Origin of the sequence: Microscilla marina ATCC 23134, from assembly GCF_000169175.1 — a bacterium.
Classification (GTDB): Bacteria; Bacteroidota; Bacteroidia; order Cytophagales; family Microscillaceae; genus Microscilla; species Microscilla marina.
In genome coordinates, this window is record NZ_AAWS01000008.1 from 173015 (window position 1) to 230685 (window position 57671).

A 57671-nucleotide genomic window follows, 5' to 3' on the forward strand; every position below is an offset into this window, starting at 1 on the left:
TCCCCCTTACAGACGATTTGTTGGGCAATTCTATCAAGCGCCAGTGTACACCGTCAAATTCTAACAAACCCATTGTATTGCCCACATACAATACATGATGGTTATTTTGAGTAATGCGCCAGTTTTGATCGTGTGCATTGTAGTCTTTGGTAGTAAAGTTGGTAATAAATGGAACTCCTTTATTTTTAATAGGAAAAACAGGACTGGAGAGGGGTTGAGCATTTGTATAAAAGACACTGCACCACCATAAAATCATTGTTCGTAAAAGCTTGCCAAACCTCATTTGTATTACTTTAAAGTTTTGGATTGAGCGTATTTACAATAACATACATTTTTTTTGCATTAAATCAAAAATTTTGCGTGAAGCAAGGGCTTGTTTAAGCTTCAATAAAAAATACCCAAGTTTGTTCGAGCAACAAACAAACCTGGGCAAGTCATTAGACTGGTATTTATACAGCATGCATTATCGATTTGTCTTGACAGGTCTATTGGTAGAAGTTTTGCTGACAATCTTCCAACCATCTTTTAGTTTAAGCAAAGTGAAGTAATCGGTGAAAACCCGTTTTTTGCCTGCAATGCTTACCTTGGCTGCTGCCGCTGAATCGGTAATGTCAATAGATAAGATTTTAGAGACTCGTTGGTTCACCTTTCCAGCTTTATAAAACCCATAATAAGTGGGCATGTCTATTTCTGTATATGCTCCATTTTTCGAGAATTTCAGATAGGTTTTAGGGTGCAAGGCTTTCTTAAAACTGGCAATGTTGCTGTTGGCTCCTCCCTCAAAGTAATGCTTGATTACTTCTTGAATAAGCTCCATATCATCTTTATTCTGGCTTTGTGCCTGGGTGGGAGCACTGAACAATACCCACCAACCTAAAATGAATAGTGTAACTGTTTTACAGGTTTTTGTCATCATTGGTCTATATTTTTTGCATAGTTTTCATACTACGCATTAGTTGTTTCATGTTGGCAAGTGTGCCTATACTTATCCGGCTCCACTCGCTTTTATCATGTCCTACTGCCTTAAGGTGGTGTGTTGCCAGTTGACTGTGAAAATTTGCGTATATTTTACCCGTTTGTACATATACAAAATTGGTGTCGCTGGCAATATAAGGCACCCCAGTTTGCCGAAGTTGTTGATAAAACCAGTTTTTAACTTCCTCGTTTTTTCTCACCGATTTTTTTATAAACCTCTCATCTTTGAGCGAAGCCATAGCTGCCGCCAGCCCCAGCCCGTTGATCAACTGCCCAAAGCGCCCATTAAGCGCGTCCAGCTTTGTGGCAATGTCTTTTCGTGCCAGGGCATAGCCTACCCGCATGCCCGCAAGCCCATACATTTTAGAAAAAGTGCGGGTAATGAGCACATTTTCTTGTTGACGCACCAAGGCTACCATCGATTGGGTATGAGTAGGGGGAGCGTATTCTATATAGGCTTCATCTACAAATACGGTGGCTTTTTTGCCTACTTCTTTACAAAAATCAGCCAGTTTTTGAGCACTCACAGAGGTACCCGTAGGATTGTTGGGGTTGCAAATCATGACCATACTGGTACGGTTGTCTATTGCCCGGCGCATGGCGGGCAAGTCCATACCAAACTTTGTGTCAAGGTTTACGTATTTTACCCTTGCGCCAAGCTGTTTTTCGGCATACGCCCCCGTCACATTAAAAGTAGGGCGTGGAATCACCAAGGTTTGTTGTTGGTTGCCATACAATATGGCAATCAGCGTGAGCAATTGATAAGAGCCATGTCCCAGCACCACGTTTTCGGGCTTGAGCCCTTCTTTTTTGGCAATGGCTTCTTTCAATGCCTGAGGGTTTACTTCATGGTAGGTAGGGTAGCGGTTGGCTCGATGCAACAGTTTTTCTATAGCTGCCTTGGCTTGGCGCGAAGGTCCATAAGGATTTTCATTAGAGAATAACCTGACCAGTTCTTCTTCGTTAGGATAATCATTGGCAGATTGGGCAAACACCCCTGTATGGGCAGCCATTACCAAACCAGCCGACGAAAGTGTGGTATTTCTTAGCCAGTTTCGCCGGCTAAGCAGTGAGGTATTTTTCATAAAGTTCAATGAGTGTTTGGTAAAACAATTGCCCAAAACAAGCCCTTATGCTACTTTTAATCTACCTGATTCGTGAATCAGACAGTTCAAATCAAGCATCAGAAGGTTAGCTAAACAATTTGATGGTTGGGTCGTAATACGCTATTTGAACCCAAGAGGAGTTCTTGGATAAATTGGCGGGAACAATAAAAAAAAATGGCTAATTTTGCCATCTAAAGGTTTATAAGAAAAGACATATAATTGCTATTGCTATGAAAAAAAGTTTAATAATATTGTTAACCAGCGTGTTTTTTTTGACTACTCAGGCATTTGCCCAAAAAGAAGCAGCAGAGGCACTTAAGCAAGACTTAAACCTCAAAACCCCTCGAATTACTTTTGCTCACAATGCTTATAACTTTAAAACTATCAAAGCAGATGAAGTGGTTAACGTGACCTTTCACTTTAAAAATACAGGTACCAAACCCTTGCAAATTTATGATGTGCAAACTACTTGCGGTTGTACCTTGACCGATTGGGACAGAGAGGTAGTACACCCCAATGCAGTAGGTAAAATATCGGTAAGTTATCACCCGGCAAAAAAACAACAGCTAGGCAAACAACAAAAAGTAGTATTGATCATATCAAACGCGATAAACCGGGAAGAAAAGGTTTATTTAGTAGGTGAAGTACTGAAATAGCTTTAATTTGCAATGTAGTTCGTGGTGGCGACAGAGTTCTAGGTATGTCCTGTTCTACTGGCAGCCTGCCAAGGCTATCAACGCTGGACTCGGACTTCTAACTAACAAGGCGTACCTAGCTAGTACTCTGGACACTAAATATGTAAAGCGCTGTTTCGCGTAGCTACGGCTATGCTCTATTTTTGAAGATCGCTAGTAACCAAAACCGAGCTTTTCGCGAGCTCAACGTAGTTAATTCATCAAAATTTCTACTTTACCTACTTAGAAGCCAGAGTACTAGAACCTTGTCAGGACTTCTAGTTGATAAATCCATAAACCACTGAAAATAAGTATATTATGAATTTACTAGCTACCTGTGAACCGAATCTACAGCAGTTTGCTGTGATGAGCTCAACGCAGTTAAACAGGGTGTACCTAGTCGCTAGAACCTTGCTATTAACTAACCAATAAAAAAAAATTAAACAATGAGTAAGAATGCAATTATTACTGGAAGCACCAGTGGAATAGGGTTGGGCATAGCCCGTAAATTTGCCGAAGCAGGCTACAATATATGTTTCAATGGATTGGAAGACAATGGCGCTGAGATAGCCGAAAAAGTGGGAGAAGAGTTTGGAGTTACTACCATGTTCTCTGCGGCTAACATGCTCAAGCCAGATGACATCAACGAAATGGTGAAAATTGCCGAAGGAGCCTTTGGTAGCATCGACGTACTCATCAACAATGCTGGTGTGCAGTATGTGGCGCCTATTGACGAGTTTCCTGCCGCCAAGTGGGACCTGATCATTGGAGTAAATATGTCGGCAGCTTTTCATACCAGCAAAGCCGTTTGGCCAGGCATGAAAGCGCGTAAATTTGGCCGTATTATCAATATTACTTCAGCGCATGGCTTGCGTGCTTCTGAGTTCAAATCGGCTTATGTCACATCCAAGCATGGGGTAACCGGGTTAACCAAAGTATTGGGACTCGAAGGAGCTCCTCATGGCATTACCTGCAATGCCATTTGTCCGGGTTATGTAAAAACTCCTTTGGTAGAAGGGCAGATCAAAGACCAGGCAAAGTCTCATAACATGACCGAAGAAGAAGTAGTAACAAAAGTAATGTTAAAAAAACAAGCCATCAAAGACTTTGTAAAAGTAGAAGATTTGGGTGCTTTGGCGTTATTTTTGGCTTCCGAGAGTGCACAAATGATGACTGGAGCTTCTATTCCGGTAGAAGGTGGCTGGAGCGCCCAATAGTTGTAGTAATTCATCTATAAAAGATATTTAAGCTATGAAAAATTGGCTGAAGACGCAGGTAACTGCGTCTTTTTTAGATTTTACCCTGATATTCCAGCTTCGAAGTAGGTAAAGTAGGATTTTTGACTTTAGCGAGTTTATACTCTAAATACAACAATAACACAACAGAATGTACAAAACCATTGATTTAGCATTACAAGGGGGGGGCTCGCACGGTGCCTTTACCTGGGGAGTCTTAGAACGTTTTCTAGAGGCCGAAAGTCTTGTAATAGAAGGCTTATGTGGTACAAGTGCCGGGGCCATGAACTCTACGATGGTAGCGTATGGCATGCATATAGGAGGAAGGGAAGGAGCCATTAAGATGTTAGAAGCTTTTTGGCAAAAAACATCAGAAGCTTTTGATAAATCACCGATCAAGCCCAGCTTTTTGGACAGGTGGCTTGGCACAGGGCGTATGGACTTTTCGCCGAGCTACTACATGTTCGATTTTTTGACCATGATGTCGTCGCCTTACCAAAACAACTTGTTCGATATTAATCCATTGCGTGATTTATTGCTGGAGTTGATAGATTTTGACGAGCTACGTAAAAGTACCGCCATGAAACTATTTGTATGTGCTACCAATGTGCGTACCAGTCGACCTAAGGTTTTCTCCAAAAAAGATATTTCGGTAGATGCGGTACTGGCTTCGGCTTGTTTGCCGTCGTTGTTCAAAGCGGTGGAAATAGATGGAGAAGCATATTGGGACGGTGGCTTTATGGGAAACCCACCCATTTTCCCCTTGATAGACGATACCGAGACAGAAGACATTGTATTGGTACAAATCAACCCCATTCATCGCCCCGATATTCCTAAAACTGCGGTAGAAATAAGAGATAGAATCAACGAATTGAGCTTTAACTCTAGTTTGATGCACGAAATGCGTAGGATCAACTTTGTGCAAAGAATGTTGGAAGCTGACCTCAACCAAGAGGGCAAACTGAGAAACCTGTACATTCACCATGTAAAAGCTGAGGAAGAAATGACTAATTTAGGAGTGTCAAGTAAGCTCAATGCTGATTGGGACTTTTTACAAAAACTGCGCAAACTGGGGCGTCGTTCGGCAGATGTATGGCTCAAAGAAAACTATGACCATTTAGGCAAAAAGTCAACTTGTAATATTGATCAAGAGTTTCTGTAGAAGCTTCCCTGCCTATGAAATAATCATCCCCCAATGTAGCAAGTTGGGGGATGACCCAATGATGAGCCTAAAAGCTACACCCTATCAAATGATATTTTGCCGCAAGGTACCCTTCTTGTTCCAAGGCCACATCTTTGTTGTTATACTTAAAAATAAATACCTCTTTTGCTGTACCTATCGTCTCACTTTTGATGTTGTTTACCGGCAGAAACCCCCGATATACCCCGGATACCCATCGGTCGCGATGAGTAACGATATAAAAGCAAAGGTCCGCATTGAATATGGCATAAGGGCTTAGTTTATCATCATAGGCATATTCTCTAAGTGTTGTCCCTGCTCCGTTAGTTACTGCTGTTACGTTGCCTTGGGCATTGTATACATAGGCGAATTGGTTGATGAGGGAGGTTTTTGCCAGATCAGCGTAAATTTTCCAAGAGGTGCGTTGCCCTTTGGCATTATATTCAAACACCCACCACTCTATAAAGTTACCACTTGCATCATTTTTTCGGATGGCACTCAAAACCCCCGCTTGATAGGTATATATAAACTCTTGGGTAACGGTGCCACTAGAAGAGGACGTTACTTTTTGAACACTATTATCGGCGTTGTAGGCAATATCATACTGATATGGAGCAAAAAACGACGAAGGTTCTACAATCTTTGTGAGGTTGCCTTGGATGTCATAGGTATACTCTTGTTCATTGTAAACCCCGCCTGAGGCAAAGTTTTCTATTTTGTCTACCTTGCAAGTATTGCTTATACAAGACGCCACTGCAATAGTGTTAGAGTAGTCAGACACTTTGCCGAGTCTTTTGGAGCGTAAGCGGTAATAGTAGGTTTGACTAAAATCAAGCCCTTCTACTTTGTGTGAAGTACCCACCACTTCTTTCCCGTTATAACCTGCCAAAAAGTTTCCAAACCCAGGGTCGGTTGACACATCCAGTAAAAATACACTAATGCCCGCAAGCGCCTGCCATTGGGTAGTAAACTCAAACGCTTTCTGATTGCTGGCTGCTTTTGCTACAGGAGCAGGCAATAAACCAGTGGTTACTTTGATCACATTTGAGTAGTCAGAAGTAGCGCTTAAGCCTATTGCTCTTACTCGGTAAAAATAGGTCGTGTTGGCGTTTAAATCTTGCACATCAGCAAAGTTATCAATGACTGGTCGTGCATTATAGCCCGCTATAGTTTGGGTAAAACTGGGGTCAAGTGCTACATCAAGCAAGTAAGAAGCAGCATTGGGTACCTTATTCCAGTGAGCACTAAAACCACCACTTTCAATGCTGCCAGCTGTAGTGGCTACCGGGGCGTCAAGGTTGCTGGTTTTTGCCGACATTACCTCCGAGTGGTTAGATATTTCTTTGCCGTTGACAATTCTTACCCGGTAAAAATAAGGAGTGTTGGCATCCAGGTTAGGGATGATCAATTGGGTATTGGCCTCTACGTCAAGGTTGTTGTACCCTGATAAAATATTGTTGAACAACGCGTCTGTTGCCACATCTATTTTATAAGATTTTGCTTCAGGCATTGCTTTCCAGTGTGCGGTAAAACTAGTGAGTTCCTCGTCAGACGGAGGCAATACTATAGGTTGGGGCAATGTGCTGGTATACACCGATTGTACATTGGAGTAGGCCGAAAAGGAGTTGAGTTGCCGGGCTCTTACTCTATAAAAATATTGCTGGCTTACTGTGACATCTTCTACCAATAAGGTAGAGTCATTCTGGGGTACTTCGTGGGCGCTGTAGTTGGGTAATAAGTATTGAAAATCTTTGTCCTTGGCTACATCTACCTGATAAGTGGTAGCATTTTCTAGTTTTTCCCAATGTATTTTAAACTGGTTAGCTGTTACCTCCATAGCAGGGTAGGCTATTGGTGCTTCTACTTCCGAAGTAGTCACCGATATAATGTTGGAATGTATAGAGGTTTGGTTAGAAATGTTGGCGCGTACCCGATAGAAATAGGTCTTGCCTGCTTCTAAACCTTCAACTGTCGTTTGGTGCTCATTTACTTTTTTAGATTGATAGTTTGCTACAAATAGTGCAAAATCTTCGTCTGCTGCCACGTCAATTTCGTAGCTGGTAGCGCCTACTACTTTTTTCCAGTGTGCCATAAAGCTTACAGCGGTTACCTGGTCGGCATTGTGGGCAATAGGACGTGGTAAAATAAATTCTTTTTCAAACAAAGCGCACCCCGAAAGTATGCACAGGCCTAATAAAAGCCCGGTGATATTAAACTTAAACATACACTAGCAGTATTTTAGTTGATAAATTAGACGTTGTTTTAGCAGAAATTTTCGCCAAAACAAGTATACAATTGATTTGTTTAGGTAGGTTTATTGATTGTGACAATACCACACATTTGTTTGTGATATAATAATAAGCATTGTTTGTGGTTTGTGATTGTTATTAGTATTGGGGCAAAGGTAGGCGGAATGGTTGAGTAAAAAAAATAAACTCATAAAATTAGCTGTAAATAACTTACAATGACATATTCAGGCTAATTTGTAAAATACTGATTGCCAATTAATGCTTCAAAACTGGGGGCTATTCCTTGACTAAATGAATTAATTAGAATGTGATTATTTTGATAAATTACTTTTTGTTAAAATGAAATAGTTGTAATAGTAAATTATTGCCTAGCACCATTGGCATACAGACAATAAAGCCTTTCTTGCTTTGGGGCTTGCCCTAAAAGGTTTAAAATTGCACCAGCAAAACACATCAATTTATTATTTACTAGACATATTTAGCATTGGTTACACAGAGTCTTAGTACACCGCATAAGCCTGCAATTGCGATAATTGGCGCAGGAAGTTGGGCAACAGCATTGGTTAAAATACTGTCGGAAGGGGCAGTAGATATTCGCTGGTGGTTACGCAACCAAGAGTCGCTTGAGCACATCAGGCGCTATCAACGCAACCCTGACTATTTGAGCGATGTACCAATTAATCCAGAAAAAGTACAATTGTTTGCCGATATGAAAGAAGCCGTGCAAGGGGCTCAGTATGTAATTATAGCCATTCCGGCGGCTTTTGTGCAAGATGCCTTGAGCCAGTTGTCAGCAGCCGACTTTAAAGACAAAGTGTTGGTATCGGCAGTCAAAGGGATAGTTCCTCAAAAAAACTGGTTAATTACAGAACTGCTAGAGTACGAGTATCAAGTAAAACCTGCGCACATTTGTGTAATTGCCGGACCTTGCCATGCCGAAGAGGTAGCACTTGAAAAACAATCTTACCTGACTATAGCTTCTGAAGATTTGGCTCAAGCAGAAAACTTTGCTCAATTAATCGCCAACCGTTTTATCAAGGCAGTACCCAATCAGGACGTATATGGGGTAGAGTATTCGGCAGTCATGAAAAACATCATTGCCTTGGCTTGTGGCATTGCCCATGGGCTCAACTATGGCGACAACTTTCAGGCAGTGTTGGTATCTAATGCTATGCAAGAGATTCGGCGGTTTGTAGAAACTACCTACCCCTGCGAACGTGATTTGTATGCTTCGGCATACTTGGGCGATTTACTCGTAACGGCTTACTCTCAGTTTAGCCGCAACCGCACCTTTGGTAATATGATAGGGAGGGGCTATACCGTGAAGTCGGCACAAATGGAGATGAACATGATTGCCGAAGGTTATTACGCTGTCAAAAGCATTTATGAGATCAATCAAAAGTTTGGAGTAGACATGCCCATCACCAAGGCGGTGTACCAGATCTTGTACGAAAAGGTAACCCCGGGAGTGGCCATAGGTAAACTTAGGTGGTTACTTGCTTAAGTTCTTAAACACCTGTTAGGTTCAAACCACTAACAGGTGTTTTTATTTCATTACCTTCATTGGGTACTCTCATTGGGGTGGGTTGGGAGAGTATTATGGCAGGAAGGGGGCAAGTATGCATTAATTTTAGTAATTTGGCTCTAACTAAGTAGCAACAAGTAAGGGTCACTTATGGCGTGACAGTTACACCTACTGATTAGGCATATTTAATTCTGCAATAAAATATGTGATAACAAACTTCTCCTCTCATGAAATATTTAAGTTTATTGTTTGCACTCATGCTGACTACCCCTGGCTTGTTTGCCCAACTAGACGTGAACGAACGCATACATTTGGCCGATTCACTGTTTGATGATCGGGGTGACTATAGCCAGGCGTTGGATTATTACTACCCATTGATTGACGATTTTGCCCGAAAGGGCGACCGCAAGCGCCACGTTATTTACCAAATCAAGGTGATACAATGTCATTATTTATTATCGAAGTATGACACAGCTTTAAAAATTGCCCATACACTACTCAAAAATTTGCCTAAAAGCCTGCCACGCAAATTTCTTTACGAAGGAGAAGTTAAAACCCTGATGGGAGAAATTTATTACAAAAAAGGAGAATATGAAGTAGCAAAAAAAAGCTTGCACCAAGCCTGGAAAGTGCTTAAGTATGAATATGGAGCCGAAGTGCAGCTTTCTACAGTATATACAGTCATGGGGTTTGTACACGAGGCATTAGAAGAGTTTGACCTTGCCTTTAGGTATTACAAAAAAGCGTTGAAGTTAAGAAAACGGGTTTTGGGCAAATACAACCAAGCCACTGCATCGTCTTATGCCGACCTTGCCAACCTTTACTTTGCTCAAGGTGACTATATAGTGTCTATTGGCTACGACAAAAAAGCCTTGGGCATCAAAAAACAGTTGTACGGGGCACATCACCCCGAAATAGCCTTGTCTTACAACAATATGGCAAGTACTTATAATACTTGGGGCAACTACGACAAGGCGCTAAAATACCACCAGAAAGCCCTTGCCATCCGCGAAAAAGTATTTGGGCAATGGCATTTAGACGTGGGGCAGTCATACCATAACATTGGCTATACCTATATGCAAAAAGGCGCTTACAATCTTGCCCTGGAGTATTACCAACGTTATGAAACTACTTTACAAAAACTGACTGGCAAACACCATCCGCACCTGAGCTCAATATATACTAACATAGGTACGGTGTATGTAAAAAAACGTCAATATGAAAAGGCGCTCGATTATTTTGAGAAAAACCTTTGGTTGTTGCGCAGTGCTTATGCCCGGCAAAACAGCCATTTTGCCGAGGCTTACCATAACTTTGCCTACGTGTATCGCCTCAAAAAAGACTACCAACTGGCATTGACTTACTCTCAGAAAACCCTGGACATTGTACAACAGGTGTTTGGCAAACCTCACCTGTATGCCGCACGTGCTTTTTTGAACATGGGCAGGGTATACGCCCAGCTGCAAAAACCAACACTTGCCAGCCAATATTTTAGCAAAGCAATTTATACCCTAAAGCAAGTGTTTGGTCATAAATCGTCTTTGCTATCGGTAACCGCCCACGAACTGGGCAAGCTATACCTAAGCCAACAAAACTACACCAAGGCATTGGCCTATTTGCACAAAGCCTTGGTGTATGGGGTACCTCGTTTCAACAAAGTCCTTGCGCCAAAGTCGTTGCCTGCGCTCAAGGACTGCCCTTTAGATCCTTTTCTGGTAAAAATACTTGCCACAAAAGCACAGTGTTTTTATCAAATGTATGAGGCAAAGGCAAACCCTCTATACCTCAATCAATCTATTGTGACATACGAGTTGGGCTATGCCCTGCTCAAAAAAATAGGCAACTCCTTCTTAAAAACAGAAGACCGGATGAATTTTAACGAAACCGTTATTGCCATAAGAGACGGAGCACTGAAGGCATACAGGCAAAAATACCAGGTGACCCAGCAACCCAGGTTTTTGCGCAAAATGTTTGAGTGCAGCGAGCAGTTTAAGGCAAGTTCGTTACAAAGTGCCCTCAACTACCAAAAAGCCCTGAAGGCAGCCAATATTCCTCCTGTTTACATTATCCAAGAGCAAGGCCTGAGAATGGATATTAACTATTGGACCAAGAAGGTGTCAAACGACCCGGCAAAGGCAGCCCAACACCAAGACTCATTGTTTGAGTATAACCGAAGGTATGAGGAGCTCATTGCCGCCATTGAAACCAACTACCCAGCGTATGTGGCACACAAGTACAAATATAAAATAGTCCAACTCGACGAAATTCAGCAAAGGCTTGCCCCTCAAAGCGTGTTACTGGAGTATAGCCTGGGCGAAAAGAGCAGTTATTTATTTATCATTACTGCTACTCAGGTAGAGGTGGTGAGTTTGGCAGGCCGAAGACAACTTCAGCCTTTGCTCAATTCGTATTATAGTGCCCTTGAAAGTGAAGAACAATTGCCAAAATTTGCTCAGGCAAGCCATCGTTTGTATCGGGCAATGCTTCAGCCAGCCGAGGCGTATATCAAAGACAAAAAACGGTTAATTGTGATTGCTCCTTCGCTCGAAAGCATACCTTTTGAGGCCATCATTAGCCAACCACCCTCTGCCCAACAACTTAAGCTACAAAAGTTTAGCCTGCTCGACTATTTGGTCAGGCAATACCAAATCAGTTACCATTACTCTGCTACCCTATGGTACCGCAGCCTTGGGCAAACCAAAGCCAAGCCCCTTAGTTTACTTGCTTTTGCTCCCTTTAGCACTGGCAAGCCTCAAGTGCTGAGTAACCAAACCCGGAAATTATCCGACTCTTTGCCCGAAACAGGGATAGAGGTAAGGACTATTTTTGAAATGTTTAAACACCAAAAACTCAAAGCCAAGGCTTACCTTGCGGCTAGTGCCACCAAATTGCGTTTTATGCAACAATCCAATGCCTACAGTATTATACACCTGGCCAGCCATAGCGAAGCCAACACCCGTTATGCTCACCTGGGCAAAGTAAGGTTTGCGCCCCATCCGTTAGATACTGGCAACGCTTCTGGCATTTTGTACTCCAGCGAAGTCTACAATCTAAAGCTCAATCCCGACTTGTTGGTGTTAAGCAGTTGTGAGTCGGGGGTAGGCAGGTTGGCAAAAGGAGAGGGGGTGCTTTCTTTGGCGCGTGGTTTTTTGTATGCCGGAGCCCGCAATATCATATTTTCTTTGTGGGAGGTAAACGATGCCTATACCCGCCAATTGATGGTGGCTTTTTATAAAGCACTTCTGGCGGGCAAAAGTTACCGTGCTGCCTTACAAGCCGCCCAGCAAACCCGCCTCAACACCAATCAGTATTTGCACCCCAGGCATTGGGCGGGCTTTGTCATGATCGGAGAGTAAGACAAACCAGGGTCAGCCGTCTGTTTTGAGCAACCCTTTGGCAAAAGACTCTAGTTGTTGGACAAAATAAACCCCCAGGTCATCGCTTTCGAACCGGTTTTTAAAATGAGTGAATTTTTGCATTTGCTGATCAGGCACCACCTCTTCGAGCACCTCAAAATATCCTACAATGTTATTGCCTCGCAGGTAATCTATAGCTTCATCTACTCTTTGTACTACTTTCTGTGGTATGCTTGACACCAGTCTGGGGAGCGTGTGGGCAGGCTTGGCTAAAAACGGGGCAAAGGCACTCACCAAGTAATACTGACCGTTGTCAGCCCGTATTTCAGGGTTTTGAGGCGGATGAGCCTGCAGTTGAGCCTGGCTCACATATCCTTGTCCGTCTATGCTCCACATGGGTTCGGGGCTTTCGCCCAAAGCCAGTATATGGGCAAGCTCTTGGCGAATACGCTCCAGCAGAGGCGAATGAACCACTACCTGATCACTTTTTACCTGTACAATTAACTCTTTAGCCGCTGGAAAAGCCTCTACCAAAGCAAGCTCTCCCTCTTGTTTCAATAAGATACGTTGCTGCTTGATGTTGTCGTGATGGGCAAGGTGGTAAGTGTGAAGAATGAATTGCTGAATGATGGCAGCGTGCAAAAACGGCAAACGAAAGCGTACATACAAACCAAGGCTTTTTGAGGGAAACAATGCCTCTTGATTGGCAATGAGTTCGTCGGGCAACAGTTGGGGGGCAAGGTAAGTACGTTGTACAAACGGAGTTCTTTCTTTCCGGTGATCATCGCCTGTTGTATATTCATCGCCAACCTCTACACAAATCTGACAAGATTCCATAAACGACACCAGCAACTCTTGCTCTTCCAGTGGCTTGCCCTGCCAGCTTAGCCCAAGGTCTTTGCCCTTAAAAAAACCTTTGCCCCGGTATTCCATAAACATACCTGTGCGGTCAAATAAGGTATATACCGCCTCAATTGCCCAGCGCTGATCTAAAATAATCTGATTGTCGAACAAACCTACCCGGTAGAAAAACACCCCGGTATGGTGCAAATAATCTTGTACGGTGTCTATCGAATCGGGCGAAACCCCTTGCTCTATGCACAATTGGGCAAATGCTTCTCTGCTTAAGGTATGTTTAGTTTTAGCCATCTCTTCTACCGTTAGCCGAACCAGCCACCAAGCCTCTGGCAAATCGGTACAGGCTTTCTTGATTTGTTGCCGGATGGTTCGATAAAGCGCTTCTTTAAACTCTCCCATACCATTATCGTCCTCATCAGCTTTACTTAACTCAGCCGCAATGGCCGTTTTTATGTGGTATTTTTCCTGTAGCTTGCTCCAGCCACTGGGCAGTTTGCGTCCGTCTTTGCCAGCTTTGGTTTGTACCACCAGTACCGGGCTTCGCTTGCCCAGGGTATGGGTATAGTTGAGCCAATAGTCAAGCGGATGGTTGGCATAATGCGTCAAACTACCATCGGGCAAGGTTTCGTAGTTTTGGGGGCTATGCTGGGTTTTCCAGTCCCAAACCAATACAAATACCGCTTTGGTTTGCATAAACAACTGGTGGGTTGCATGGTAAATGTCTTGCCCACCAAAATCCCATACCTGAATTTGCACCTGGTCTAATTGCTTGCGTTGAGCAAGTTCAGGCAAAAACATTTGTCGCAATTGAATGGCGTGAGTAGAGGGTTCATCCACATCAAAGCGTTGGTCTAGCCAGCGACGTACCAAAGAAGTTTTACCCACCCGTCCGTTGCCCACCAATACAACCTTTGCCTGGTACACTTGTACCTTGCCTTGGTTCAAGTCCTGAAAATAATGGCGAATTTTGTTAGAACACTCTCCCTGGTTATAAATTTCGGGCGGAAGCCCTTGAATGGGGTTATGGTACAAATGCAAGGAAGTCAATTGGGGGCAGTTCGTGATCAAATGCTCAGGAAATACCTCAATTTGGTTATCTCTCAGGTCAATCGATTTCAGGTGGGGGAGTTTTTGTAGTGGTGCCAAGTCACTGATTTGGTTGTCGCTGAGGTTAATCGCCTGTAAGTCATGGAGGGCTTGTAAAGGGCTTAGATCGCTGACCTGGTTATTTCTAAGGTTAATCGATTGTAGACTGCCCAAGTTTTGCAGGGGAGTTAAATCACTGATTTGGTTATCGCTCAGATCGATAGATTCCAGGTTGGGCAGGTTTTGTAAGGGAGTCAGGTCGTGGATTTGGTTATTACTGAGGTCAATCGATTGTAAATCACCCAGGTTTTGTAGCGGAGCTAAGTCATTGATTTGGTTATCGCTCAGATCGATAGATTCCAGGTTGGGCAGGTATTGCAAGGATGCAAGGTGGTTGACTTGATTATTACTGAGGTCAATCGACTGTAAATTACTCAGATTTTGTAAAGGAGTCAAGTCGCTGATTTGGTTGTCGCTCAGATCGATAGACTCTAAGTTGGGCAGGTTTTGTAAGGGAGCCAGGTCGTTGATGTGATTATACTTAAGGTCAATAGATTGCAAGTTGGGCAAGTTTTGTAAAGGCAAGAGGTCGTTGATTGGGTTGTGCCTCAAGTCAATCGATTGCAAACTGGACAAGTTTTGCAGGGGAGTTAAATCACTGATTTGATTGTTTCTAAGGTCAAGCGACTGCAAGTTGCGAAGGCTTTGTAAAGGAGTTAAGTCCGTAACGGGGTTATCCCTCAGAACAATCAATTGTAGGCTGTGCAAGGCTTGCAACGGGGTTAAATCACTGATTTGGTTGTTTCTGAGTACCAAAGACTGCAAGCTATTCAGGCTTTTCAGAGGGTGAAGGTCATCAAGCTGGTTGTTACTGAGGTCAAGCTTTAACAAGCCACGCAATTTCTGTAAAGGAGCAAGATCACTAATTTTGTTATGGTGCAACGAAAGCATGGTCAAACAGGTGAGGTGCTGCAGTGGAGCCAAGTCGCCAATCTTGTTGTAATGAAGCAAAAGCGTATGCAAACCAGTGAGGTGCTGTAGTGGGGTTAAATCTCTGACCTTATTTTTACTAAGTACAATAGACTGCAAACCAGGTAAATTTTGCAAAGGGGTCAAGTCTGCTACTCGGTTATCGCTCATATCCAGCATCTGTAAATTTGCCAGGTTTTGCAAAGGCTTCAAATCACTTATTCTATTATCGCTCAAATCAATTGCCCGCAACTCAGGTAAGTTTTGCAAAAGACCTATGTCTTCAATTTTCCATTGGTTAGGCCAATGCCCGGCAATGCGCAAGTGTTCTAATGACCCAGGCATACAATCGGGCACCTGTATCAAGCTATTCTTTTCTCCTTCGTTCGAACTGGCTCTTTTTTCCCATCGATCATTTGCAGGGTTATGCTCAAACCATACATTCGAAAAATTCAAACTTTTCAAATGGGTACATTTACTTAACAAACCCAGCGTGGCTTCGGTGCCACCCAGTCCACAACGCCCCAGGTCGAGGGTAGGGGCTTGAGTGCGTATGTTTTCTTCAATAAGTTGAGTAACTAATGCTTGTTTGTCCATAGTTGTATGATCATTCATTAAGCGCTTGCTTGGCCCAACAATATAACAATCATCGGTTATTTTTAACTATATGCCCATTACTTTTTCACTACGTTGGTCAACAGTCCAGCCACGCCAGGTAATTGTTCAACAAACCCCTGATTTGCTCAGCGGCTACCGGGTTGGCCGAATGCACCTGGTATTGCAACCCGCACAGGTCTAACCCCGACTCATATACCAACCATTTAACCGCCGCATAACCATCGGGTGCTACCTCGCCACTGGCATCCAAGCCCAAGTCATTGTCAAAACTAATAAAAGTCGGCAAACCGTGGGCGCTGATATATGCCACAAAATCGGCGTAAGTTCGTACCACCACAAAATTATAGCGGGTAGGATCATTGTATACCATTTCTACGGTACGAAGGTCATCTAAAAAAAGGTTGTACATTATTCGTAGTTTTTGTTTATATAATTAGCAAGAATGCTCATATTAAATAACACTCGACTATTGTTGTGAGCACTGCTAAAAACAATAGCATATACCCCCAGTTTTGCTCATCAAAAGCATATTGCCAACCATTACCACATAAACAAAATGTATACAAACCGTTATAAAAACCTTCAAGTTTCTATCAATTTTGCGAATATAGCCAAATAAGCAAACAGGAGAGGTTTTTCGTTGTATTCCCTGGTGTATATAATTTTCAAAATTGTTTGAAAGATTCGACGCACCAATCAATTAATGTAGTTCGAGCCATTTTCCGTTTTCTAAATAATTTATTATACCCCATTTTTGGTAAATAAAAATTACGTCTTTATAACAAATATTAATTTGTTTTAGGCGTAATTTATAAACTAAGCCATTGATATACAAGCATATAGCTGTGTGTTAAAATCGTTCGATAAAAGGGTTTATAAGTCGATTGCAGGAAGTTTAGCGGTTGGTCACAACCAGCAGTACGTAAGCATTTTGCAGCCCGTTATCGAGCTTATTTGGCTTTTTGAGCTTTTACGGCAAATAGACCATCTATGCTCGGTTCCTTAAACCTTATTTAGTTGAAAGTTCTGGGTGCGCTTTAGTCCACAGTCGATGGTCGATAGTGGCTGACTCACACCATAAAATCTCTACACAGTTATTGTTGAGGGCTATGCCCGAAATCCCGTTTACGGGGCGATCACGTTCCTAAGGAACCGAACGTAGTGAGTCCTTGGATGCCGATGTATATCGGTGCTCTGCTTTAACTACGCCAGCATTGGTCCCTCCCCTATGCCCAGCCTATTTTTTGCACACACAAAACACCTAAGTTGCTGATAAACATAGTATTAGTAAAGGTGAGTGTGCATTAATTTTTCTATTCTTTTTATTTCGGATTCAGCAAGTGGATTCCCTTCCAACTGAAGCTCTTGTAACCTGGATACAAATTTTTCACAAAGATTTAAGGATCTCAGTTGGTTATTGCTCAAATCCAAGGTTTTTAAATTCACTAGTTCGTCAAAGCTTTCAGGCAATGTAGTGAATTGGGTATTGCTTAAATCCAAGTTTTGTAAATTCACTAGTTCACCAAAGCTTTTAGGCAATGTAGTGAGTTGGGTATTGCTTAAATCCAAGTTTTGTAAATTCACTAGTTCGCCAAAGCTTTCAGGCAATGTAGTGAGTTGGGTGCTGCTCAAGTTTAAGTGTTGTAAATTCACTAGTTCACCAAAACTTTCAGGCAAAGCAGTGAGCTGGGTGCTGCTCAAGTTTAAGTGTTGTAAATTCACTAGTTCACCAAAACTTTCAGGCAAAGCAGTGAGCTGGGTATCGCTTAAATACAAGTGTTGTAAATTCACTAGTTTATCAAAGCTTTCAGGCAAAGCAGTGAGTTGGGTATCGCTTAAATACAAGTGTTGTAAATTCACTAGTTTATCAAAGCTTTCAGGCAAAGCAGTGAGTTGGATATTACTTAAATACAAGTCTTGTAAATTCACTAGTTTATCAAAGCTTTCAGGCAAAGCAGTGAGTTGGGTATTACTTAAATACAAGCGTTGTAAATTCACTAGTTCACCAAAACTTTCAGGCAAAGCAGTGAGTTGGGTGCTGCTCAAGTTTAAGCGTTGTAAATTCACTAGTTTATCAAAACTTTCAGGCAAATCAGTGAGTTGGGTATTACTTAAATACAAGTCTTGTAAATTCACTAGTTCGCCAAAGCTTTCAGGCAAATCAGTGAGTTGGGTATTACTTAAATACAAGCGTTGTAAATTCACTAGTTCACCAAAGCTTTCAGGCAAATCAGTGAGTTGGGTATCACTTAAATACAAGTCTTGTAAATTCACTAGTTCGCCAAAGCTTTCAGGCAAATCAGTGAGTTGGGTACCGCTCAAGTCTAAATATTCTAAATTCACTAGTTTATCAAAACTTTCAGGTAAGGTAGTGAGTTGGGTACCGCTCAAGTCTAAATATTCTAAATTCACTAGTTTATCAAAACTTTCAGGCAATGTAATGAGTTGGGTATTGCTTAAATACAAGCGTTCTAAATTCACTAGTTTATCAAAACTTTTAGGCAATGTAATGAGTTGGGTACTACTTAAATACAAGTGTTGTAAATTCACTAGTTTGCCAAAGCTTTCAGGAAAAGTAACGAGCTGAGTGCTACTTAAATACAAGCGTTCTAAATTCACTAGTTCGCTAAAGCTTTCAGGAAAAGTAGTGAGTTGGGCACCGCTCAAGTCTAAATATTCTAAATTCACTAGTTTACCAAAGCTTTCAGGCAAGGTAGTGAGTTGGTTATGGCTTAAATCCAAGCCCCCTAAATTGTTTAGCTTACCAATACCATCAGGAACGACACTTAAACCTTGTCCTGAGGCATCGATAGACGACTGGTTTAAAGCCACGACTTGCTCCTCTATCCCTTGTGCCTCTCCGCCAGGAAATAATGCAGAGTATAGATTTTGATAGTCTTGCAAGATAGACGCTAAATCAAGCTCAGGCATTCCTTTAGCTAGTTCCAACGCCAGCCTTACATTGACCTCGTCAGAGGAGTAAAATAATTTCCAAAAATTTTCCTCAGTTTTATCCACCGTAAATGTAAATGGTTTGGTTTAAAATAATCATTAGTGGTTGAATACTCATCAATATTATGAAAAGTTAAACAAGCGCTTATAAAACACCCCACAATTTTACAAAATCCTAAAAGATTTACTATTTTTATCCAAGACACACGTATCAGCATTTATATGAACATTTGGCAACATTGCTTACTTTCTCAGCGAAAGTTTGGCGGGCAACCCCAGGACTATGAGCAAATACATAGTTTCATAGACTCCTCCAAGTACTTTTATCACCATGTAAAACACCGCTTGCTGCTCCACAATATGTTTGGGGTAGAACTTGCCACCGAGCTCATAGGCAACTTGATTACCAACAGTGATCAACGTCAGGTGCTGGTGCGTGACATAGCAGTAGAGCATTGCCGCGAAGACTTAAACGGACGCACCCCTACCCTATACGATTGGCTCAACGAAAACCCCGCCCTGGAAATTTGGATGCCTGCCGTACCAGAACCCGCCTCTGAATCGCTTCAGGCATTTATTTGGCGGCCTTTTTTTCGTAGCAACCTTAAGGCAAGTTTGAACATTACCTGCAGCGACTTTGGTGTTTTTTTGGCAGAACACCTTCTGGGGATAGCCGCTGCCCGCGAACTTGCCCAGCTGATTGCGCCTGCCCAAAGGGTACAAAATTTTTTGGCAGCTTTTAAATTTACCCAAAAGTGGCAGTATACCCCCCAACGCGAAGAGTTAAAGTGGTTAAAACAAGTAGAAAGCAAGCAGTAGTAAATGACTTGATGACTTCACTTTTTATTAAAAGCCTATTTTCAACGTTGATATATACACCTGTCAGGTGAATCGAGCCAAACACAAACACCCTAATAACGTAATCAAATGATTCAAACCAAACACGGCATACTCAAAGAAGCGCTTGCCCATATACAGGCACAAGGAAAGGCATTAAAGGCAACCTGGAATGCAGGCGGCGATGAAACCTTGTGCAAAATATATGTAGAAGAGCGTGGACAAGAAGTGGATCACGATTTTTTGTGGCAAGACATACAAATAGACTGGGAACTGTCAGACTTGATTGCCGAAAGGCTAGAGTTGCCCAATGCTGGAGAAATGTATAATTACGGTGAGGGCGAAATTACCTTAAACACTGAGGGTGAAATGGTGATTGTATATAATTGCAAAGAATACGCCTATGCCTGTTACCAACATGGGCAACCCGAAATGAGTCGTACCACCGTTTTTACCGATCCGTTTGGCTTGCGCCAATACACCCATCGGGCAAAGATCCTGTTGCTGGCTGAGGTAGACGAAGCAGGTCAGGTAGAAACACAGCTAAGCATAGAAGTAATAGAAGGCGACGAACCCGAAGTGTCTGCCGAGGCATTGGCTCACGTTAAAGCCACACTTGGCAGCCTTATCAGGCAATATGTCCAGGAAGGCTTTCCACCCCAGGGCTCCTACCCTGCCGAGCATTTGAACAACAAGCCTGGGGGAATTAGCATGGAAGGGCAACTTACTGATAGCCAGGAAATTACCTTTACTTTACTCAAGGAATACGAGCACTTGGTATTGTCTAAACAAGTACAGCAGGTACTGTAGCAAGGCAAACACCTTTAAACTCCTGATAAACAACAGGTTATATATCATTGTTTAAAGCAACATATATCTCATCCTCTTTGGTATAGGCGCGTACGTTGTGTAATATCCTCCAGCGCAACAGTTGCCTTATTTGGCGATCATTGAGTTTTTGCTGGTGATAATTGATAATGTCTTCAAACCTGATCCAATAATTTTTCAACGCTTCGCTTTCTGTTCCCAGGTAATCTTCTGTAACAAACTCATCTGTACCTTGTTTCTCGCAACGTTCCAGTATTACCAGACTGTCGTAAAAAATGCGCTTTACCCTCCAATACAGTTCCGACTTGATCATCATTTCTTTTGCCAAACCAAAAGGAACCCCTTTAAGCATTTGCCTTGCCAGTGTCACATTGGCATCGTCTTCAGAGGTAAGCAATCGCCACAAATTCTCCTTGTCCCAGGTAAAATCGTTCATTACGTAATTTTATTAGATGGTTTATTGTGAGGTGTTAGCTTGTATGAATTATATAATTTACTAAAATAACCTTAAGTTTTCATACCTGCCAGTTTTTACTTGGTTCACTGCACTTTTTTCTGTAATTTGATTTCTTCGTTTTACTCTCTAAAAACCAATAAAATAAATGATCTCATCAGAACTTAGGGCATATTTGCACGAATTTGCTGCCAACGACCAAGCTAAAATGGTGGTGCTCACCGGAGCAGGCATTTCTGCCGAAAGTGGTATCCCTACCTTTAGGGGCAAAGAAGGCTATTGGAAAATAGGCTCGGTCAATTACCAACCCCAGGAAATAGGCACCATGAAAATGTTTAAGCAAAACCCGCAGGAAGTATGGAAATGGTATTTGTTTAGGCATACTGTGTGCAACAATTCCCAGCCCAACCCAGGGCATTATGCTGTAGCTGAGATGGAAAAGATATTGGGCGGCAAACGTTTTACTTTGGTTACCCAAAATGTAGACGGGCTTCATTTTAGGGCAGGCAGCACTTTTAAAAATACCTTACTCATTCATGGCGACCTTACCCATGTGAGGTGTAGCAAAGATTCTTGTGACACCGAACTTTTGCCTTTTCCGGAGGGCATTGCCCCCAAAACCCGGGAGAGCGCTATCAGCCTTGAAGAATGGGAGCGACTCAGGTGCCCTAGTTGTGGAGCGCTTACCCGCCCCCATGTATTGTGGTTTGATGAATACTATAACGAAAAGTACTACAAGTATGAAACCGCTCTGCATAAAAACAGGGAAGCTGACCTCTTGATTGTGGTGGGTACTTCGGGGGCAACCAATTTACCTAATAAAATGTATTACAATGCCCTCAACAACAACAAGCAAATTGTAGTGGTAAACCTGGATAGCAGTATTTTTTCGCGCACCCTTGAAGCCAACCAAACCGGACACGTATTATTAGGAAAAAGCGGTGAAATTTTACCCGAAATCTTAGCTGCCATTAAAGACACTATATAACATTGATTGATTACAACGATCCACTCTCTGCTTGTGAGTACCCTAAACAATATGATTCCCAATAGTTTACAAACCTTTCTTAAACAATTTGGCGAAAGCCAGCAAAAAGCCCTGTTTTTGACCGGGGCAGGCATTTCTGCTGAAAGTGGTATCCCTACCTTTAGAGGCAGCGAAGGCTACTGGACTATAGGGTCAAAAAACTATACCCCTATGGAGATTGCCACCAATTATATGTTTAGGCAGTTTCCCGAAAAAGTGTGGCGCTGGGCACTGCATTATTTCAATAATGCCCGCCACGCCCAACCCAACCCTGGGCATCAGGCATTGGCGACCTTAGAAAAACGGCTGGGCAGTCAACGCTTTACTTTGGTTACTCAAAATGTAGACGGACTGCACCTGCTGGCGGGTAATACGCCCCCAAATACTTACTGCATCCACGGTACGCTCTCGCATGTGCGTTGCGATGATTGTGGCGAAGTACACCCTTTTCCGCAAGATTTGGGGTATTATACCAAAAACGACATTATGCCCGACGAAGAATGGGATAAGCTGGCCTGCCCCGAATGCAGCGAGTTGATGCGTCCCCATGTTTTGTTTTTTGACGAATATTACAACGAAGCATATTATAAATATGAAAGTGCCCTGGAAGCAGCCTTCCATACTGACTTGCTAGTGGTGGTAGGCACTACTGGAGCTACCAACCTGCCCTTGCTAATTTTTGAAACAGTGCTCAAAGCAGGTAAACCAATCATTGCTATCAACCTTGATAACTCTACCTTTACCCAAACCATCGATATTTATCAACAAGGCTGGGTACTTAAAGGCAAAAGTGGCGAAATATTGCCTACCTTAGCGACGTTTTTTTAATCGGTCCATAGCCCCGACAAGGTTCTAGGTACACCCTCGCCGCACGGAGAGGCTAAAAGCCCCGAATGGAACAGGGTGTACCTAGCACCTAGAACCTTGTTGGTGCTACTAACTAAACATTATATGACAACAATTCCCGATCAACTGATTACCCATAATGGGAGTTTTCACGCCGACGAAGTTTTTGCAGTAGCAATCTTACAAAAACTCAAAGGCGCTCCCTTGCATATTACCCGTACCCGTCACCCCGACCTGCTCGGCAAGGTAGTCAAAAACTCCAACGTATTGGTAGTAGACGTAGGGCTCGTGTATGACCCTGCCCACAACAATTTTGACCATCACCAAGACCGCCACCTAAAAAGTGCGGCAGGTTTGGTGTGGGAACATTTTGGCTCGCAACTATGTGGTAACAATGTCGACGTAGCTTTGCTGGTACAAGAGTCGTTGATTGACTTGGTAGACCAGACAGATACCAACCAAAATAATATCTTAAAAACCATCGACGAACATTTGCCTGGTGGCACAGCAGGCACCGTATCAGGATTGATTGGGGCGTTTAACCGTGAACCTGACAACGATGACAAGCAAATGGAACAATTTGACAAGGCGGTGAAAATGGCCGCCACTTTTTTGGAAAACACCCTGTATGAAGCCGAAAAAATTGTAGCACAAAAACCCATTTGGGAAGCCCGTCAAATGCTTACCCCCCAGGTAGTTCGTCTGGAGCAACACTGCAAAGGTTGGAAACGCTGGGCAGCTTTAGAGCCCGGTATTAGGTTTTGCTTGATTCCGCGTGCCAGCAAAAACGAGTTGATAGAAGGGCAGCAATGGCAATTGACCACTATAGACGCTGAAGCCCACCCTTTGCCCACTTTAGAAACCATGCAAGCTGAGGTAAGCAATGCCAACGATATTGAGTTTGCCCATAAAGCACGTTTTTTGGCAGTATTTAACAATGAAGCCACCGCCCTTGAGGTAGTAAAGTTACTTTAGAGCTTGTATCCTATGAAACAACTACCCAAACTTCTGCCCGAAGAGGAACTGGTATGGTCGCCTATAGTAGCCAACAACCGCATGAACCGTGAACGTCAGGCAAGCGGGGTAAACAGCTATGAAAATGAAGTAGGCTTTTGTCCCAAAGACTGGCTACGTACGCTATTGGCCCACGAGTCTGAGGCTTGTTGGTTAGACGTATGTTGTGGCAAGGGCAACGCTTTGCTGCAAACTGCCCAGGCTTTGGCTTCGTCTCAAGGCCGTTTACACTTGCATGGGGTAGACCTGGTCGATTTTTTTGCCCCTATTCCTGAACAGGTGAATTGTATACGTTTTTTCATAGGCTCTATTACCCATTGGCAACCTCCGCTTCCGGCGTACCATCTCATTACTTGTATTCATGGCTTACATTATGTGGGTGATAAACTGGGGGCAATTGCCCGTTTGGGTAAAATACTGGCGCCTGGCGGCAAAATGGTGGCGAGCTTTGACCTGGCAAGCGTACAAGTAGGCAACGACGCCCAGGGAGAAACAGTGCTCGAATGGTTTCGACAAGCAGGCATTGAGTACGATGCACAAAAAAAACTCATTATTGCCCAGGCTCCTCTCCCCCATGTACCTTCGTTTGCTCACGCTTACCTGGGTGCCAACGATCGGGCAGGGAAAAACTACACCGGACAAGAGGCAGTCACTGCTTATTATGCTGAATAAGCTAAATTTGATAACTGCCAGAATTTAAGCCAAAATAAAACCCTCGTTCTTATACCAAAGGACGAGGGTTTTTAATGATGTTACTTACTAAGGAACATGTTCAAAATAAGTGTCGAGCTGGCATAGGCAATCTACATGGGTGGTTGCAGGAAGGATGAATAGGTGGCAAGGAAGAAGTGGATAGCATTGACTACTTAGGCAGAAAGCAAAATTTTCTTTTCAGAAAAAACAGCATTCAACAACCAGTCTTTAGACTTGTCCCTGTCAGAGAACAAACCCGCGTGAAACGAAGGGTTGGTTTGGTGAATGGGTTCTACCTCGTGTAGCAACAATTGACAAAACAACTGATCGGCCATTACTACAGCAATGATGTTGCTGTTGTCGTCGTTGCCTGGCTGAAACCACGACTTTTGTAACCAGGTTTCAGGCGGTGTATATACCGACACCTGACTACGGTCGAGTTGCCAGAGGTTAATCCGGTGTTTTTGTGCATACTCAAGGGCTTTTTGCCAAAGCACCTCATTTTCTTTTTTGCTGGCAGGACGACTCCAGCTAACGCCCATAAAGTGTTGCCCACCCAAACGATGATGCACCACCCTGGCGTAGGTAGTATCAAGAACTTTAATTGATATTGACATGTGTTTTAAAAAAGCTTTGTGAATTAGAATTGGCGGCACTTATTTGCGCAATCGCCGCCTTATAATTCCTAAAGTTAACAAACTCTGGTAATATACTAAAAACCAATCTGTAATATTTAGGCCGAAAACCCAAAAGTACTGCAAGAATATGACCACAATAAACCAAAAAATAATTTAAAGCCTGAGCGTGGTCTATGTTCACCTTGCGGTAAGTATTGTTTGGCTCAAATTGAAAGATAAACCTACCTTGTAGGTTTATTAATATCTGTACACAAAAAAATATAAGTAGAATCAAGTATCGATTGTTTGTATATGTACCAACGATTTACTTTTTTGTGACGAAATTATAAGAACCCTTTGTATTTTTTGCAGATATGAATGATCAGAAAAATATTAAAAATTATTGGAAAACTAACCTGCGTTACCTTCTCGTATTGCTCTCTATATGGTTTGTCGTATCTTACGGCTTTGGCATACTGCTCGTAAACCCACTCAACACCATCAAATTGGGGGGCTTTAAGCTGGGCTTTTGGTTTGCTCAACAAGGCTCCATTTTTACTTTTGTTATCCTCATTTTTGTATATGTAAGGCTCATGAACAAGCTGGACAAAAAGTACGAAGTAGATGAAGAGTAGAGCTGATATTGAATAATATTGTGCTGGCCGTTGACAAACAGTCATAAACCAACCACTGTAGAATCCTGTCTTCAACATTATATAAACATAAAAGCTCGTAGAGTAGCCTTTAACTTGCAGCTTGTCGCTTAAAGCTTGAGGCTATAATAGCTACACTAACCACTAACCAACATGAGCGTACAAACCTGGACGTATATTATAGTAGGGGCAACTTTTGCCTTGTATATCTTTATTGCCATCTGGTCGCGTGCCGGATCTACCCGCGAGTTTTATGTAGCAGGCGGCGGGGTGCCACCGCTTGCCAATGGAATGGCCACTGCAGCTGACTGGATGTCGGCAGCTTCGTTTATTTCTATGGCGGGGCTCATTTCTTTTATGGGCTACGACGGGGCTGTTTATCTGATGGGCTGGACAGGAGGCTATGTATTGCTTGCCTTGTTGTTGGCGCCCTATCTGCGTAAGTTTGGTAAGTTTACCGTGCCCGATTTTATCGGCGATCGCTATTACTCCGATGTAGCACGCACGGTGGCCGTTATTTGTGCCTTGTTTGTTTCTTTTACCTATGTAGCAGGGCAAATGCGGGGCGTAGGTGTGGTGTTTTCCCGTTTTCTCGAAGTGCCCATCACCTGGGGAATTATTATAGGCATGGGCATTGTGTTTTTTTACGCTGTATTGGGCGGCATGAAGGGCATCACCTACACCCAGGTAGCCCAATATTGTGTCTTGATCTTTGCTTTTATGGTGCCTGCCATTTTTATTTCCATTCAGCTTACTGGCAACCCTATACCTCAATTAGGTTTTGGGGGCACTGTAGAAGGAGGTAAAACATTGCTTGAAAAACTGGATGGCTTGCACAAAGAACTAGGGTTCAACGCCTATACCAATGGATCGAAAAGCATGATCGATGTGTTTTTTATCACTGCTGCCCTCATGGTAGGTACCGCAGGTTTGCCCCACGTTATTGTACGTTTTTTTACGGTACCCAGAGTAAAAGATGCCCGTTTATCGGCAGGCTATGCCTTGGTCTTTATTGCCATTTTGTACACTACCGCCCCCGCCATTGCCGCCTTTGCCCGCACCAACCTGATTACTACCATTCAGGATAAAAAGGCCTATGTGGCTATGCCCGAATGGTTTAAAAAATGGGAGGCTACCGGACTCATTGCCTGGGTAGATAAAAACAAGGATGGGCAAGTGCAGTATTTTCCAGGAAAACCCTTTGTGGGCAAGCCGACCTTTAAGGAAAGCAAAGGAACCTCAGGCGAACGAGTGGTGACCAACCAACTCAATAGCAACAAAAATGAGCTCTACATAGACCGTGACATTATAGTGCTTGCCAATCCCGAAATTGCCCAGCTGCCCAATTGGGTCATTGCCCTGGTAGCCGCCGGGGGGCTTGCCGCAGCCTTGTCTACCGCAGCTGGTTTGTTGCTCGTGATTTCTACCTCGGTGTCGCACGACTTGATCAAAAAACAACTCAACCCAAACATCTCCGACAGGGGCGAATTGTTGTACGCCCGTTTGTCGGCAGCTGTGGCTGTAGTCATTGCCGGGTTGTTTGGCATTTACCCCCCAGGGTTTGTCGCACAAGTAGTGGCTTTTGCCTTTGGTTTGGCGGCAGCCTCGTTTTTTCCGGCAATTGTATTGGGTATTTTTGACAAACGCATGAACCGTGAAGGTGCCATTGCCGGAATGATCACTGGCTTACTCTTTACCATTGCTTACATTGTGTACTTCAAGTTTTTGGGAGGCACCAAGGCTGGTTGGTGGTGGGGCATTTCGCCAGAAGGCATAGGCACCTTGGGAATGTTCATCAATACCCTGGTAGCTTTGGTTGTATCACGCAATACTGCTACTCCACCACAACAAGTACAAGAAATGGTAGAAAGCATTCGCTACCCAAGGGGCGCAGGCGAAGCGCAGGACCATTGATTTAGTAAATTAAGAATTTTCAATTACGAATTAAGTTCACTACGTCCAGTTACAATGGACCATCGACCTAAGGAATTGTTCAAAAATAAATTTACACTCTGAGAGGTGATTTTTCGCCTTGATACTTCGTTATTTTTAGCCGTTGGCAGAGCTCGGCACAGCGTAGCTGTAGCCATCGGTTTTTGCCCGTAGCGCTGCTATGGGCGCAAAAAATAGCCTCGTCTCAAAACAAAACCTCTACCTCAAGAATAGCAATTTAATTGCTCACCATTCCTAAGGAACCGCATGTGGTGAGCTATTGTAAAACACGAAAAAAACTTTAAAAAATGACAAATAAAATCAACACATTGGGTGGTTATATCCACGAATATCAAAAAAGCGTATCTAACCCCGAAGCTTTTTGGGCTTCGGTTGCCGAGAACTTTCATTGGCGCAAAAAATGGGATAAAGTGCTTGACTGGAATTTTGAAGAGCCTACAATAGAATGGTTTGTTAACGGGAAATTAAACATTACCGAAAACATTTTTGAGCGCCAACTCTTTACCCACGGCGACAAAGCGGCTATTATCTGGGAACCCAACAACCCCGACGAAGCAAGCATTACCCTTACCTACCGGGAACTGTTTGAGAAAGTATGCCAATTTTCGAATGGACTTTTGAAGCAAGGAGTAAAAAAAGGCGACCGTGTGGTGATATACATGCCTATGGTGCCCGAAGCTGCCATTGCTATGCTTGCCTGTGCCCGTATTGGAGCCATTCATTCGGTCGTATTTGCTGGGTTTTCGTCCAACGCCCTTGCCGACCGCATCAACGATGCCCAAGCCACCACTGTGCTTACTGCTGATGGAGGCTACCGGGGCACAAAGGTGTTGGAAATAAAGAAAATAGTAGATGAAGCCCTAGAAAACACCCCAAGCATAGAGCGCAGCGTTGTGCTCAAGCGCACGGGCAGTGAGGTAACCATGAAGCCAAACAGAGACATCTGGTGGAGCGATGTGATAGCAGGGGAAACCTTGGAAAACAAAGCCGAAGAAATGGACAGCGAAGACATGCTCTTCATTTTGTATACATCGGGCTCTACGGGCAAACCCAAAGGAGTAGTGCATACCACGGGCGGCTACATGGTATATACAGCTTATTCGTTTAAGAATGTTTTTCAATACAACGCAGGCGATGTTTACTGGTGTACGGCGGACATTGGCTGGATCACGGGGCACTCTTACATTGTGTATGGTCCTTTGTTGGCAGGAGCCACCAGTGTCATGTTTGAGGGAGTACCTACCTTTCCTGACGCGGGGCGTTTTTGGGAAATAGTAGACAAACACCAGGTGAACCAGTTTTATACTGCCCCTACTGCCATTCGTGCTTTGCAGGCCAAAGGGCTAGAGTATGTAGAGAAACACGACCTGAGTTCGCTCAAAGTATTGGGTAGTGTGGGAGAACCCATCAACGAAGAAGCGTGGCACTGGTACCACGACCACATTGGTAAAGATCGTTGCCCAATCGTAGACACTTGGTGGCAAACCGAAACCGGAGGTATTTTAATCTCTCCCTTGCCCGGCATTACTCCTACCAAACCTACCTATGCCACCCTGCCCTTGCCCGGAATTCAGCCTATATTGGTAGACAATGAGGGCAATGAATTAAAAGGCAACAGTGTAGAAGGCAACTTATGCGTGAAGTTTCCCTGGCCATCGATGTTGCGTACTACTTATGGCGATCACGAACGTTGCCGTCAAACCTATTTTTCTACTTATAAAGGTTTGTATTTTACCGGAGACGGATGCAAGCGCGACGAAGATGGTTATTACCGTATTTTGGGACGGGTAGACGATGTAATCAATGTATCGGGGCACCGTTTGGGTACTGCCGAAATAGAGAATGCCATCAACGAACACCCATTGGTAAACGAATCGGCGGTGGTAGGCTACCCCCACGAAATCAAAGGGCAGGGCATTTATGCGTACATTGTATGTGAGGCCGATGCTGCCAACCACGACGAAGAACAGATCAAGCGGAGCATTATCAGCACGATCAACAAGATTATTGGACCCATTGCCAAACCTGATAAGATTTTGGTAGTACCTGGTTTGCCCAAAACCCGTTCGGGTAAGATTATGCGTAGAATCTTGCGCAAAATTGCCGAAAACAACGCTTCTAACCTGGGCGATATTAGTACGTTGCTCAACCCCGAAGTGGTGGCGTCTATTATGGACAAAGCTGGAGTTGCGGTAGAGAGTTAAATGATTAACCTGGTTTCCCTTATTGTAATAATATGGTTTTATGGTTTACTGTAGGTAAATTGTAAAACCATTTTTGTTAGAAAGAAGGTGAGCATCTGATGCGCCGCAGGATAGCCCTATAATTGAATTCCCAGCATCACAATATCATCGCGTTGGTCTGCTTCTTCTTGATATTTGATCTTTGCCTCTAACAACCTTTTGCGTTGTATGTTTAATGGCTTGTGCATAATTTCCTGTAGTAGGGTAAATAGCCGTTTAGTACCAAAAGATTTACGTTTGTTATTAGACGTATCTACAAACCCATCGCTACTCAAATAAATAATATCTTTATGTTGGAGCTGTACGGTATGGTTTTTAAATTCTTGAGTTGTTTGTTCAGGTCTATACCCACCTATAGAAACCCGATTTCTTTTGATTTGATATAAGTTATTTTGTTTTGTATAAAACAAGGGACGTTTGGCATTACTATACACTAACTCTATGTTGTTGGAGTTGTCCATATATTGCACTCTACACAAGCATATATCCATACCATCTTGATTGTTCGACTCTTGTTGTTGTAAACCTTTATAAATACCTTCATGCATTTTGGCAATAATTCTTTTAGGATCAATTACCTTCTTCTCATTGACTATTTCATTCAATAGCCGACTACCAATCATGCTCATAAAAGCCCCTGGCACTCCGTGTCCGGTACAATCTACAGCGGCAACAAAACTATATACTTCAAAAGAGGGAATACCATTGACTATGATCCGTTTTTTGACTTGGCTCAACCAGTAAAAATCACCAGAAACAATATCTTTGGGTTCATAAATAACAAAGTGATCAGCAAACACCTTATCCAAACTTTTGGAGCTAGGTAAAATGGCGGCTTGGATTTTTTGAGCATAATGAATACTCTCAAAAATTTCTTGGTTTTTCCTGGCAATGCTTTTTTGTTTACTTTCTATAACTCTCAGCTTCATACGTAGCTCTAACTGGGCAATTGCTTGCGAGGCAAGCGTTTTCAGAGCAGTTTTTTGGGCTTCAGTCAAATCACGAGGGCGTTTGTCTATCACACATAGTGTCCCCAAACTAAAACCGTCAGGGGTAGTAAGGGGCATTCCAGCGTAAAATCGTATATCAGGGTGCCCAGTGACCAGCGGATTGTCATGAAAGCGCTCATCTTTGGTGGCATCTTCTACAATAAACAATTCAGGCCTATGGATGGCGTGCGCGCAAAAAGCCAACTCGCGTGGCGTTTCTCTAGCCTCCAGCCCTACCTTGGCTTTGAACCATTGTTTGTTTTCAGCTACTAAAGACATCAGCGAAATGGGGGTGCTACAAATGTAAGAGGCGAGTTGTATCAGTTCGTCAAACGCTTGCTCAAAGTCAGTATCTAATATATTATACCTGTATAAGGCCTGTAAACGTTCTTTCTCATTGATGGTAATCGGAGCAATTTTCATTATGTTCGTTTTTTTAGCTGAACATAAATAAGTAATTGTTGCAGGCATGCACAAACATACAAGTGGACATAAAGTGTTCTTATATAAAAAATACAATTGAAATCCTTAATTGATTAATCATTTGGGTATCAACATTCTCATCTATAAGTGTACAATTAGCACATAAACAAAAGCTCCTCGCTTACAATGTAGGCGGGGAGCTTTTGTTTAAATTGTTCAGGCAATTGTTAGGTAGGTACATTCAGTAATTTTGCCAACTGATTGACTGAGCCTACTTGGTGTACCTTGGTTAGGTTAAAGATATAATATTTATCTCTGCGTAAGCGCTCAAGGTCTATTTTTTTAAACTCCTGAGGGCTAAACAAAGCCACCTTATTGTTGGGCAATACTACTACCAACTGGTTGTTGTGCTTGGGCTGAAACCAAAACAAGTTTAAGCTGTTAGCATCAAACTTCACTACTCCTGTCCCCTTATCGCCTGTCACCAAATACAGCCTTGAATAAATACCATCCGTTTTATTGAGCGTCACATCTGCTTGACAAATCACCACATCACGTCCTGTCATTTTCAATATACGGTCTACATTATAGTAGCCAAAGTTGCTTACCTTAAATTTATGAAAGAGTTGGGCTTCACGTTTTGCCAATTGCCTGTCTTTTTCTTCGATTTTTCTTCTTGCCTCCTCTTGCTTTTCTCGCTCCTTCTCTACTGCCGCAAGCTCTTGGTTATACATCTTTTTAAACGCTTCCAGTTTATTTTCTACCTTGGTGTTGGCCACCATTGTATTGGGGGCAAGGGCTGGGCGATACATTTTAACAATCGTAAAAAACTTGCGCAGCTGATTTCTTATTGGCCGCTTGATCTTCTTCTTTTCCATCACATCACTCGAATAGCGTTTCATCATCAAATACCGATTCATTTGCAATTTATACATCTCTTCGTAGTGCGGGCCAATGTTTGATAAATCAAGCGCGTAGGTTTCTTTTAGAGGCTTATTACGATTCCATATTTTCATTGTCTGGTCTTTTGAGAAAGTCACAATTTTTTGCTGATCTGGCGAAAATACTGCTCCATTCAAACCTTGGCTATGTCCACGCAATGTATGCAAAAGCTTGCCTTCTTTGCTCCAAAGCTTCGCTGTTCCGTAGTCGTCAGCAGTCAAAATCATTTGATCATCTGCCGAAAATATAGCGGAGTTTACCCAGGTTTTCGACACCTTCAGAATTTTCATTAGTTGCCCGTTTACATTCCAAACCTTGGCAGTACCATCGTTTGAGGCCGTCAATACCCGTTGCCCATCGTGCGAAAACGTCGCCATCTTTACCGCAGCCTCTTTGTGCTTCAACACATTCATTAACATGGTATTGTGGTAAGATTTTTCGTAAAACCACAACTGCGCCCCGTTTCTTGGGCTTGAAGTAAGCAAATGACGATTATCGGCAGAGAAATACGCGGTATTGTATTCTCCCTTGAGCTGATGCAAAAACTTGCCTCTGCTTGTCCATATTTTCAACGAATAATCGCGGTCAGAAATGGTAGCAATATATTCACCATTGGGCGAAAAGCTGGCAAACTTAAAATAATCGTGGAACTTTCTTACCAACTTGCCCTGGAGTGTCCAAAGAACCGATTGCTCCTCGGCATTGGTGGTCAATATATGTTGGTCATTATCAGATATCACCGCCATATTGAGGTCATTTTTGGTAGGCAAGGCAGTCAATAACTCACCCTTACTCGACCAAAGCTTCACCGCTCTGCGTTGGGTGGTCAGTATATGCTTGCCCGATTTTGACATTTGGGTAGCAATGGTTTGGTCAAACTGCCTGATTAACTGCCCCTCACTGGTATATAAGCTTGCCTTGCCAAGTTGGTCATACGCCAACATTCTTTGCCCATCGGCCGAATACTTTATATCCGTTGCCTCACCAACAGCAAGCGTCTTAAAGCCAAATGGCAACTTGTGTAAAGTTACTTTGTGCCAAGGCTCATTGAGCACCCACTTGTTGGAGATATACTTAGGATCATTTTTTAGCAAATTATCGGCGTGTGCCCATTTTACCGGGACAAAAGTCCTCAATTCGGGCTCGAAGTCAAGGGCATATTTCAACTCAAAATAATCGGGGCTTACTTTTTTCTGGACGGTTGCCTCCTTAGCCAACGAAGGTTTGACGGGTCCTTTTCGTAACCCTGTTTTCCCTCTGGGCTCGTCGCTTTTGTCATTTTGTTTGTCAAATGCTTGTGCTTGCGACGCGGCATTTTGTTGGGTAGAATCGTTGGTTATAGACGCTGTTACTCCTGCACCTATGAGTTGCCAATTGGGTGCAGGAGTTTGCTGAAACACCGACAATGAAGGTAATATTTGCGCCTGGGCAACCCTACGCTGAGGACGTGGGACCCCTTCGTCTAAAAAGTAGTGATTAAAACGCTTGTCTGGGTTATAAGAAATCAGATTTACTTCTACATTTTTGTTATCGGCAATGAATACTGGGCGACCGTTTTGGCTACCCCGCAACTCAAACATTCCTCCCGACTCGAAGTGGTGACGTACCCCGGCACTGTCGTAATGCATAGGCAAACCACTGGCTATAATGTCAGCGGCATTGTGAAACTCACGGTACTTAATTTCTACTTTTCCTTTGACGGGTTCCCCCAACTTGTTTACAAAAGCATCTGCAGGTACACGAATGTTCGATCCGTTCTTTAGTTTAAACACTTTGGCTTCACCGGTGTTCATCTCCCATTTGGTATACCCTACATCTATTCTTTTATTGTCAAAAGGCGACGTAATCGAAGACTTGAACGAAGATAGGGAATAGTCGCTGGCAGCGTTTTGTAGTTTGCCTGTAGCATCAAACAACATAAAATAAACTGCCACTAGCAACAATACCACCGCAGCTATTCTGCCAAGGGTGTATTTATTAAAAGTAAGCAGGCGCATTTTTTTATCTGAATAAGATGTTGGGTTGGCAGGGCTTATTTGTTCGTCTTTCATAAACTGATGAAAGTCTGCCACCCGCATTTGGCAAGAGGCACACGCTGCTACATGCGCACGCATGGCTTTGGGCAATGTATTGGTTTTGTCAAGCATTTTAGCCTCTACATATAAACTGATGCCTGAATCGTTTAAGTGTCCTTCTGTTTTTTGTTCTTGATTTTTCATTAAGATGAGATATTGTTGAATATTTTCGAAATAATTTCCACCTACGGATGGGTTTCAAACATCTTTATTAATTTTGTGTTTGTTGTTTTGTACACGATCAAGTCGACTTGTGTTTATATACTATAGTTGCTTGTAAAAACAGAGCAAAAAAGACAAAGGAAATTCAAATTAAATTTGTATCTTCTTGATTATAAATAATTTATAAAGTGCTTTTTGTATAAAAAAACAATCTTTTTTGCTCAATAACTGTTTTTATTGAAAAACTTCTGATACTATGGAGGGTTTTTTGATAATTGTTAGTATGGTATATATATCAAATCACGAAGCATTGTGCTGATGCCTGAACCTGTAAAAGATATTGATCTTGCCGAAAAAGTGGCAATCCTAAAAACGGTCAAAGTATTTGCTGAAACCGACCAGGATGTATTGGTGAATATTGCCAAAGTATTGACCGAAGAACATCACCCCAAGGACTCCCTCATTATCAAAAAAGGAGATCCTGGCGAGTCTATGTACATCATAGTAGATGGCGCTGTACGGGTACACGATGGAGGTTATACCTTTGTGGTGCTGCGTAACCGAAATGTATTTGGCGAATACGCCTTGCTCGACACCAAACCCCGGTCGGCAGACGTAACCACCCTTAGGCGTACCCGCCTGTGGAAACTTAACCAAGACGTTTTTTACAAGGTGATGATGAACCATATTCAGATTATGCGGGGCATTTTGCGGGTATTGATCAGGCGCTCGCGCAATCACAATGTACTGGAAGAAGAACTCGTACAACAAAAGAAAAGCATAGAAGCTCAAAACGAAGAAATTACTACCATCAATAGTTCGCTGGAGCTCAAAAATGCCATTATTGAAGAAAAAAACTACCAAATACAGGACAGTATTCTCTATGCCAAGCACATTCAAACAGCCATGGTACCTACCCTGGAAGATGTAAAAAGTGCTTTACCCAACTCATTTATTTTTTGGCAACCCAAAGACATTGTCAGTGGCGATTTTTATTGGTACGCCAAAACTGTTCCCCGCCCCATTTATGAAGAAACCCAAACGTTTGAAGGCATACAAAAAATTTTTAAGGGATTTGACACCGAAAAGGTGATTATTACTGCAGTAGACTGTACCGGGCACGGGGTGCCGGGGGCTTTTATGTCTATGCTGGGAGCCAATGCGCTTAACCGTATTGTAGAACTGGAAGGGATCACAGAGCCTGACCTGGTTTTACACCATTTGCATAAAAGTGTTCAAAACGCGCTTCGCCAAAGAACCTCCGAAAACCGGGACGGCATGGACATGGCATTGTGTGTAATAGACAAAGAACAAAGAACAGTCGCTTTTTCCGGAGCAAAAAGTCCCCTGTTTTATATACAAAACAATGAGTTGCACCAGATCAAAGGAGGCATGATGCCTATAGGTGGACACCACTGGGAAGACCACGAAAGAATGTTTGCTAAACACACCATCAAGGTAGACCAACCCACGGTGTTTTATATCTTTTCGGATGGCTACCGCGATCAATTTGGTGGCCCCAGAGAAAAAAAGTTTATGCTTAAACAGTTCAAGGAGTTGTTGCTAGAAATACACTTGCTTCCTTTTGACGAACAACACGATATATTAGAAAAGAAATTGAACGATTGGAGGGGCTACATTCCGCAAACTGACGATGTGATTGTAATAGGATTTAAGATAGACTAAAGATGTCACAGGATGTCATAAATCTTAAGTAAGTAAAACGTAAAAAATACAGCATTTCAATACAACAAAATATTTTGTAGGTGGGCAATGAAAAAAATCTTTGCATAGACAAAGTTAGCTACAGTTTTATTTCTATTTTTGTTTTTAAGTAATCATATAACCCTCTGTATAATAATACAATAGCTTTAAGTAAAAAAAAGATAAATGGATAAATTAAGGTCTTGGTTGGTAGCTTTTATGGCAGTAGTCATGCTCATTGGATTTGTATGGCGCATCAATGTTCCCGATTATTATAAGCTGGAGCTGCACTATCAGCAAGTCAATTTTTTGACCAACAATGCCCTGATACAAACCCGTGGAGTGGCCATTGGCAGGGTAGAATCGGTGCAACTGACCGACTCGTTGGTAAAAGTAACTGTTGATATCAACCAGGATGTGAACATTCCCCGTGGTTCACAGTTCATTATCAAACCCAAAGGTTTGGTGGGCAAAAGTATGATTGAGGTAAAGTTTGCCAAAGACAAAAAGGATTACTACAAACCTGAAGAGGCCATTGTAGGCATTACCGAAAACGCCCACCAGTTTAATCCTGCGCAACTCGAAAAGTATCTTTTCAAGGGTTTTAAAGGCATCATAGGGCGCGACGACTCGTTGTTAAAACAAATGAAATTGATGAACCAACGCCTGGAACAACTCAAAAAATAACCCATGCATAACAAATTATACCAATGCCTTGCGCTCTTGGCCTTGCTGTGCCTCAGTATGGCTTGCAAGCCCACCAGCGCCCAAGGCAAATGGATACCTCAAGACAAACAACAGTTTTTGGAATTTTGTAAAGAGTCGCGGAAAAACAAAAATATTCAGCTTTCTGGCCAACAAATTGACCGGGTGTGCCATTGTGCGCTTAAGCAAGCCATTAAAAGCTATGAGTCGTTTGAAGCAGCCAATGCCGATTCAATACGCCAAATAGGAACCACTTGCGTAGACGAGATAAACAAAATGCCCTGATACGCCATGAAGTATATTCCGGTAAGAGACATCAATGCCACCCAAAAGTCCGCCGATTTTCAAGAAGACTTTAGCATTAGAAGTACCTATGAGCTACCCACCACAGGCAAAACCCTGAGCCAACCTCTTCACCGACACGATTTTTTTTATATGCTTGCCTTGGACAAGGGCAGTGGAACCCACGAGATAGATTTTGTACCTTATGAAGTTTGTGACCACTCAGTTGTGTTCATGCGCCCGGGACAAGTACACCAACACCAGCTTAAGGCAGACAGGACTGGCTACTTAATCGCTTTTAAGCCCGATTTTTACTACCCTACCGATTCCACTCTTTATCAACTGTTACGCAAAGCAAGCAGCGTTCATTTTTATCAGTTAGACACCCAAAGGTTCGCCAAATTATGGGCAACGATGGCATCTATGCTACATGAATATACCCACAAACAAGTGGGATATCGTGAGGTAATCAAAGCTCATTTGAGCATTCTTTTTACTGAATTGATCCGTCAAAATGCCCAAAGGCTTGATGTTCCTTTATACCAACAAGAGAAGCTAGACGAGTTTTTACTGCTTATAGAAACCCACTTTGCTACCCACAAAAGCCCGGCACAATATGCCCAACTCATGCATTTATCTACGTATCAACTCAATGCCATCACCAAAGCGACGTTGGGCAAAACTTGTTCGAAGGTGATCAGTGAGTATATTATTTTAGAAGCCAAAAGACACTTGCTTGCTACTACCCACCAGGTAAACCAAATAGCCTATCATTTGGGCTATGAAGATGTTTCTTATTTTATCCGGTTTTTCAGAAAACACACCGGGCATTCGCCCAAAGCTTTTAGGCATAAGTAACGGCACAGAAAAACACACCCACGATGAAGCACCACACTACCATCAGCTCATAATTAGACCTCAGTCTTATCAAACTACGTTTTTGTCCTATCTTACTTGTGATTTTAGTCACTACTTTTGTGAGCAAGTATTTATTTAAACAACCAAAATATTAGACCAATGCAACAACAAAAATGGGATGAAAGATACCAGGCACGCGCTTTTGCTTATGGCAAAGCCCCCAATGTTTTTTTTGAAGAATGGTTGCCAAAGTTTACCCCCGGAAAGCTGCTAATGCCTGCTGATGGGGAAGGACGCAACGGGGTCTTTGCAGCAACCCTTGGCTGGCAGGTTACCTCGGTTGACCTAAGCACAGCAGGACAAACCAAAGCATTGCAACTGGCGGGCGAGCAAGGGGTGGCGCTTGATTATAAGGTGGGCGACTTGGGCGAATTTAATTTCGCAAAGAAAACTTTTGACGCCATTGGGTTGGTGTATGCTCACTTCGATGCCGACAAAAAAGCAGTTTATCACCAACAATTGGCAGACTATCTAAAACCGGGTGGTGTGATTCTATTAGAGGCATTTAGCAAATCTCATCTGCACTTTAGTGCCCTTGATCCTAAGGTGGGCGGCCCCAAAAGTAAGGCAATGTTGTATTCGACCGACGAGATCACTGCTGATTTTCAAGGGTACGAAATGCTTAAATTAGCCGAGGAAGAAATAGCACTTAACGAAGGGCTATATCATATTGGCAAAGGCTCAGTAGTACGGTTTGTAGGGCGAAAACCTTTCAAAGATGTATAAATTGCGCCTGAGGACAAACAAGTAGCAACTCAAGTTACGCAGTTTTCTGAAGGTCATATGTTTCTATTGTTGAATGGCCATATTGTTGCGCAATGCGTAGCCCAACAATATAGCCATATAACCATCTAAATAAGTAGGTCTGTGTAACTTCAGGTAGTAAGTAAGGTGATTGTTTATGTCGAATATTCATGAAGCAGTGCGCTCTTATTACCATTATTTTTATAGATTTGTGTGAAGTTTTTAACCCGTACATTTTTATTTAGTATAACAAAATACAATTTATGTCATTACTAGTTGTTGGTTCGGTGGCGCTTGACACCATCGAAACCCCATTTGGAATTTCAGAAAGAACCATTGGTGGTTCTGGAACTTATATTTCTTTGTCATCGTCTTATTTTGCCTCTCATTCAAAACAAGTAAATGTGGTAGCCGTGATTGGAAACGATTTTCCAGAAAAAGGCATGACTACTTTTAAAGAACATGGGGTAAACACTGACGGTATTCAGGTAAAAGAAAACGAAAAGTCGTTTTTTTGGCATGGCAAATACCATCATGACATGAACAGCCGCGATACTTTAGTAACTGAGCTAAATGTATTGGGTGACTTTGATCCTGTGATACCAGAAAGCTATCAAGACTGTGAGTACTTAATGCTGGGTAACCTTGCTCCTAAAGTACAACAAAACGTAATTGAACGTTTGAAAAAACGTCCTAAGCTAATTGTAATGGATACAATGAACTTTTGGATGGAGCCTGCTTTTATCGATGATTTGAAGCATACCATGACTATGGTAGATGTGCTATCAATCAACGACGAAGAGGCACGTCAACTGTCTGGTGAATATTCTTTGGTAAAAGCCGCCAGAAAGATCATGACCATGGGGCCTAAGTACTTGATTATTAAAAAAGGAGAGCATGGAGCTTTATTGTTCCACGAAAAAAACATTTTCTTTACTCCTGCCCTTCCTTTAGAGGAAGTATTTGACCCAACTGGAGCAGGCGATACATTCGCGGGTGGTTTTATTGGCTACCTGGCAGATACTGACGATGTGTCTTTCGACAATATGAAACGTGCCATTGTGTATGGGTCAGCGATGGCGTCTTTCTGCGTGGGCAAATTTGGTACTGATGGTTTGATTGACCTGCCTTCTGATGCTTTGACTGAACGAGTAAGAGAATTTGTTGACTTGGTTCAATTTGAAATAGCCATGGTCTAAATACCGCCATTTTATTGTATATCCCCTTCGAGATTAGGTACTCAAAGAAAGGTGCTTTTTTCGAAGGGGATATTTATGTTCAATCATATACCTTTACCTGACAGTGATTAAACAAGCTTTGTGTTTTTCTTACCTTAGAGAAGGGCATTGGATTCCCTTTTATATCACTTCCAGGCGCTCCAGTTTTTCAATACATCGGATATCGCCACTAGTTGATAGTTGTTTATTCCTGAAAAAACGGTTACATAAAAAATCCCTGCCCTGAAGGAGGTTTTCTTCATGACAGGGGTATATCTATAAGCCTACAGGCACGTTAGTCTTTCGTTTTAGCGGGTTTTTCGGCCGCTTTATCAGTAGTGCTGCCAGGTCCTTCGTTGGTAACTGCCTTAAAAGTAGACTTCTTTTTGATATTGTCCAGCCATACAAATTTTTCGGGAGTAAGTTCTACAATGTCACGTTCTACATCTTGCATTACCCGGTGCTCGGTAGAGGTAAGGTGCACTGCTTTGCCCTCTTTTACCAATCTCCAGCGACCTGCTTCTATTTTTTTATCCGAGTGAAAATATTCTTCAAAAGTCCCATCCTTTTTAAATATCAGGTAGTCGTTGGCTTTTTCCACATTTTCTATCGAACCGTCTTTGTGTTCAAAAGAGATCTCTTTCCATTTACGCACCAGATTTTCGCTTATTTCGGGATATTTTTTCAGGGTATTCTCTTCAAAATCCTTCTTTGCCTTTTCTTCTGCGCTCGGCTCGTTTGTTTGTGTAGTGCTGGCAGTATCGGTTTTGGTAGTACTGCTATCTTCTCCGGTACTGTTTTCCTTAGAACCGCCGCCACCACATGCCGCCAAAAAAAGCAGCATTGACATCGCGTATAAGGTGTTTTTGAGGTTCGTTTTATTTAAGTATCTCATCATTGATTGTTTAAAAAGTTGGGTGGATCTAACAACTGTGCCAAAAATAGAAAAAGCAATGGATTTTAAAAATGAAATCAGGGACTACTTTGCAAGAAAGCCCCCGGTTGTAGACTTTTTGTAGTACATCAGACAAGCCAGGTGATGCAACTGCCTATATCGAGTAGGACTACTTTCTTTGGTTGTTTGATAAAAAAAAACCAACTTTCGGAATTAACTCAAGGTAAGTCTACCTCAACGATTGTATACTTCAATTACTATTATTATAATGAAAAAAAACTACTCCCAGTTGATGCAATCTTTCATTGCATTGCTTTTTATATCACTCACTGGTGCTTATGCCCAGCAAAGTACCATTCAAGGCACAGTTTCTGACAAGTTTGAGCCCTTGATAGGCGCCACTGTAGTGGTAAACGGCACCACTAATGGTACTACTTGCGACATCAACGGTAAATACACATTGGCAGTAAAGCCTGGCACTTATAAGCTCACCGCCAGTTTTGTAGGCACCCAATCGCAAACCAAAGAAGTAACGGTAGCTGCCGGACAAACTGCTACCCTGGATTTTACATTAGCACCTTCTTTGTCGATGAACGAAATTGTAGTGGTAGGCTCCCGTGCTGAACCACGTACTTTGATGGAAACTGCGGTGCCTGTAGACATCATTTCCAGCAAAGAGATCAGCAACTCATCGCAGGAAAATGTCGGGCAAATTTTGCAATACCTAGCGCCTTCGTTCAACTCATCACAACAAACTATTTCCGACGGTACCGACCACATCGACCCTGCCTCGTTGCGTGGTTTGGGGCCAGACCAGGTACTGGTATTGGTGAATGGTAAGCGTCGTCATACCAGCGCCTTGCTCAATGTAAATGGTACGGTGGGCAAAGGAACCGTAGGAACCGACCTCAACGCCATTCCTGCGGCGGCAATTGAGCGTATAGAAGTATTGAGAGATGGTGCCGCTGCCCAATACGGTTCCGATGCCATAGCCGGAGTCATCAATATTGTGCTCAAGAAACAAGTAGGCGTAGCCCAGATTAACTCGCAACTTGGCGTAACCTCTGAGGGCGATGGAGCGATGGGCAGGCTTGGGGTAAACTATGGATTTAGGGTAGGCAAAAAAGGTTTTGTAAACGTAACCGGAGAGTTTGTAGACCGGGAAGCAACCAACCGTTCTGGCGATTACACGGGTACAGTGTATGGCGACGCCCGCGACAATGACTTGACTGATTTTTTTGCCCAAACGGGTTTAGGTGGCAAGCGTGTAATGGCTATAGGAAACTCTGCCGGACGCAACGGGCAGGTATTTTTCAATGCCGAAGTGCCTATAGTGGGGGGAGGCGAACTGTATGCCAACGGTGGCTTTAGCTTCCGTAAAGGGCGTGCCAACGGGTTTTATCGTTTTCCAAAAGACCAAAACCGGGTAGTGCTTTCTATTTATCCCAATGGGTTTTCACCCGAAATACATACCGACATTGTCGACCGATCGTTGACGATGGGTTTGCGCGGCGAAAAAAACGGGTGGAACCTCGATTTTAGCAATACACGAGGAGCTAATGGTTTTGACTTCAACGTAGAAAACTCTAACAATGCTTCTCTGGGGGCAGCCTCTCCCCTTTCGGCGTATGCCGGAGGCTTTCGCTATGGGCAAAACACCACCAATCTTGACATTTCGCGCAAGCTAGACATAGGTTTTGACCTCAATGTGGCTTTTGGGGCAGAGTTTCGTTTGGAGCGTTATGAGATTGTTTCGGGCGAAGAAGCTTCTTACATCAACGGGGGGCAAGAGTCACAGCCAGGGGTGCCAGGAAGCGCAGGCATTCAGGTTTTCCCGGGGTTTCAACCACAAAACGAGCTTAACCAAACCCGTACCAACACCGCTGGTTATATAGACCTGGAAGCCGATATTACTGAAGCTTTGTTGGTGGGGGTAGCCGGGCGGTTTGAGTCTTACAGCGATTTTGGCGATAATTTTAGCTGGAAAACAGTGGCTCGTTACAAAATCAATCAGACACTGTCCTTACGGGCAGCTTTTAGTACAGGCTTTCGTGCTCCGTCGCTACACCAATACTATTTTAGCAACCTAAGTACGCAGTTCATCACCATTGGGGCCAACCAAGTGCCTGTACAAGTAGGTACTTTTAACAATGAAAGCAACGTGGCACGTGCCTTTGGTATAGACCGCCTTAAGCCCGAAGTATCACAAAATTTTAGTGTTGGTTTTACCACCCAACCAGTTGCTGGTTTGTCGCTGACTGTAGATGCCTACAATATCGACATCAAAGACCGCATTGTTCTGTCTGGTCGTTTCGATGCGGCCGACTATCCTTTCCTTACTACCCTGGGCGCAGGTGCAGCCCAGTTTTTTACCAATGCTGTAGATACCCGCACCCAAGGGCTCGACGTAGTGGCAAACTACCGCAATGACCTGGGCAAGGGGGCCATTACCCTCACTGCTGCGCTCAATCTCAACCAAACCGAGGTGCAAGGACAGGTAAAAACACCTCCTTTGTTGGCAGGCAGAGAAGAACAATTGTTTAACCGCGAAGAAATTTCTCGTTTGGAGGTAGTGCAGCCCCGTAGTAAGTTGATTTTGTCGGCTTTGTATGAGCTTGGCAAGTTTGCTTTTACTTTACGTTCTACTCGTTTTGGTGAAGTACAGTTTCTGCACCCCAACGACGGCAACCCTGCCAATTGGGTAGTCAACGAATTTACCGGAGAAGTAGAAACCAGAGACCAAAGTTTCTCGGCAAAGTTTGTGACCGATCTGGACATTGCCTTTAAGCCTACTACCTCCCTGCAACTGGCAATAGGCGCCAACAACTTGCTGAATGTATACCCCGATAAGCTTACCCATTCGGCCAACACCAGCCTGGGGCGTTTTGTCTACAGCCGCACTGCTGCCAACTTTGGGGTAAGGGGGATGTTTTTGTATGGCAGAGTCAGTCTAAAGTTTTAGATATAAAGTTTCTTTCGCCTCGGTTTGTGTCTCCACAACCGATTTCAAGGTTTCGATCAGCTCGTGTCTCCATGAGCTGAGGCAATGACAGTACTCACCACAAAAAAACCAATTCGCTTCCAGAACGAATTGGTTTTTTTTGTGGTACTCATTGGGTACTTGTCTTCAATGGCTTATTTCTTGGCCACTTTTACCCTTATTCCTTCCGAGTGGCTGGCAAACTCAGGCGCATACATACACTGAATGCTTGTAATGCCATTAGAGAAATTGCCTGCGTGGGTTACCCTTAACGGGTACTCAAACACATAAGTACCTTTGGGCAAAGCCCCAAAAAAGAAGTGCGTAGCTGCATCGCGGGTACTTTCATAATAACCCAAGCCATCTTGCCATTTATAACGCGAAATGGTGTTGAGCGGCTCCAGTCCCGACGCCCGCATATCTTTCATGTGTACATATTCCATCAAACGATCTACCTTTAGCTCAATGCGCACCTTGATCAAGTCGCCCACCTGCAGTTTGGTACGTTTGCTTATAGGCGTAATGACAGGACCAGCGTCAGAATTTTTCTGCAAAAACAATTGCTTCTTTAACTGCAAAGGAGTTTTGGCTGGGGTAATTTTGTCTAACTGCTCAAAATACTGCCAGTATACCGACCCCCATGCCACCATTGGGTTAGGGTTTTTCACGGTTACCTCAGCCATTGCCGGGGTTACTTTTTCGGCGTTCCAACTCATTTTGAAATACCCTGTACCTGCTTCTACCTTGCTCAGACTGCTTTCACTCAAGGGGTCAATTTTTTGCCCGCCCATGGTAATCTCAGCCATTTTGGTTTCGGCAAGCCATTTGGTACCTTTCAACAATAAGGCATAGCAAGCTTCAGCGGTTGCCTTGGTAGTTTTCCAGTCTTGAGTCTGCTTAGACTTCAACAAAAAGGTGCGTAAATCATCTACTGCCTTTTGATCTTTAGCCACCTCATCAAACACCTCTATCATCAAGGCTTGCTTTTCTATAGGTGCCTGGTACCAGTAATAGCCCCCTGTTTCGCGCCAGTACATCCCCATCTCGTCCGATTTGATGGCGTATTGTCGCAACGACTTCACTATGTTTTGCGGAGTGGTTTTGTCATCGTAGCGGTGTAGCCCCAAAGCAAGCATTCCCCACATATATTTATTTTTATTAGTCCAGTATTTCTTGGCTTGCCCCTGATAATAAGCAAACGCCTCTTTGGTACGTGCCGGAATGGGCAAGTCTTTGAAATAACTGCGGGCATACAAGTATTGAATTTGCAGGTACCCCAAGTGATCATCGCTCATTTTTAACTTGCCCCGCTTGGCAAGTCGCAACAACTCCCGATAATCTTCATTGATCTTTCTATCAAGGTACCCCACTGCTTTGCGGGTCATGTTCCAGGCACGTTTGTCTTTGCGCACATTCTTTACTCCCAGATGATCCAGGTGCCCCATGCCAGTTACCACGTGTTGGGTAATATAACGGTCTTCCGGCCCACCGTCAAACCAAGGCCAGGCACCATTGCTTACCTGTTTTTTTACCAGTTTGTTCAAGGCACGCTGTAGCTCATTGCTCATTCGGTTGAGGTCAAACAACACCCCTACTCTACGCTTACGCTCGCTTTCGCTCTTGGAGTTGAGCACCCAGGGAGTTTCGTGCAATACCAACGACTTAAGCTCTTGGTTTTTCTCCAGGTTGCTTAACAAGGCATCGGGGGTGATGTTTTTCCAGCTATCAAACACCTTCTTAATGTTGGGGCTTGAGTTGGCAATGTGCGAAGCAATGCTATTGGCATAAAAACGACTAAAAGTTTGCTCGGCACACTCATAAGGAAACTCCATCAGGTAAGGCAACGACTGGATAGCATACCAGGCAGGGTTAGAGGTAAACTCCAGGGTAACTTTATGATGGCGCAACGTTTTAGAACCAGCACTTGCCTTGAGTTTGGCAAAGGTGAAAGTTTTGGTTTGCCCACTTCGCACGGGTAATGGCATTGTTTCGGTCACCAACATACGGTTACTCAATACAGGCAGGGTCATTTCTTCACCATCGGCAAATTTGCCCGACTTTGCCACTACCCTATAAGTAATCGCCTGGGTACCTTCCGGAATTTTGATGTTCCAGCTCAGCGCAGTACTGCGCCCCTTGGCAAGTTTAAAAGATTGTTGCGCCTTGGTGTTGCCCATTTTGGCATCTATAGGTTGGTTGGTAATGGCATCAAACAAAAACAATTGGGCGCTGCCCTGCATTGCCTTGTCGGTAATATTGGTCACTTTGCTGCTAAACGTCATTTGGTCGTTTTCACGAAAAAAACGAGGTGCATTGGGTACCACCATCAACTCCTTTTGGGTCACCAACGTATTGCTAATCATCCCATACTTTAGGTCTTGGGTGTGGGCAAATCCCAGCATTTTCCATTTAGTGAGGGCTTCGGGTATGGTAAACTTAATGATGACTTCACCCTTTTCGTTGGTTCTCAGCTGAGGATAAAAGAAAGCCGTTTCGTTGAAATTGGTACGGGCTTTTACTGCTCCTAAATTCTCCTTTTTAGCTGGTTTGCCTTCCTTTTGTTGGAGTTGTTGTTGCCTGGTCGAAGCCACTTTTCCCGCAAGCTTGTCGCTTTTTTTGCGTTTGCGTCTGCCGTTTTTGTTTTTAGCATCCGACGATTTACGAGCAACCTCCTTCAACGACAGGTCTTTTTCGCTTTCGTCGTCAGCATACAGATACCCTCCCGGCCTACGCCCAAAGTAACGGTAGTAATAAGAGCTGAACGAAAACCCAAACCAGTTAAACCTATCATACGATTTGTATACTGACTGGGCGGCAGGATTCCAGCCACTACTATAGTTAGTAAACCGAGTTGTATTGAACACATTGCTGCTGTTCCAGCGCAACGTAGCGTAATAGTTACGATAAATACCAAAGTCAAACGAGTTAGACCTGAACACATCCAGCGAGGCATCATATAAGGTAGCGACCATTTCGGCAGCTACTTTGTCTCCTTTTTTGCCTTTAATCTTGAGCCTCCACTCTTCTTTTTGTCCGGGGTTCAGCTTGTTCCTAAAAGTTTCAAAACTAATGTCCAGGGCTTTGTTGGTGCGGGGCACATATACCAGCTGCGAACGGTTGTACAGACGATTGTTATATACAAAAACAAAGTTGAAAGCCAGGTTGCCCCGGTAAGCTTCTACAATGGGGATCTCAAGCATTCGCTGGCGTTTTTTCAGCGTCACCCATTCCTTTTTTATAATTTTACCCTGGTGCTCTATTTCATACAGTATTTGAGCTTTGGGCAAAGCAGTACCCACCAAAAACTGCGCGGTTTCGCCTGGTTCTGCTGTTCCCTTGAGGGTAGTCAGGTAACTAATGGCATTGGTGGCTAAGGACTTGCTTTTGGGGTCAAACACCTCAAAGTATTTCACCGATTTCACCTCTTTCCCAAACTTGTCTTTTGCCTTGATCTCTAGCATATAATACCCCGGCTTCCAGCTTTTGATATTGGCTATAGCCAACGCCTTGGTTTTTTTGGTGTCAAACCCGGCATTATACACCTCGTTTTGTTTTTTCCAGCGATAGCGGTTATTTTCATCTTTGTACAAATCCTCAGGAAACATCTTTTGCCACTCGGCTATAGAGTACAAATACTTATCAGGTTGACCCCAGCGTCGTTTTCGATAGGTTTTGTCTGGGGTTTGCAATCGATGAATCACAATATTGCCTTTGGCTGGCTCAAAAGTACCGCTCAGGTTACTACTCTTGATGCTCCATTCGTTTTTACCCGTTTTATTCACCTTTGACGGTACGTTTACGGTAAGCTCAAGCGCCCGGTAACCCACCCCTATCGATAAGTTACCGCTACGGGTTTCACCGTTCAGGTCGGTTACATCGGCATATACAGTATAAGTAAATATAGGGTCAGATTGGGGGCTTACGCTTAGGTCAGGTATGGCCTTAAACTTTACCTCAAACTCGCCGTTTTCGTCAGTTTTTGCCACGCCATTGCCAATCTCCATTTGGGGCGACGATGGATAATACCCATACCAATAGTAAAACCAATAAGGAAAACGAGCTTTGCGTACCACCCGGTATTTCACCTTGGCTCCGTCTATATTGGCCCCCGAATAAGCCTTGGCTTTGGCTTTGGCCACAATGGTTTCGTTGAGCTTAAAGCTTCCCTTTACTGGGGTAAATTTTACCTCAAACTTGGGACGCTTATAATCTTCTACCGAAAAATACACTGAGTTTTGGTAAAACCTGCCCAAACTACTGGCAATGCGCATTTGCCCATTGAGCCCGGTATTGGGCGCCATAAAACTGCCGCTAAACGTACCATACTCGTTGGTAGTTACATTTAGAGTCGCTACTTTCTGGCGGTTTACATCATATAGCGTCACTGAGCTTGCCTGTTTGGTGAGCAACTTGTGCGACTCGCCATCAGTATTGAGCACTACCCCTTTGAAATAAATCGTTTGCCCAGGGCGGTAAATTTTGCGGTCTAAATAGAAAAACACTCTGGTGCGGGTACGGGGCTTTCGGGCAATAGTACGATACAAGTTGCCATACCTGCTAGAGTAGGTTTTGGGCGATAAGGTGTAAATTTTGTCGGTACCTTGATTAAATTCTACGTAAAAATTGCGTTGGTTGCGTTTACTTGCTTTATAAGGCACCTTAATGTACCCTTCTTTGTTGCTCATATACACCCCACCGTTTGTCTTTGTATAGCGGCTTTTTTGGTAGTTGTAATAAGTGAGCCATACCTGCGCTTTTACTCCTGCCAGTGGTTCGCCTGTTTTGCGGTGCAACATATAAAACTCTGTGGCACCTTCCTGGCGTACATTGCGGTGTACCCAGGCAATGTCCGATACAGTAAAATAGGCATAAGCAAGTCCGTTGCCTCCTATGCTAAAGTCGGGCTTGGCGCTGGCTATAGCTACATAAGTACCATGGGGCAAACCATTGAGTTTTTCTTCGGCATAGTGGGTTTGGTAGTCTTTGTCATTGGGCAAGCTGGTTTCTGAAGTTTTCTGGGGGCTTTTGGCAATGTAATGCTTCAGTATGTCTTCGTTGTAGTTTCGTTTACGCTTTACCTTGACTATTTCTTTCATACTGGTTTTTACAAATCGCCAGTACACCTTGTCTACATTCCGAAAAGAGACCAACGCCCTAAAGGGAGCTTTGCTCAGGTTGGCTTCTTCTATGGTAATGCCAATGCTTTTGCCCTTGATGGTTTTTTGCAGGTTTTGGCACAGCACTGCGCCATCTGACTTCGGAAAACGATCGATGCCCGTTTGGGCTATCTTAAGTGCTTCTTTCATCTTCCACTTGTTTTTGCCCGAACGACGCGGGTTGTATTGCTTGCCTTGGGTGTATGCCAATTGTGCTATAGTGTGGGTTACCTCCGACGAAATGGGGTATTTCAGGCTTTTTTGTTCCAACTGGCGCAAAGCCTGCTTATACAGTTCGTCTTTGTTGCTGGTGGTCAGGTGCTGGTACACAAAAGACAATCGCTTGAGGTCTACATCTACCAGCGCCGGATAGTTTTTGTCTTTGAGGTGAAACCTGATCAAATCCTGCAAAATAGTAACCATATAATACTTATAAGACATGGTGTCTTTGCTGGCAATGTTGAGTTGGGCAAACTGGTCTACCTCTTGCAAATAGGCGGCTTTGTTAATGGTAAACTGGTAGGCGGGGCGGGTAATGTTGGGTTCGCTGCTCTGAAAAAAATTGATGGCACGATGAGCAAGAAAATCATACAAAGTAGGGCGGTGTTGGCGTTGTTTTTTACGCCCCTTGTTGAGCACGTCATCATAAATATCAATCTTGGTTTGCTGCAGTTTTTGTGGGTTTGCCAACGAGCGCTTGTACTGGCGTATGATTTCGTGCACCACTTTATGCAAGTCCCAGGTGCTAATGTCGTCTTGTTTGACATTGACAGTGGTAGAGCGGTTCAAAAACCGATATCGGTTTACCTGATAAAACTGCCAGTAGATTTGTGCCAACATAGAATGCAACAAAGGCTTGACGGGGTGTTGGGCACTGGCGGCCTCCAGGCGCAAAGCTTCCAGGCTTTTTATCAGCGAATTCTCTTTGACTGCCCCTATGTAGCGCAGTTTATACACAGTGGCCTTTACCAACTGTGAGGCATTGTTGGTTTTTTTGGCTTGAGCATAGATGTCATTCACTACCTTGTAAGCGTCTTTGGGCAAACGTTTACTATCCAGCGAATCCACTTTTTTCCACAAACCATCGTAGGTTGCTTTCTTTTGCGAAAAACCACGAATCGTTACCAGGCAGGCTAACACCAGGGTGAGCCATAAGCCTTTGGTCTGCAAGGTTTTTATCTTCATAATGTATATTTATTGAATTTATAGGGTTGTTGTCTACTAAAAGTATAGTTGGTATAATTAACTGGAAGACAACTAAAATTAGGAAAAGGAGTAGTAAAATGCAGGTTTATAGGGAGTTTTCTTTTGAACGAGTGCGTTTGGGCAATGGGGAATAAAAATATTTCTATGAAGGTTACCAAATCTAAAAAAAGATGTGCAACTTGTGCCTGTGAGCGTATCTTGCGTAGCAAAAAAACGCTTGCCGGAGGGTAATTTATTTGGAGCTGTCCCAAATACGCCTTTAACAAGCTGATTATAAGTAGGTTGCCTATTCGGAAAACCTGCCAAAATAAGGCTTACAAAGCACTTTGACGTATTGATTTGTTGATTTTAACCTATAGTGATTTCACTATAACGTGTTGTAAATCAGTCAGCAACAACAAAAGACGACTTTAAGCGCTACATCCATTAAAACAAGGATTGAAACCAAACACTCGCACAAAACACCTGGGAGCGAGCTAAGCACCTTTAAGCGCTACATCCATTAAAACAAGGATTGAAACGTGAAGACGTGGTACTGTTTGTAAGTGGCATGGTTGCTTTAAGCGCTACATCCATTAAAACAAGGATTGAAACTACTTTGCTCTTCGTCTCTGTCTTTTGTCAGGAATCTTTAAGCGCTACATCCATTAAAACAAGGATTGAAACTTGTTAATCAAATAATTCTCAAAATCGTGGAATCGTCCAACTTTAAGCGCTACATCCATTAAAACAAGGATTGAAACGTATTGGGCAATGGCTGCTCTTGGGGTGGTTGAACCTTTAAGCGCTACATCCATTAAAACAAGGATTGAAACATGTCAAAACTGCACACACGAGTAACAACCAAGATCGCTTTAAGCGCTACATCCATTAAAACAAGGATTGAAACACACTTTCGCAGGGTGGTGCAGCCTTAGCGACCAATCTTTAAGCGCTACATCCATTAAAACAAGGATTGAAACTCTATTGTTCCCATTCTGCAAGAAACCACCGCTATCACTTTAAGCGCTACATCCATTAAAACAAGGATTGAAACGTGCTCATAGCCTACTTGTTTACTCTATATTCCTCTCTTTAAGCGCTACATCCATTAAAACAAGGATTGAAACATAAGCTGGCTCTAGATGGTATCGCAGGAGGTCTTTTCTTTAAGCGCTACATCCATTAAAACAAGGATTGAAACCCCAATTTTAACGGTAAGTAGAACGACCTATATTGCTTTAAGCGCTACATCCATTAAAACAAGGATTGAAACCCGACCAGGACGGGCAGGTGCAAAAAAAAACCACCTTCTTTAAGCGCTACATCCATTAAAACAAGGATTGAAACTTAGAAGTTGAAAATTGGAACGAAAAAGAGCCAATAATCTTTAAGCGCTACATCCATTAAAACAAGGATTGAAACATTTGCTTATACTATCAGGAAGGGTAGTTAGTTGACTTTAAGCGCTACATCCATTAAAACAAGGATTGAAACTTTGCCCAATCCGCTTGCTGGATTGGATCATAAATTCTTTAAGCGCTACTTCCATTAAAACAAGGATTGAAACAAGCTCTACTTTTTTCTACTCTGTCATTTGCATATTCTTTAAGCGCTACATCCATTAGGCTTGACGCCAGCATTATCTTTAAGCACTACATCCACTTAAAAATACTGTCACCGCCTCAGCGAGTGTCCTCACGCGCTGATCGAATCACCAAAATTTGGGCACTGAAATATATTAAAAATAGTATCCTGACGGCTATTAAAGGCACGTAACCTCCAAATCAAGCTCGGGGCAAGCGTAACGAAGGCGGTAATAAAACAAGGATTGAAAATTTGTGTATGAGCCCAAAAAACAACTTACTTTAGGGTTTCGATCAGTTGGTGAAGACACGCAACCGAGGCGAGGGCGGTATTATTTTTAGGGTGAAAGTTTGATTACCAGTCTTTAAGCGCTACATCCATTAAAACAAGGGTTGAACCCTCAACTCCCCCTCAACGCAAATTTAAAAGGCTCTTATAAAGAATTGGGCTGAAGGGTTATTGTATGCCCATTTTTGCTCTTCACTAGGGCAAACATTCCGATAAATCGCGAACTTCCATTGCATTACAGCAAGGGATTGCCCCTACATTTATCACTTTAAACTATACGTAAACACCTGTATATCAGAAATTTTAAAAACTTCGTACACGCTTAAAATGTATCCGCAGGATGCTTAATAAGAGCCATTTAAAAAACACTTGCTTTAAGCGCAGTTTGCTCTAATACCAAGCCCCAACACACCCCACAAGAGAAAACATTTCGGATAATTTTGCCTCTCCCCTTTTTTTATTTAGTATTGTATCCGTGATTTTATCCGAAACAAACCTTTACTATGGCGTGCATTCCCCAATATAAAATTCTGCATATATACCAACTTCTTCGTTGGCTCCTGAGCAAACCCTAACACACCCAGGCACAACTCGCCTTCACTCATCAAGATATAATTGGTTTTAAGGATTTTTTATGTAAATCATATTGCTTTAATTTGTAATCAAAAAATTTACACAACCAACCCAATAATATATGACTTCTCAAGAAACCAATCTTAAAACTTTTCGCCTCATTAGGCTTTTGAGTAGTAAACCTTATCGCACTTACGAAGAACTAGCCAACGAATTAGGCGCTACTACTCGAACCATTAGGCGGTATTTTGAAACCCTCATTAGCTATGGCTACATCATCGAAAAAGACTATCACCAACGCCATCATATTAGCAATACGGTGTACCCTGCCCAAAAGGGAGTGAGTTTTACCCAAGAAGAAACCGAGTTACTTTGGTATTTGCTAAAAGCCAATGCTGACCAACACACCTTGCAAGGCGACATACTCAAAAAACTATTTATTCCAGTGGAGTTTCACCCCATAGCAGATCAAGACCTTAAGACAAACAACGCCCGCAATGTAGAGCAACTGGCTAAAGCTATTAGGGATAAAAAACGTGCGTTAGTAGGTGCCTATTACTCAGCACACTCTGACACTACCACCGACCGACTAGTGGAGCCTTTGGGTTTCTCTGAAAACTACCAAGCAGTCAGTGCATACGAGTTGAAATCTGACCAAATAAAAAACTTCAAAGTTGACAGAATCAAAGGTGAGGTACAAGTACTTAATGTTGCTCAAACCAACCAAGAACCTCGTCAAGCCAGCGATTGGTTTGGTTTTATAGGAGACCAACCTATCAAGGTACACTTGAAACTCTCTAAATATGCGGCTACCCTTTTGGCTGAAGATTTTCCCAGAACCAAGCCCTACATTACTACTGATACTCCCGAAAGTAAAAGGCATGACGCTCGTTATCCACTAGACTTTCAGGCAGAGGTTAGGAACTTGGCGGGCTTTGGCAGGTTTGTACTGGGCATTCCTGGTGAAACCAAGGTCATTTCGCCCATTTCTTTTAAAGATTACCTCAACGATCGGATAAAAAAAGTGAAATTTTAAATGGTTGACGCTATTTGTCAAAACCAGAATTTATGTTTGTAGCAACAACACAAAATCGTCAGTTCTAAGGATAAATTATTGGTTTTTAGGGCGTTGTTTTGTGTCCTGAACAACCCAACAACATATAATAGTCATTATACTTTAGCTGTTTTTTAAAAATACCACATAAACCTATGCAAGACCGGGCAATTATAGAAATAGGCAGGCTTGAGCTGGCCGCCATGCAAAAAGCCAACAAAGCACCGTATCAGTTTTTTGTGCAAAACATGTTTCCCAAAAAAGCCGACTACCACATGGCGCTCATGGTGTTTGAACTCCACTCGGTGGCTCCACCGGGCTTCAGGTGCACTTTCAAAGCAACCGACCTTACTAAAGTAAGTGAAAAAAACTTTGAAAAATTTGCTTACCGCAAAGGCTCAGCCCGTGGAGGCGACATTACTTTTACTACCAAGTTTGGCGACCTCGACAAAAAATTTAAGACCCTTGTCAACAACCAGTTCAAGGCCTTGATGGCGCGCTTGTCTGCCTCGCCTCATATACAAGAGTTTCAGGTGTTTAGTGCCGTACATCGTTTTTTGCTCAAAGAAGAAAATGCCGATCAGGTAAAAGCTGAGTTGACCAGGTTATACGAAGACCTGGGCAAAAAAGAGCAACAAGCCACGGGGCTAAGCATGGTGCTGGAAATTGACGGCAAAAAACACTACTTGAGCGACTTTAAAGCTATTCAGGAGGTGTTGTATGAAAACGGCACCCAGGAAAAATCAAAAAAATACGATGTAACCTCCGAAGGTACTCAAGAGCTGTGCGCGGGGTGTTTGCAGCCCAAGCCAGTAGTACACGGTTTTGGCTCGCCTTATAAATATGCTACTGTAGACAAACCCGGGATGGTGAGTGGTTTTTTTAAACAAAAAAACAATTGGAAAAACTACCCGATATGTACCGACTGTAGCCTGGTGTTTGAGTTGGGGCGCAACTACATAGCCCAACACCTGAGCAAGAGTTTTTATGGCAAGTTTTACTATGTCATTCCTAAGATCATATTGCAAAAAGACCGCTCGCAGTTGCCACGGATTATAGAAAAACTTGAAGGTTTGTATGGCGACTTGATGAAGCAAGGCAGGCAACACGAAAAGCGGGAGGATAAAATATGGGAGATGGTAGCCCAACACGACGATTACTTTAACCTAAACCTGTTGTTTTACGAAGAAAACAGCACCACCAAGGCCATCAAGATAAAACTGCTGCTGGAAGAGATCGTTCCCTCGCAATTTAGAAAGTTGTTTGTAGATACACCCAAGCAAATCAATGGCCATGTGTTGTACAAAAAAGCGCACACCTCTACCGACAAAAAGACCAAACAAAAAACAAAGCAAGACCTTAAGTTTTCATTTGGCTTGCTCAAAACATTTTTCGAACACGATTTTTACCGCCTGATGCAGCAGGTGTTCGAGCAACAACCTATGGCCGAAGAAAGCCTGTATGCCAGCTTTATGCGGGTGATCAGGGCAAACTATAACAAAATGAAAACCTCGGATGGCTACGCAGAAAATACCCGTCTGACGGTGCTTAAGGCACACCTTGCCTTGAGGTATTTGGCCGCTATTGAAGTCATTGAATTACCCAATAAACCTATACAGAAAGCGATGGAACATACGACGCCTTCGGAAGATGTGCAAACCGCTACATCGGCCGATCAACAAAAGACGGGATTTGATCCCCAACGCATTGAACAATTTATGCAAGACAATCCCCTGTTTTTGAGCAGTGACGCCAAGCGTGGGGTATTTTTGCTGGGGGTACTGGTCAAGCATGTGCTCGATGTACAATACAACCAGCTCAACGGCAACACCCCGTTTGAAAACAAGCTCAAGGGCTATCAACTAAGCCCGGTGCATTTGCAAAACCTGTATACCGAGGCCATTGGCAAACTGAGACAGTACAAGGCTACTCCGTCTACCCTGCTCCAAGCGCTCAATCAGTATTTTTTGCTCCACATCGACCAAATTCTCAAGATGTCGAACAACGAAGCCTCATTTTATTTTGTGGCAGGCATGCAAATGATCCGCGAGTTGAAATATGTAAACACTGAGTCGAAAAAATAACCTTTTAAAATTTTATCCTTATGTCAGAAGTGATACAAAACAGAAGCGAAATACTGTTTTTATACGAAATAGAAAACGCCAATCCTAATGGCAACCCGCTAGACGAAAACCGCCCCCGGTTCGACAGTGAAGACAGCACCATCATAGTGTCTGACGTGCGCCTCAAGCGTACCGTACGCGACTATTGGTACGAGTACGAAGGCTTTAATGGCGAAGGTGGCAAAGATATTTTTGTGCGTGAAACTCAATATCAAGAGGGGGACAAAAGCTATGTATCGGATGGAAAGCGCCGCGCCAAAGCTTTTGGCGAAAGCAAAGAAAAGGTGTTGGAGGCATGCATAGACGTACGTACTTTTGGTGGAGTTATTCCACTTACCAAAGCTTCTATCACCCTTACCGGACCTACTCAGTTTCAGATGGGGCGCTCGTTGCACAAAGTAGAAATTGCCACCGAACAAGGTACGGGAGCTTTTGCTTCGGGCGATAAAAAATCGCAGGCGACCTTCCGTACCGAATACAAGGTGCCTTATGCCCTGATTGGGTTCAATGGCATTATTAACGAGAAAGCCGCCAAATATTCGCAGATGACAGAAGCCGACCGTGCTTTGTTGTTAGACGGGCTCTGGGAGGGCACCAAAAACCTGATTTCACGCTCTAAGTTTGGGCAAACTCCCGTGCTTATGTTGGTGGTCAATTATAAAGATGCCTCGCACCTGGGCAACCTGCGCCAGCGTGTGGCGTTGCAAACTGAAAAAAACGAGCTTGCCTTGCGTAGTCTCAACGATTTTGAACTGGACTTGAGCCAGTTGTGGGCATCACTGAAAGGCTATAGTGACAAAGTGGACTCAATAGACCTCCGCCTGGACGATCGGCTACGGTTGACCCAAAATGTAAAAATTGAGAACGGAAAACTTGATTTAAATGCCCTCTAAAACGATTCTTATTTTTGACATAGAAAGTGAGTATGGGCATTTCAGAAAGTTTAACACTACTACTTCGCCCCTTACTTACCCCATACCCCCACGCCCGGCTTTGGTTGGGTTGCTGGGGGCTATTGTGGGCATCGAACGCGAGGCGTCAGCGGGCAAGTTCAACGAGGGAGTCACTCCGGTAGCAGAATTGTTTGCCAAACCTGATACCGAACTGGCAGTGCAGCTGATCAACCCGGTAAAGAAAGTACCAATGGCTTTTAACTTGTTGGACACCGAAAAAAGTGGGGCAAGTTTTTTCAACATCAAGCAACGCACCCAAATAGAGTTTGAGTTGTTGAAACACCCTTGTTTTAGGGTGTTTGTGGCTTGCGCCAACGATGCCCTGATGCAGCCATTGGTAGACAACATACAACACAACCAGGCACATTTTACTCCTTACCTGGGCTTGAGCCAGTTTACGGCAACTTTTAATTTTGTGGCGGTAACCAAAGCACATTTGCTGGCAAGCAACGAGGCTCAAGAGGTGGCAACGGCAATCAACATATCAGTACACCCCGATATAGAGTTTGAATACAGCCGGCAAATGAAGTATACTTCAGACACGCTCCCGCTGGAACTCAACGCCCAAAGGGTGGTACAAAGCTACGCCGAAGTGTTGGTAGAGGCAAATGGCAAGCCTGTAAAGGTGAACTCTGAGCATATTTATACCACTGAAAAATATGGAAACCTCTTATTCTTATAAATTAAAATCGCACCCTAACAAGTTGTTGATTGATCACCTAAAGGAGGTGACCAATTATGCGGTATATTTGTTGGAACGGCACCAAC

General features: G+C 43.2%; 39 protein-coding genes and 1 CRISPR repeat array (2 of these 40 running past the window's edge). Of the genes, 26 read left to right on the forward strand and 13 right to left on the reverse strand.

What is annotated here, in order from left to right:
* From M23134_RS09095 to M23134_RS09105, 3 genes are all read right to left on the reverse strand, one after another.
* Nucleotides 1-256: the start of a SpoIIE family protein phosphatase gene (locus M23134_RS09095; RefSeq protein WP_198144998.1), read on the reverse strand. Its footprint begins 3521 nt before the window's first position; the window shows 256 of its 3777 coding nt (coding positions 1-256); the start codon lies at nt 254-256; the stop codon falls past the left edge of the window.
* A gap of 207 nt (nt 257-463) precedes the next feature.
* On the reverse strand, nt 464-916 hold the full coding sequence (locus tag M23134_RS09100) for a nuclear transport factor 2 family protein (RefSeq protein WP_002695696.1): 453 nt from the start codon (nt 914-916) through the stop codon (nt 464-466).
* Between the two features lie 4 nt (nt 917-920).
* Entirely contained in the window at nt 921-2060 is a 1140-nt protein-coding gene (locus M23134_RS09105) for a pyridoxal phosphate-dependent aminotransferase (RefSeq protein WP_002695700.1), read from the reverse strand.
* A 251-nt stretch (nt 2061-2311) separates the two neighbouring features.
* On the opposite strand from M23134_RS09105, the gene M23134_RS09110 reads away from it, so the two are divergent.
* The 3 genes from M23134_RS09110 to M23134_RS09120 all read left to right on the forward strand — a co-directional run bounded on the left by M23134_RS09110 (nt 2312) and on the right by M23134_RS09120 (nt 5152).
* Nucleotides 2312-2737, forward strand: coding sequence for a DUF1573 domain-containing protein (locus M23134_RS09110; RefSeq protein ID WP_002695703.1), 426 nt, complete (start codon nt 2312-2314; stop codon nt 2735-2737).
* Between the two features lie 464 nt (nt 2738-3201).
* Nucleotides 3202-3972 (forward strand): 3-hydroxybutyrate dehydrogenase, encoded by a 771-nt coding sequence (locus tag M23134_RS09115; RefSeq protein ID WP_002695705.1) that lies wholly within the window; start codon nt 3202-3204, stop codon nt 3970-3972.
* 169 nt (nt 3973-4141) lie between these two features.
* Entirely contained in the window at nt 4142-5152 is a 1011-nt protein-coding gene (locus tag M23134_RS09120; protein WP_002695707.1) for a patatin-like phospholipase family protein, read from the forward strand.
* Between the two features lie 67 nt (nt 5153-5219).
* On the opposite strand, the gene M23134_RS09125 is transcribed toward M23134_RS09120, so the two are convergent.
* On the reverse strand, nt 5220-7394 hold the full coding sequence (locus tag M23134_RS09125) for a hypothetical protein (protein ID WP_002695708.1): 2175 nt from the start codon (nt 7392-7394) through the stop codon (nt 5220-5222).
* Between the two features lie 509 nt (nt 7395-7903).
* On the opposite strand from M23134_RS09125, the gene M23134_RS09130 reads away from it, so the two are divergent.
* Both M23134_RS09130 and M23134_RS09135 read left to right on the forward strand, forming a co-directional pair.
* Nucleotides 7904-8923: an NAD(P)H-dependent glycerol-3-phosphate dehydrogenase gene (locus tag M23134_RS09130; RefSeq protein WP_002695709.1), complete on the forward strand. Its 1020-nt coding sequence runs from the start codon at nt 7904-7906 to the stop codon at nt 8921-8923.
* A gap of 248 nt (nt 8924-9171) precedes the next feature.
* A complete protein-coding gene (locus M23134_RS09135; protein ID WP_002695710.1) occupies nt 9172-12300 on the forward strand; it encodes a CHAT domain-containing protein in 3129 nt (1042 codons plus the stop codon).
* A gap of 12 nt (nt 12301-12312) precedes the next feature.
* Here M23134_RS09135 and M23134_RS37765 read toward each other — a convergent pair whose 3' ends face one another.
* From M23134_RS37765 to M23134_RS09150, 3 genes are all read right to left on the reverse strand, one after another.
* On the reverse strand, nt 12313-15828 hold the full coding sequence (locus M23134_RS37765; protein ID WP_082226537.1) for a leucine-rich repeat domain-containing protein: 3516 nt from the start codon (nt 15826-15828) through the stop codon (nt 12313-12315).
* Between the two features lie 79 nt (nt 15829-15907).
* Complete coding sequence (locus M23134_RS09145; RefSeq protein WP_002695713.1) at nt 15908-16240, reverse strand: cyclic-phosphate processing receiver domain-containing protein; 333 nt, start codon at nt 16238-16240, stop codon at nt 15908-15910.
* Nucleotides 16241-17115: 875 nt separating this feature from the next.
* The gene (locus tag M23134_RS09150; protein ID WP_002695715.1) at nt 17116-18849 is read right to left on the reverse strand and encodes a leucine-rich repeat domain-containing protein; all 1734 of its coding nucleotides are present in this window, start codon (nt 18847-18849) and stop codon (nt 17116-17118) included.
* 156 nt (nt 18850-19005) lie between these two features.
* Between M23134_RS09150 and M23134_RS37770 the strand changes: the two genes are divergently transcribed.
* Nucleotides 19006-19602 carry a DUF6915 family protein gene (locus M23134_RS37770; RefSeq protein WP_002695716.1) on the forward strand — a complete coding sequence of 199 codons (597 nt, stop codon included), beginning with the start codon at nt 19006-19008 and terminating at the stop codon, nt 19600-19602.
* A 108-nt stretch (nt 19603-19710) separates the two neighbouring features.
* Nucleotides 19711-20430, forward strand: coding sequence for a hypothetical protein (locus M23134_RS09160; protein ID WP_002695718.1), 720 nt, complete (start codon nt 19711-19713; stop codon nt 20428-20430).
* Nucleotides 20431-20467: 37 nt separating this feature from the next.
* Here the strand turns inward: M23134_RS09160 and M23134_RS09165 are convergent, their stop codons facing one another.
* Nucleotides 20468-20884, reverse strand: a complete 417-nt coding sequence (locus M23134_RS09165; RefSeq protein ID WP_002695720.1) for a hypothetical protein — start codon at nt 20882-20884, stop codon at nt 20468-20470.
* Nucleotides 20885-21050: 166 nt separating this feature from the next.
* On the opposite strand from M23134_RS09165, the gene M23134_RS09170 reads away from it, so the two are divergent.
* From M23134_RS09170 to M23134_RS09185, 4 genes are all read left to right on the forward strand, one after another.
* Nucleotides 21051-21890, forward strand: a complete 840-nt coding sequence (locus M23134_RS09170) for an SIR2 family NAD-dependent protein deacylase (protein ID WP_002695722.1) — start codon at nt 21051-21053, stop codon at nt 21888-21890.
* 51 nt (nt 21891-21941) lie between these two features.
* Entirely contained in the window at nt 21942-22757 is an 816-nt protein-coding gene (locus M23134_RS09175; protein WP_002695725.1) for an SIR2 family NAD-dependent protein deacylase, read from the forward strand.
* A 123-nt stretch (nt 22758-22880) separates the two neighbouring features.
* Nucleotides 22881-23750, forward strand: coding sequence for an MYG1 family protein (locus tag M23134_RS09180; RefSeq protein ID WP_002695726.1), 870 nt, complete (start codon nt 22881-22883; stop codon nt 23748-23750).
* Between the two features lie 12 nt (nt 23751-23762).
* Nucleotides 23763-24461 carry a class I SAM-dependent methyltransferase gene (locus tag M23134_RS09185; RefSeq protein ID WP_002695731.1) on the forward strand — a complete coding sequence of 233 codons (699 nt, stop codon included), beginning with the start codon at nt 23763-23765 and terminating at the stop codon, nt 24459-24461.
* Between the two features lie 194 nt (nt 24462-24655).
* Here M23134_RS09185 and M23134_RS09190 read toward each other — a convergent pair whose 3' ends face one another.
* On the reverse strand, nt 24656-25099 hold the full coding sequence (locus M23134_RS09190; RefSeq protein ID WP_002695733.1) for a hypothetical protein: 444 nt from the start codon (nt 25097-25099) through the stop codon (nt 24656-24658).
* A gap of 374 nt (nt 25100-25473) precedes the next feature.
* Here M23134_RS09190 and M23134_RS09200 point away from each other — a divergent pair, with 374 nt between their 5' ends.
* From M23134_RS09200 to acs, 3 genes are all read left to right on the forward strand, one after another.
* Nucleotides 25474-25734: a DUF4212 domain-containing protein gene (locus M23134_RS09200; protein WP_002695735.1), complete on the forward strand. Its 261-nt coding sequence runs from the start codon at nt 25474-25476 to the stop codon at nt 25732-25734.
* Nucleotides 25735-25905: 171 nt separating this feature from the next.
* Nucleotides 25906-27666, forward strand: a complete 1761-nt coding sequence (locus tag M23134_RS09205; protein ID WP_002695736.1) for a sodium:solute symporter family protein — start codon at nt 25906-25908, stop codon at nt 27664-27666.
* A gap of 326 nt (nt 27667-27992) precedes the next feature.
* On the forward strand, nt 27993-29909 hold the full coding sequence (acs, locus tag M23134_RS09210) for an acetate--CoA ligase (protein ID WP_002695737.1): 1917 nt from the start codon (nt 27993-27995) through the stop codon (nt 29907-29909).
* A 116-nt stretch (nt 29910-30025) separates the two neighbouring features.
* Here the strand turns inward: acs and M23134_RS37775 are convergent, their stop codons facing one another.
* Nucleotides 30026-31360: a PP2C family protein-serine/threonine phosphatase gene (locus M23134_RS37775; RefSeq protein WP_002695739.1), complete on the reverse strand. Its 1335-nt coding sequence runs from the start codon at nt 31358-31360 to the stop codon at nt 30026-30028.
* 227 nt (nt 31361-31587) lie between these two features.
* The gene (locus M23134_RS09220; RefSeq protein WP_002695741.1) at nt 31588-34521 is read right to left on the reverse strand and encodes a WD40 repeat domain-containing protein; all 2934 of its coding nucleotides are present in this window, start codon (nt 34519-34521) and stop codon (nt 31588-31590) included.
* A gap of 336 nt (nt 34522-34857) precedes the next feature.
* Here M23134_RS09220 and M23134_RS09225 point away from each other — a divergent pair, with 336 nt between their 5' ends.
* From M23134_RS09225 to M23134_RS09250, 6 genes are all read left to right on the forward strand, one after another.
* Nucleotides 34858-36225 (forward strand): PP2C family protein-serine/threonine phosphatase, encoded by a 1368-nt coding sequence (locus tag M23134_RS09225; RefSeq protein WP_002695743.1) that lies wholly within the window; start codon nt 34858-34860, stop codon nt 36223-36225.
* A 204-nt stretch (nt 36226-36429) separates the two neighbouring features.
* Entirely contained in the window at nt 36430-36930 is a 501-nt protein-coding gene (locus M23134_RS09230) for an MlaD family protein (RefSeq protein WP_002695744.1), read from the forward strand.
* 3 nt (nt 36931-36933) lie between these two features.
* Nucleotides 36934-37233, forward strand: coding sequence for a hypothetical protein (locus M23134_RS09235; RefSeq protein WP_045113269.1), 300 nt, complete (start codon nt 36934-36936; stop codon nt 37231-37233).
* 6 nt (nt 37234-37239) lie between these two features.
* Nucleotides 37240-38088 (forward strand): helix-turn-helix domain-containing protein, encoded by an 849-nt coding sequence (locus M23134_RS09240; protein ID WP_002695748.1) that lies wholly within the window; start codon nt 37240-37242, stop codon nt 38086-38088.
* A gap of 159 nt (nt 38089-38247) precedes the next feature.
* Nucleotides 38248-38874, forward strand: coding sequence for a class I SAM-dependent methyltransferase (locus M23134_RS09245; RefSeq protein ID WP_002695749.1), 627 nt, complete (start codon nt 38248-38250; stop codon nt 38872-38874).
* 281 nt (nt 38875-39155) lie between these two features.
* Complete coding sequence (locus M23134_RS09250; protein WP_002695750.1) at nt 39156-40091, forward strand: PfkB family carbohydrate kinase; 936 nt, start codon at nt 39156-39158, stop codon at nt 40089-40091.
* 313 nt (nt 40092-40404) lie between these two features.
* Here the strand turns inward: M23134_RS09250 and M23134_RS09255 are convergent, their stop codons facing one another.
* Nucleotides 40405-41007: a hypothetical protein gene (locus M23134_RS09255; protein WP_157558405.1), complete on the reverse strand. Its 603-nt coding sequence runs from the start codon at nt 41005-41007 to the stop codon at nt 40405-40407.
* 265 nt (nt 41008-41272) lie between these two features.
* Here M23134_RS09255 and M23134_RS09260 point away from each other — a divergent pair, with 265 nt between their 5' ends.
* Nucleotides 41273-43966, forward strand: a complete 2694-nt coding sequence (locus M23134_RS09260; RefSeq protein ID WP_002695753.1) for a TonB-dependent receptor — start codon at nt 41273-41275, stop codon at nt 43964-43966.
* A gap of 173 nt (nt 43967-44139) precedes the next feature.
* Here the strand turns inward: M23134_RS09260 and M23134_RS09265 are convergent, their stop codons facing one another.
* A complete protein-coding gene (locus tag M23134_RS09265) occupies nt 44140-50325 on the reverse strand; it encodes an alpha-2-macroglobulin family protein (RefSeq protein ID WP_002695754.1) in 6186 nt (2061 codons plus the stop codon).
* A 429-nt stretch (nt 50326-50754) separates the two neighbouring features.
* Nucleotides 50755-51895: direct repeats of the CRISPR family, unit length 37 nt; unit sequence CTTTAAGCGCTACATCCATTAAAACAAGGATTGAAAC.
* A gap of 999 nt (nt 51896-52894) precedes the next feature.
* Between M23134_RS09265 and M23134_RS09275 the strand changes: the two genes are divergently transcribed.
* The 5 genes from M23134_RS09275 to M23134_RS09295 form a co-directional block, all read left to right on the forward strand.
* Nucleotides 52895-53809: a helix-turn-helix transcriptional regulator gene (locus tag M23134_RS09275; RefSeq protein WP_002695757.1), complete on the forward strand. Its 915-nt coding sequence runs from the start codon at nt 52895-52897 to the stop codon at nt 53807-53809.
* 173 nt (nt 53810-53982) lie between these two features.
* Nucleotides 53983-55911, forward strand: a complete 1929-nt coding sequence (locus M23134_RS09280) for a TIGR02556 family CRISPR-associated protein (protein ID WP_002695758.1) — start codon at nt 53983-53985, stop codon at nt 55909-55911.
* A 20-nt stretch (nt 55912-55931) separates the two neighbouring features.
* The gene (gene cas7b / locus M23134_RS09285) at nt 55932-56843 is read left to right on the forward strand and encodes a type I-B CRISPR-associated protein Cas7/Csh2 (RefSeq protein ID WP_002695759.1); all 912 of its coding nucleotides are present in this window, start codon (nt 55932-55934) and stop codon (nt 56841-56843) included.
* Entirely contained in the window at nt 56833-57585 is a 753-nt protein-coding gene (cas5b, locus tag M23134_RS09290) for a type I-B CRISPR-associated protein Cas5b (RefSeq protein WP_002695760.1), read from the forward strand. Before cas7b ends, cas5b begins: the two co-directional genes overlap by 11 nt.
* Nucleotides 57563-57671, forward strand: partial view of an HD domain-containing protein gene (locus tag M23134_RS09295; RefSeq protein ID WP_002695762.1) — the beginning only. The gene runs 128 nt beyond the window's last position; 109 of the gene's 237 nt are visible here — the first part of the coding sequence; the start codon lies at nt 57563-57565; the stop codon falls past the right edge of the window. The genes cas5b and M23134_RS09295 overlap by 23 nt, the downstream gene beginning before the upstream one ends.

Excerpts from the sequence above, each read along its gene's own strand:
- M23134_RS09100 (WP_002695696.1), bottom strand. The coding sequence starts at position 916 with ATGATGACAAAAACCTGTAAAACAGTTACACTATTCATTTTAGGTTGG.
- M23134_RS09105 (WP_002695700.1), bottom strand. The coding sequence starts at position 2,060 with ATGAAAAATACCTCACTGCTTAGCCGGCGAAACTGGCTAAGAAATACC.
- M23134_RS09110 (WP_002695703.1), top strand. The coding sequence starts at position 2,312 with ATGAAAAAAAGTTTAATAATATTGTTAACCAGCGTGTTTTTTTTGACT.
- M23134_RS09115 (WP_002695705.1), top strand. The coding sequence starts at position 3,202 with ATGAGTAAGAATGCAATTATTACTGGAAGCACCAGTGGAATAGGGTTG.
- M23134_RS09120 (WP_002695707.1), top strand. The coding sequence starts at position 4,142 with ATGTACAAAACCATTGATTTAGCATTACAAGGGGGGGGCTCGCACGGT.
- M23134_RS09125 (WP_002695708.1), bottom strand. The coding sequence starts at position 7,394 with ATGTTTAAGTTTAATATCACCGGGCTTTTATTAGGCCTGTGCATACTT.
- M23134_RS09135 (WP_002695710.1), top strand. The coding sequence starts at position 9,172 with ATGAAATATTTAAGTTTATTGTTTGCACTCATGCTGACTACCCCTGGC.
- M23134_RS37765 (WP_082226537.1), bottom strand. The coding sequence starts at position 15,828 with ATGAATGATCATACAACTATGGACAAACAAGCATTAGTTACTCAACTT.
- M23134_RS09145 (WP_002695713.1), bottom strand. The coding sequence starts at position 16,240 with ATGTACAACCTTTTTTTAGATGACCTTCGTACCGTAGAAATGGTATAC.
- M23134_RS37770 (WP_002695716.1), top strand. The coding sequence starts at position 19,006 with ATGAACATTTGGCAACATTGCTTACTTTCTCAGCGAAAGTTTGGCGGG.
- M23134_RS09160 (WP_002695718.1), top strand. The coding sequence starts at position 19,711 with ATGATTCAAACCAAACACGGCATACTCAAAGAAGCGCTTGCCCATATA.
- M23134_RS09165 (WP_002695720.1), bottom strand. The coding sequence starts at position 20,884 with ATGAACGATTTTACCTGGGACAAGGAGAATTTGTGGCGATTGCTTACC.
- M23134_RS09170 (WP_002695722.1), top strand. The coding sequence starts at position 21,051 with ATGATCTCATCAGAACTTAGGGCATATTTGCACGAATTTGCTGCCAAC.
- M23134_RS09175 (WP_002695725.1), top strand. The coding sequence starts at position 21,942 with ATGATTCCCAATAGTTTACAAACCTTTCTTAAACAATTTGGCGAAAGC.
- M23134_RS09180 (WP_002695726.1), top strand. The coding sequence starts at position 22,881 with ATGACAACAATTCCCGATCAACTGATTACCCATAATGGGAGTTTTCAC.
- M23134_RS09185 (WP_002695731.1), top strand. The coding sequence starts at position 23,763 with ATGAAACAACTACCCAAACTTCTGCCCGAAGAGGAACTGGTATGGTCG.
- M23134_RS09190 (WP_002695733.1), bottom strand. The coding sequence starts at position 25,099 with ATGTCAATATCAATTAAAGTTCTTGATACTACCTACGCCAGGGTGGTG.
- M23134_RS09200 (WP_002695735.1), top strand. The coding sequence starts at position 25,474 with ATGAATGATCAGAAAAATATTAAAAATTATTGGAAAACTAACCTGCGT.
- M23134_RS09205 (WP_002695736.1), top strand. The coding sequence starts at position 25,906 with ATGAGCGTACAAACCTGGACGTATATTATAGTAGGGGCAACTTTTGCC.
- acs (WP_002695737.1), top strand. The coding sequence starts at position 27,993 with ATGACAAATAAAATCAACACATTGGGTGGTTATATCCACGAATATCAA.
- M23134_RS37775 (WP_002695739.1), bottom strand. The coding sequence starts at position 31,360 with ATGAAAATTGCTCCGATTACCATCAATGAGAAAGAACGTTTACAGGCC.
- M23134_RS09220 (WP_002695741.1), bottom strand. The coding sequence starts at position 34,521 with ATGAAAAATCAAGAACAAAAAACAGAAGGACACTTAAACGATTCAGGC.
- M23134_RS09225 (WP_002695743.1), top strand. The coding sequence starts at position 34,858 with ATGCCTGAACCTGTAAAAGATATTGATCTTGCCGAAAAAGTGGCAATC.
- M23134_RS09230 (WP_002695744.1), top strand. The coding sequence starts at position 36,430 with ATGGATAAATTAAGGTCTTGGTTGGTAGCTTTTATGGCAGTAGTCATG.
- M23134_RS09235 (WP_045113269.1), top strand. The coding sequence starts at position 36,934 with ATGCATAACAAATTATACCAATGCCTTGCGCTCTTGGCCTTGCTGTGC.
- M23134_RS09240 (WP_002695748.1), top strand. The coding sequence starts at position 37,240 with ATGAAGTATATTCCGGTAAGAGACATCAATGCCACCCAAAAGTCCGCC.
- M23134_RS09245 (WP_002695749.1), top strand. The coding sequence starts at position 38,248 with ATGCAACAACAAAAATGGGATGAAAGATACCAGGCACGCGCTTTTGCT.
- M23134_RS09250 (WP_002695750.1), top strand. The coding sequence starts at position 39,156 with ATGTCATTACTAGTTGTTGGTTCGGTGGCGCTTGACACCATCGAAACC.
- M23134_RS09255 (WP_157558405.1), bottom strand. The coding sequence starts at position 41,007 with ATGATGAGATACTTAAATAAAACGAACCTCAAAAACACCTTATACGCG.
- M23134_RS09260 (WP_002695753.1), top strand. The coding sequence starts at position 41,273 with ATGAAAAAAAACTACTCCCAGTTGATGCAATCTTTCATTGCATTGCTT.
- M23134_RS09265 (WP_002695754.1), bottom strand. The coding sequence starts at position 50,325 with ATGAAGATAAAAACCTTGCAGACCAAAGGCTTATGGCTCACCCTGGTG.
- M23134_RS09275 (WP_002695757.1), top strand. The coding sequence starts at position 52,895 with ATGACTTCTCAAGAAACCAATCTTAAAACTTTTCGCCTCATTAGGCTT.
- M23134_RS09280 (WP_002695758.1), top strand. The coding sequence starts at position 53,983 with ATGCAAGACCGGGCAATTATAGAAATAGGCAGGCTTGAGCTGGCCGCC.
- cas7b (WP_002695759.1), top strand. The coding sequence starts at position 55,932 with ATGTCAGAAGTGATACAAAACAGAAGCGAAATACTGTTTTTATACGAA.
- cas5b (WP_002695760.1), top strand. The coding sequence starts at position 56,833 with ATGCCCTCTAAAACGATTCTTATTTTTGACATAGAAAGTGAGTATGGG.